Annotated in this window: 42 protein-coding genes (2 of these 42 only partly in view); 32 read left to right on the forward strand and 10 right to left on the reverse strand. The window is 73.4% G+C overall.

Features of this window, described 5'->3' with window-relative positions; all coding sequences use genetic code 11:
- From AC24FB_RS13265 to AC24FB_RS13290, 6 genes are all read left to right on the forward strand, one after another.
- Positions 1–287 carry the 3' portion of a septum formation family protein gene (locus AC24FB_RS13265; protein WP_425715173.1) on the forward strand. The gene continues 316 nt to the left of window position 1, outside the view, so only the last 287 of its 603 coding nucleotides appear in the window; its start codon lies off the left edge, out of view; its stop codon occupies positions 285–287.
- Between the two features lie 286 nt (positions 288–573).
- Positions 574–1,242, forward strand: a complete 669-nt coding sequence (locus tag AC24FB_RS13270) for a septum formation family protein (protein WP_425715171.1) — start codon at positions 574–576, stop codon at positions 1,240–1,242.
- 339 nt (positions 1,243–1,581) lie between these two features.
- Entirely contained in the window at positions 1,582–2,205 is a 624-nt protein-coding gene (locus AC24FB_RS13275; protein ID WP_425715169.1) for a septum formation family protein, read from the forward strand.
- A gap of 61 nt (positions 2,206–2,266) precedes the next feature.
- Entirely contained in the window at positions 2,267–3,244 is a 978-nt protein-coding gene (gene holA, locus AC24FB_RS13280; protein WP_425715167.1) for a DNA polymerase III subunit delta, read from the forward strand.
- 164 nt (positions 3,245–3,408) lie between these two features.
- Complete coding sequence (locus tag AC24FB_RS13285) at positions 3,409–4,794, forward strand: MFS transporter (RefSeq protein WP_425715165.1); 1,386 nt, start codon at positions 3,409–3,411, stop codon at positions 4,792–4,794.
- Positions 4,795–4,925: 131 nt separating this feature from the next.
- The gene (locus tag AC24FB_RS13290) at positions 4,926–6,083 is read left to right on the forward strand and encodes a glycosyltransferase family 4 protein (RefSeq protein WP_425715163.1); all 1,158 of its coding nucleotides are present in this window, start codon (positions 4,926–4,928) and stop codon (positions 6,081–6,083) included.
- A 157-nt stretch (positions 6,084–6,240) separates the two neighbouring features.
- On the opposite strand, the gene rpsT is transcribed toward AC24FB_RS13290, so the two are convergent.
- On the reverse strand, positions 6,241–6,501 hold the full coding sequence (rpsT, locus tag AC24FB_RS13295) for a 30S ribosomal protein S20 (RefSeq protein ID WP_425715161.1): 261 nt from the start codon (positions 6,499–6,501) through the stop codon (positions 6,241–6,243).
- Between the two features lie 170 nt (positions 6,502–6,671).
- Positions 6,672–7,364, reverse strand: a complete 693-nt coding sequence (locus tag AC24FB_RS13300; protein ID WP_425715160.1) for a type II toxin-antitoxin system PemK/MazF family toxin — start codon at positions 7,362–7,364, stop codon at positions 6,672–6,674.
- A 52-nt stretch (positions 7,365–7,416) separates the two neighbouring features.
- Between AC24FB_RS13300 and AC24FB_RS13305 the strand changes: the two genes are divergently transcribed.
- The 3 genes from AC24FB_RS13305 to AC24FB_RS13315 are packed head-to-tail and all read left to right on the forward strand — an operon-like array spanning position 7,417 to position 10,894.
- A complete protein-coding gene (locus tag AC24FB_RS13305) occupies positions 7,417–9,141 on the forward strand; it encodes a circularly permuted type 2 ATP-grasp protein (RefSeq protein WP_425715158.1) in 1,725 nt (574 codons plus the stop codon).
- Complete coding sequence (locus AC24FB_RS13310) at positions 9,135–10,064, forward strand: alpha-E domain-containing protein (protein WP_425715156.1); 930 nt, start codon at positions 9,135–9,137, stop codon at positions 10,062–10,064. The genes AC24FB_RS13305 and AC24FB_RS13310 overlap by 7 nt, the downstream gene beginning before the upstream one ends.
- Positions 10,061–10,894 (forward strand): transglutaminase family protein, encoded by an 834-nt coding sequence (locus AC24FB_RS13315; protein WP_425715154.1) that lies wholly within the window; start codon positions 10,061–10,063, stop codon positions 10,892–10,894. Before AC24FB_RS13310 ends, AC24FB_RS13315 begins: the two co-directional genes overlap by 4 nt.
- 168 nt (positions 10,895–11,062) lie before the next feature.
- Here the strand turns inward: AC24FB_RS13315 and AC24FB_RS13320 are convergent, their stop codons facing one another.
- From AC24FB_RS13320 to AC24FB_RS13330, 3 genes are all read right to left on the reverse strand, one after another.
- Positions 11,063–11,740 (reverse strand): lipoprotein LpqH, encoded by a 678-nt coding sequence (locus tag AC24FB_RS13320; RefSeq protein ID WP_425715152.1) that lies wholly within the window; start codon positions 11,738–11,740, stop codon positions 11,063–11,065.
- Positions 11,741–11,922: 182 nt separating this feature from the next.
- Positions 11,923–12,147, reverse strand: coding sequence for a sulfurtransferase TusA family protein (locus tag AC24FB_RS13325; protein WP_425715150.1), 225 nt, complete (start codon positions 12,145–12,147; stop codon positions 11,923–11,925).
- A gap of 341 nt (positions 12,148–12,488) precedes the next feature.
- A complete protein-coding gene (locus AC24FB_RS13330; RefSeq protein WP_425715148.1) occupies positions 12,489–13,616 on the reverse strand; it encodes a YeeE/YedE family protein in 1,128 nt (375 codons plus the stop codon).
- A 399-nt stretch (positions 13,617–14,015) separates the two neighbouring features.
- Between AC24FB_RS13330 and lepA the strand changes: the two genes are divergently transcribed.
- From lepA to hemW, 4 genes are read left to right on the forward strand one after another with little or no spacing between them, the layout of a single operon-like run.
- The gene (gene lepA, locus AC24FB_RS13335) at positions 14,016–15,878 is read left to right on the forward strand and encodes a translation elongation factor 4 (protein WP_425715146.1); all 1,863 of its coding nucleotides are present in this window, start codon (positions 14,016–14,018) and stop codon (positions 15,876–15,878) included.
- 3 nt (positions 15,879–15,881) lie between these two features.
- Positions 15,882–17,039, forward strand: a complete 1,158-nt coding sequence (locus AC24FB_RS13340) for an MOSC domain-containing protein (RefSeq protein WP_487560231.1) — start codon at positions 15,882–15,884, stop codon at positions 17,037–17,039.
- Positions 17,036–17,998 carry a tRNA (guanosine(46)-N7)-methyltransferase TrmB gene (gene trmB, locus AC24FB_RS13345; protein ID WP_425715142.1) on the forward strand — a complete coding sequence of 321 codons (963 nt, stop codon included), beginning with the start codon at positions 17,036–17,038 and terminating at the stop codon, positions 17,996–17,998. The genes AC24FB_RS13340 and trmB overlap by 4 nt, the downstream gene beginning before the upstream one ends.
- A complete protein-coding gene (gene hemW / locus AC24FB_RS13350; protein ID WP_425715140.1) occupies positions 17,991–19,271 on the forward strand; it encodes a radical SAM family heme chaperone HemW in 1,281 nt (426 codons plus the stop codon). Before trmB ends, hemW begins: the two co-directional genes overlap by 8 nt.
- Before the next feature lie 204 nt (positions 19,272–19,475).
- On the opposite strand, the gene AC24FB_RS13355 is transcribed toward hemW, so the two are convergent.
- From AC24FB_RS13355 to AC24FB_RS13365, 3 genes are all read right to left on the reverse strand, one after another.
- The gene (locus AC24FB_RS13355; RefSeq protein WP_425715138.1) at positions 19,476–21,026 is read right to left on the reverse strand and encodes an HNH endonuclease; all 1,551 of its coding nucleotides are present in this window, start codon (positions 21,024–21,026) and stop codon (positions 19,476–19,478) included.
- Between the two features lie 674 nt (positions 21,027–21,700).
- Positions 21,701–22,594 carry a DUF3097 domain-containing protein gene (locus AC24FB_RS13360; RefSeq protein ID WP_425715137.1) on the reverse strand — a complete coding sequence of 298 codons (894 nt, stop codon included), beginning with the start codon at positions 22,592–22,594 and terminating at the stop codon, positions 21,701–21,703.
- A gap of 258 nt (positions 22,595–22,852) precedes the next feature.
- Positions 22,853–23,680, reverse strand: a complete 828-nt coding sequence (locus AC24FB_RS13365) for a hypothetical protein (RefSeq protein ID WP_425715135.1) — start codon at positions 23,678–23,680, stop codon at positions 22,853–22,855.
- Between the two features lie 336 nt (positions 23,681–24,016).
- Here AC24FB_RS13365 and hrcA point away from each other — a divergent pair, with 336 nt between their 5' ends.
- From hrcA to era, 7 genes are all read left to right on the forward strand, one after another.
- Positions 24,017–25,033 (forward strand): heat-inducible transcriptional repressor HrcA, encoded by a 1,017-nt coding sequence (gene hrcA / locus AC24FB_RS13370; RefSeq protein ID WP_425715134.1) that lies wholly within the window; start codon positions 24,017–24,019, stop codon positions 25,031–25,033.
- Positions 25,034–25,250: 217 nt separating this feature from the next.
- Positions 25,251–26,387, forward strand: a complete 1,137-nt coding sequence (gene dnaJ / locus AC24FB_RS13375; RefSeq protein WP_425715132.1) for a molecular chaperone DnaJ — start codon at positions 25,251–25,253, stop codon at positions 26,385–26,387.
- 126 nt (positions 26,388–26,513) lie between these two features.
- Complete coding sequence (locus tag AC24FB_RS13380) at positions 26,514–27,440, forward strand: 16S rRNA (uracil(1498)-N(3))-methyltransferase (RefSeq protein ID WP_425715130.1); 927 nt, start codon at positions 26,514–26,516, stop codon at positions 27,438–27,440.
- A 225-nt stretch (positions 27,441–27,665) separates the two neighbouring features.
- Positions 27,666–28,775 (forward strand): PhoH family protein, encoded by a 1,110-nt coding sequence (locus AC24FB_RS13385; protein WP_425715129.1) that lies wholly within the window; start codon positions 27,666–27,668, stop codon positions 28,773–28,775.
- Complete coding sequence (gene ybeY, locus AC24FB_RS13390) at positions 28,772–29,224, forward strand: rRNA maturation RNase YbeY (protein WP_425715128.1); 453 nt, start codon at positions 28,772–28,774, stop codon at positions 29,222–29,224. The genes AC24FB_RS13385 and ybeY overlap by 4 nt, the downstream gene beginning before the upstream one ends.
- 10 nt (positions 29,225–29,234) lie before the next feature.
- Entirely contained in the window at positions 29,235–30,713 is a 1,479-nt protein-coding gene (locus AC24FB_RS13395) for a hemolysin family protein (protein ID WP_425715126.1), read from the forward strand.
- Entirely contained in the window at positions 30,710–31,723 is a 1,014-nt protein-coding gene (gene era / locus AC24FB_RS13400; protein ID WP_425715125.1) for a GTPase Era, read from the forward strand. Before AC24FB_RS13395 ends, era begins: the two co-directional genes overlap by 4 nt.
- A 185-nt stretch (positions 31,724–31,908) precedes the next feature.
- On the opposite strand, the gene AC24FB_RS13405 is transcribed toward era, so the two are convergent.
- Positions 31,909–33,474: an FGGY-family carbohydrate kinase gene (locus AC24FB_RS13405; protein WP_425715124.1), complete on the reverse strand. Its 1,566-nt coding sequence runs from the start codon at positions 33,472–33,474 to the stop codon at positions 31,909–31,911.
- 220 nt (positions 33,475–33,694) lie between these two features.
- Here AC24FB_RS13405 and AC24FB_RS13410 point away from each other — a divergent pair, with 220 nt between their 5' ends.
- The 3 genes from AC24FB_RS13410 to AC24FB_RS13420 all read left to right on the forward strand — a co-directional run bounded on the left by AC24FB_RS13410 (position 33,695) and on the right by AC24FB_RS13420 (position 36,639).
- Entirely contained in the window at positions 33,695–34,552 is an 858-nt protein-coding gene (locus AC24FB_RS13410; protein ID WP_425715123.1) for an aldo/keto reductase, read from the forward strand.
- A gap of 255 nt (positions 34,553–34,807) precedes the next feature.
- The gene (locus AC24FB_RS13415; protein ID WP_425715122.1) at positions 34,808–35,605 is read left to right on the forward strand and encodes a class I fructose-bisphosphate aldolase; all 798 of its coding nucleotides are present in this window, start codon (positions 34,808–34,810) and stop codon (positions 35,603–35,605) included.
- The gene (locus AC24FB_RS13420; RefSeq protein WP_425715121.1) at positions 35,602–36,639 is read left to right on the forward strand and encodes a zinc-binding dehydrogenase; all 1,038 of its coding nucleotides are present in this window, start codon (positions 35,602–35,604) and stop codon (positions 36,637–36,639) included. The genes AC24FB_RS13415 and AC24FB_RS13420 overlap by 4 nt, the downstream gene beginning before the upstream one ends.
- A gap of 75 nt (positions 36,640–36,714) precedes the next feature.
- Here AC24FB_RS13420 and AC24FB_RS13425 read toward each other — a convergent pair whose 3' ends face one another.
- A complete protein-coding gene (locus AC24FB_RS13425) occupies positions 36,715–37,509 on the reverse strand; it encodes a DeoR/GlpR family DNA-binding transcription regulator (protein ID WP_425715120.1) in 795 nt (264 codons plus the stop codon).
- 191 nt (positions 37,510–37,700) lie between these two features.
- Between AC24FB_RS13425 and AC24FB_RS13430 the strand changes: the two genes are divergently transcribed.
- The 9 genes from AC24FB_RS13430 to AC24FB_RS13470 all read left to right on the forward strand — a co-directional run.
- On the forward strand, positions 37,701–38,651 hold the full coding sequence (locus AC24FB_RS13430; RefSeq protein ID WP_425715119.1) for a PP2C family protein-serine/threonine phosphatase: 951 nt from the start codon (positions 37,701–37,703) through the stop codon (positions 38,649–38,651).
- Position 38,652: 1 nt separating this feature from the next.
- On the forward strand, positions 38,653–41,157 hold the full coding sequence (locus AC24FB_RS13435) for an FHA domain-containing protein (protein WP_425715118.1): 2,505 nt from the start codon (positions 38,653–38,655) through the stop codon (positions 41,155–41,157).
- Entirely contained in the window at positions 41,154–43,073 is a 1,920-nt protein-coding gene (locus AC24FB_RS13440; RefSeq protein ID WP_425715117.1) for a serine/threonine-protein kinase, read from the forward strand. Before AC24FB_RS13435 ends, AC24FB_RS13440 begins: the two co-directional genes overlap by 4 nt.
- 3 nt (positions 43,074–43,076) lie before the next feature.
- On the forward strand, positions 43,077–43,784 hold the full coding sequence (locus AC24FB_RS13445) for a hypothetical protein (RefSeq protein ID WP_425715116.1): 708 nt from the start codon (positions 43,077–43,079) through the stop codon (positions 43,782–43,784).
- 487 nt (positions 43,785–44,271) lie between these two features.
- Positions 44,272–50,697 carry an Ig-like domain-containing protein gene (locus AC24FB_RS13450; RefSeq protein ID WP_425715115.1) on the forward strand — a complete coding sequence of 2,142 codons (6,426 nt, stop codon included), beginning with the start codon at positions 44,272–44,274 and terminating at the stop codon, positions 50,695–50,697.
- Positions 50,698–50,826: 129 nt separating this feature from the next.
- On the forward strand, positions 50,827–51,837 hold the full coding sequence (locus AC24FB_RS13455; RefSeq protein WP_425715113.1) for an AAA family ATPase: 1,011 nt from the start codon (positions 50,827–50,829) through the stop codon (positions 51,835–51,837).
- Complete coding sequence (locus AC24FB_RS13460) at positions 51,834–53,276, forward strand: DUF58 domain-containing protein (RefSeq protein ID WP_425715111.1); 1,443 nt, start codon at positions 51,834–51,836, stop codon at positions 53,274–53,276. The genes AC24FB_RS13455 and AC24FB_RS13460 overlap by 4 nt, the downstream gene beginning before the upstream one ends.
- Positions 53,273–55,771, forward strand: coding sequence for a transglutaminase-like domain-containing protein (locus tag AC24FB_RS13465; RefSeq protein WP_425715110.1), 2,499 nt, complete (start codon positions 53,273–53,275; stop codon positions 55,769–55,771). Before AC24FB_RS13460 ends, AC24FB_RS13465 begins: the two co-directional genes overlap by 4 nt.
- Positions 55,772–56,001: 230 nt before the next feature.
- On the forward strand, positions 56,002–57,671 hold the 5' portion of the coding sequence (locus tag AC24FB_RS13470; protein WP_425715109.1) for an FHA domain-containing protein. Its footprint extends 142 nt past the window's final position; only the first 1,670 of its 1,812 coding nucleotides appear in the window; it begins with the start codon at positions 56,002–56,004; its stop codon lies beyond the right edge, outside the window.

Below are 57,671 nucleotides of genomic sequence, written 5' to 3' on the forward strand. Positions count from 1 at the left end.
CCCGGGTGGTGCCCTGCGACCACGAGCACTCCGCCGAGGTCTACTACACGTTCACCCTCGACGGTGACGAGTACCCGGGAGACGACCACATCGACACCGAGCGGTGCCTCGAGATGTTCGGCGCCTACGTCGGCACGACGCCCGAGTCCTCCGGCTACGGCCTGACCTCGCTCGTTCCGAGCCGCCAGTCCTGGGAGGACGCAGGGGACCGCGAGGTCATCTGCATCCTGACGACGCGCGAGCCGGTGACCGGGTCGGCGTACCAGTCGGCCGAGCTCGTCGTCTGAGTTCGTCGTCCGAGCGCGGCGTGCCGGCAGCCCCGGACGTTCGGGCGGCCGACGGGCGCACGGACATGAATCGACCGGCACCGACCCGCACGGGCCTGCTCGGGTCGAGGCGGACGCCGCCACTGCCCGCCGCGGTCGACCGACCGATCCGGGGGGACATGTTCCCGGGGGAGGACTTCCCATCGGTCGTGACGCGGCGTTCGCAGCTCCTGGGTCTAACGTCTTCCCTCAGCACCGCCCCCCGGTGCGGTGAGCAACGTGTTCACCAGACCACATGGAGGAAGACATGCAGCGCACGACCACGACGGCCCGACGCAAGCTCGCTCTTGTCGCGACCCTGCCGTTCCTCGCGCTCGGCCTTGCAGCCTGCGGCGACGACGACCCGATCGCCCCCGAGACCGAGTCCGCCCCCGAGACCCCCGATGGTGGCGACACCGATGGTGGCGACACCGACGGTGGCGACACGGACGGCGGCGACACGGACGGCGGCGACACCGAGTCCGACGGCGGCGACACCGACGAGGAGTCCGCGGGGGGCGACACCGGCGCGGAGGGCGACGGTGGTGACACCGGCGCGACCGGCGACCTCAGCGAGTTCGACAACGGCGAGGGCGCCCCCGGCGTGTTCACCGCCAACCCGGGCGAGTGCATCGACAGCGTGGCGCCCGACTCGATCATCAGCTGCGACGAGGAGCACGACCTCGAGGTCTTCTACACCGACAACATCGACGGTGACGAGTACCCGGGCGAGGACGTCGTCTCGGAGGAGGGCCAGGCCCTGTGCGAGGAGAACTTCGAGGCCTACGTCGGCACCGACTACGCCAGCTCCGAGTACCTCCTCAACGGGCAGTTCCCGTCCGAGGCCACCTGGACGCAGGCCGGCGACACCGAGGTGATCTGCCTCCTCGAGTCCCCCGAGCCCACCACCGGCTCGGCCTACCAGAGCGGCAACTGAGCCAGGACGTCGGGGCGCTCCTGACGCAGGACGTCAGGGCGCTCCACCGTCCTGACGTGCAGGACCGACCACTGTCCTGACATCGAGACCCTCCGGGGGCCGGCGCCACGCGCCGGCCCCCGGTTGCGTGTCCAGGTGCCGTTGCCCGGTCGTGTGTCTGGGTGGTGCCATCCACCTGCGCCGTCCGGCGGAACGCGTGCTGCCCACGACCCTGCCCTGGCCCATCGATGTCCGTCGTTGCACGGCGCCGACCAAACGGTGTCCTGACCGGTCCGGGCCCACGGTGCGTACCCTGTCCGGGCCCGCGCCGGGCGCACCGGCCGACGAAAGGACCCCCGGATGCCTGCACGACCCACGAACGACCTGCGTCGAGCCGCACGGTGCCTGACCGCCGTCGGCGTCGTCGGTCTTCTCGTCGCGTCGTGCGGACGCGGCCAGGACGCCGACGAGCAGGAGGCGGCCGACGTCTCGGAGCAGGTGACGATCGCCCCGGTCGAGTCGGAGTCCGGGTCGACCGAGGCGCCCACCGCGGACGACGGTGCGGGCGAGGACGAGACCGGGCTGCCGACGCGCGTCCCCGAGCTCGAGCTGACCGACTTCGACGCGGGTCAGCCGGCCGCCGGGTCCGACGGCGTCTTCACGGCGAACCCGGGCCAGTGCCTCGCCGAGCCCGAGCCCGGCGGCGTCATCTCGTGCGAGGGTGCCCACCGGGCCGAGGTCTTCTACACCTTCAACCTCCCCGCGGGCGACTACCCCGGGGACGACGCCGTCTCGGACGAGGCCACCGGTCAGTGCGACTCCCAGGTCGGTGCCTATCTCGGCGGCGACGACGCAGGCACCTACTCGGTCTCCGCGCTCACCCCCTCGCGGCAGACCTGGGAGGACGACGGCGATACCGAGGTGCTGTGCCTGCTCGTCACCGAGAACCCGGGCGAGGAGTCGGCCTTCCAGTCCGAGCGCTGATCCCCGCCGCACCTGTGGACCGCGACGGCGTGACGTCGGCGGCCCGTGGCAGTGTGGACCCGTGCCACCCCGCCGAGCCTCGACCCTGACCTGGGAGACGGTCCAGCCGGCCCCGATCGTGCTCGTCCGCGGGCCCGAGGCCGTCCTCGGCGAGCGCGCCGAGCGCTCCGTGGTGGAGCAGGTGCGCGCGAGCGATCCCGACGTCGAGATCACGCGCATCGATGCCGCAGGGTACGAGAAGGGGCGACTCGCGCTGCTGACGAGCGCCTCGCTGTTCGGCGAGCCACGTCTCGTCCACGTCGAGCACCTCGAGGCGATGACCGACGCGCTGCTCGAGGACGTGCTCGCCTACCTGGGAGACCCGGCGCCGGACGTCGTCCTGCTCATGCGTCATCAGAGCGGCACGCGCGGCAAGAAGCTTCTGGACGCGGTCGAGAAGGCCGGGTTCCCCGTCGTCCGCTGCGAGGCGCTGAAGAAGGACTCGGACAAGGCGGATCTCGTCCGGGCCGACGTGCGCCGGGCGCGTGGCCGGATCGAGCCCGCCGCCGTCAAGGACCTCGTCGACGCCCTCGGCTCCGACGTCGCGGAGCTCGCCTCCTCGGTCGCCCAGCTCCTCGCAGACTCGGGCGGGGACATCACCGCCGAGCAGGTCCGGCGCTTCCACTCGGGACGGGTCGAGGCGACGGGCTTCGAGGTGGCCGACGCGGCGGTGGCCGGACGCCTCGGGCGCGCGATCGCCCTCCTTCGGCACGCCGTCGCGACCGGGACCGGTCCCGTGCCCGTCGTCGCGGCGCTGGCATCGAAGCTACGGACCATGGCGATCGTGTCGGCCTCCCGTGGGGGCGGCGCACCCAAGGGCCTCGCGCCGTGGCAGGCCGACCGGGCGCGCCGGGACCTTGCCGGGTGGACCCCGCACGGTCTCGCCGCCGCCATCAGCGCGGTCGCCGCGGCCGACGCCGAGGTCAAGGGACTGTCCCGGGACCCCGTGTTCGCCACCGAGCGGGCCGTGCGCCGCATCGCGGAGGCCCGCAGCCGCTGACGGCGCTCGGCGAGTGGCCGCGCGCGGCGCGCTCGCGTGGGGAGGTCCGTTCCGCCCGCGGTGCCCTCCCGTGGGACGGCACCGAGCACGTGTCGGCTCCGTGACTCGCGCGGAGTAGGTTGTCCGGGTTCCGGAGGTCCGGGACCCGACGGAAGGGACAGTCGATGGCCGACCACCCGGGCGCGACGAGCGCGCCCGACACCTCTGACGAGCCCTCGCGCTCGGAGCGGCTCGACCGCCTGCCGTTCACGCGTCGCCACCTGCGGCTGCTCACGGGCTCCGGCATCGGCTGGGCGCTGGATGCGATGGACGTCGGCATGATCTCGTTCGTCATCGCCGCGCTCGCCCGCGAGTGGCAGCTGAGCGACCCCGAGATCAGCCTCGCGCTGTCGATGGGCTTCGCCGGGATGGCGATCGGCGCCTCGTTCGGCGGCCTGCTGGCGGACAAGATGGGCCGGCGGACGGTCTTCGCGCTCACGCTGCTCGTGTACGGCCTCGCGACCGGAGCCTCGGCGTTGACGACGTCGCTCGCGCTGTTCGTCGTCCTGAGGTTCGTCGTCGGGCTCGGACTGGGCTCGGAGCTGCCCGTCGCGTCGACCCTGGTCTCGGAGTTCTCGCCGGCCCGGATCCGCGGTCGCGTCATCGTCGTCCTCGAAGCCTTCTGGGCGGTCGGCTGGCTGCTCGCCGCGCTCATCGGCTACTTCGTCGTCGCGGAGTACGACGACGGATGGCGGTGGGCCATGGCGATCGGCGCCGTGCCCGCGATCTATGCCCTCTATGTCCGGGCACGGATCCCGGAGTCGGTGCGGTTCCTCGAGTCGCGCGGCCGGCACGACGACGCCGAGGCGGCGGTCCGCCAGTTCGAGGAGTCGCCCCCACTGGGCCGGGGGACCGGCACCGCGCGGTCGTCGGCGGCGATCCTCGAGCCCGAGCCGACCCCGGAGGACGAGCACCTGCGCCCCGGCGTGGCCTCCCTGTTCGCCGGCCGGCTGCGCCGGCGCACGATCGGGCTCTGGATGGCGTGGTTCTTCCTCAACTTCGCCTACTACGGCTCCTTCACCTGGCTCCCGACGATCCTCAGCGCCGACGGCGGGTCGCTGACGAAGTCCTTCGGGTACGTCGTCGTCATCACCCTCGCCCAGCTGCCGGGCTACGCGGTGGCGGCGATCCTCATCGAGACCTGGGGACGGCGCGCCACCCTCGCCTCGTTCCTCGTCGGCTCCGGCCTGGCGGCCGGGCTGTTCTCGCTGGCCGAGGATCCGTGGCAGATCGTCGGGGCCGGGTGCCTGCTCTCGTTCTTCTGCCTCGGCGCGTGGGGCGCGCTCTACGCCGTCACGCCCGAGATGTACCCGACGGTCGTGCGTGGCTCCGGCGCCGGCTGGGCCGCCGGGTTCGGGCGGATCGCCTCGATCGTCGCACCGTTCGCGGTCCCGTTCTTCCTGCGCGCCGGCGGACCCGCGCTCGCGTTCACGGTGTTCGCCGCCGCGTTCGCCCTCGCCGCCGTCGGGGCGCTGCTCCTCACCGAGAAGCGGGGGCAGGCGCTCGAGTGACGGACGAGGACAGGATTCGAGCAGCCCCCGGGCAGGCCTCCCCGGGTAAGGACTCGCCCGTTCACCCGCCGGACACCAGAATCGGGAGTGTGCGAAGCCGAGCGGTAACCAGGGGGCGTCACCATGGCCCGATGCGCGTCGCGATCGTCACCGAGTCGTTCATTCCCTCCACCAACGGCGTGACGAACTCGGTCCTGCGGGTCCTCGACCATCTCCGGCTGCGCGGGCACGAGGCGATCGTCGTCTGCCCCGGCCCGGCGCCCCGCCAGTACAACGGCTTCCCGGTCGTCACCGTCCCGTCGTTCAAGTACGGGGGGCTCCAGGTGGGTCTCGTGTCGTCGTCGATCTCGCGGATCCTCGACGCCTTCGACCCGGACGTCCTCCACGCCTCGGCACCGTTCGGTCTCGGCGCGCAGGCGGTGGCGGAGGCGCGGTGGCGCGGCATCCCCACCGTCGCCGTCTTCCAGACCGACGTGGCCGGCTTCGCACGGAAGCACGGACTGGCCGCGACCTCGCCGGCGATCTGGCGCTGGCTGCGCACGGTCCACAACCTCGCCGATCTCACGCTCGCCCCGTCGCAGCCGTCGATCGCGGAGCTCGAGCAGAACGGGATCGAGCGGATCCGGCAGTGGGCCCGCGGCGTCGACGCCGTGCTCTACCACCCGCGCCGCCGCACGACCCCGCAGGTCGCCGCCCTGCGCACGCGCCTGCTCGCGGGTGCCGACGAGGACGCGGTCGTCGTCGGCTACGTCGGGCGTCTCGCCCCGGAGAAGCGGGTCGAGCGGCTTGCCGCCCTGGGCGGTCGTCGGGACGTCCGTGTCCTCGTCGTCGGGGACGGCCCCTCGCGCCCGTCCCTCGAACGGTCCCTCGGCTCGTCGGCGCACTTCACGGGCAAGCTCTCGGGCGATGCCCTGGGTGACGCCTACGCGGCGCTCGACGTGTTCGTCCACACCGGCATCCACGAGACGTTCGGGCAGACGCTGCAGGAGGCCATGGCCAGCGGCGTGCCGGTCGTGGCGCCGGCCTCCGGCGGACCGCTCGACATCGTCGCGGTGGGGGAGACCGGCTTCCTCTACGGGGCGGAGGACGACGCCGAGATGGTGGCCCACATCGCCCGGCTCGCCGGTGATCCGGGTCTGCGCGCACGGATGGGCGAGGCCGGGCGCCGTCGGGTGCTGCCTCGCTCGTGGGAGGCGCTCGGCGACCAGCTCCTCGACCACTACGCCGACGCCATCGACGGCGTCATGGCAGCCCCACGGGCCTCGCGCCTGGCCGGTCTGTTCCGCTAGCAGTCACGAGGGCCGGCAGAGGGGGCCGCTGTCTCGCCGCGCCGCCGCCCTCGCGCCTGGCCGGTCTGTTCCGCTAACGCACCTCCCCAGAGACGCCGAAGGGGCCCCCGGAGGGGCCCCTGTCGATCGTCGGTCCCGCGCTGCGGCGGGGGGGCGATCAGAGTGCGGCGACCTGCTTCGAGAGCTTCGACTTGCGGTTGGCGGCCTGGTTGGCGTGGATGACGCCCTTGGAGACGGCCTTGTCGAGCTTGCGGGAGGCGGTCGCCAGCGAGGCGCCGGCCTTCTCCTTGTCGCCGGAGGCGATGGCCTCGCGGACGCGACGCACGTGCGTGCGCAGCTCGGTGCGGACGGTCTTGTTGCGCACGCGCGCCTTCTCGTTGGTGAGGTTGCGCTTCTTCTGCGACTTGATGTTCGCCACGTGGATGATCCTTCGGTTCGGCTGGTGCGTGCCCGCCGCGGCGGGGGTGCTGACGATCGAGCGGGGCGGTCCGGGCGAGCGGGCGCCGACGGATCCCCTGGTCGTCGCCGAGAGGGGGCTCCGACCCAGCGGCCTACGTTACCAGCGAGTCCGCGCCGCGTCAGTGGTGGTCAGTACCTCGACTCAAGGGCATGGGTCACACGTTCGAACATGCCGCGGTCGAGGGCGGCGCCCTCTCGGCGCACCGCGTGGTCCGGGATCTCGAGCACCCGGTCGAGCCGCACCTCGGACTCCCGGCCCTCGGAGTCCCAGGCCCCGCTGCCGACGTCGATCCACGACCGGCCGTAGCGGTCGGTGTGGACGCCGCCGTCGGCACGGTCCTTCGAGGTCATCTGCGCGCCGAGCACCGCGCCGTCGAGCCGCGCGAGCACGAGGACCGGGCGGTCCTTGCCACGGCCGTCGTCCTCGTCGTACGGCACCCAGGCCCACACGACCTCGCCGGGGTCCGGCCGGTCGTCGTGGTTCGGGTCGTAGGAGAGGGTGGGGAGGCCGTGCCGGTCGACGTCGTAGGGGGTGACGACGTCGACGCGCCGCTGCTCGGACCGGCCCACGTCCAGCGGGGAGGGCCCACCGTCGCGGCCCGCGCCCGAGGTGCGCGCGCTCCCGGTTCCTGCACGTCCCGGGTCGACATCACGCCTCGACCCTCCAGAGCCACCCGACCCGCCGGGCCGGCCCGACCCGCCAGAACCAGTCGACCCGCCGGAGCGCCCGCGCAGTCGGTCCTCGATGCGGCGCCGCCCCTCCTTCGCGACGTCGCGGGCGACGGAGCGGGCGATACGACCGAGGCGGCTGGCGATGCTCATGGCACCCGAGCCTACGTGTGAGCGGCGGCACGTCAGCACCTACCATCGAGGCATGACCGACCTCTTCGACGGATACCCGCCGGGCGCGGCCTGGGACGAGATGATCGCCGGTGCGGACGTCAACGAGCCGTACCGCCCGGTCCACGAGGCGCTGACCGGTCTGAGCGCCGAGGAGCTCCAGGCGCGCAGCGACTCCCTCGCCCGCAGCTACCTCGCGCAGGGGATCACGTTCGACTACGGCGGCGAGGAGCGTCCGTTCCCGCTCGACACGGTGCCCCGCGTGGTCGCCTCGGAGGAGTGGGACCTCCTCGCCCCGGGGGTGGCCCAGCGCGTCAAGGCGCTGGAGTCCTTCCTCGACGACGTCTACACCGACCAGCGCGTCATCGATGAGGGCGTTATCCCGCGCCGCGTCGTCGTCACGTCGCAGCACTTCGCCCGCGCCGCCATGGGGTTCCGCCCGCCGGGCGGCGTGCGGGTGCACGTGTCGGGCATCGACGTCGTGCGGGACTCCGCCGAGGGCTGGCGCGTGCTCGAGGACAACGTGCGCGTGCCCTCCGGGGTCAGCTACGTGCTGTCGAACCGCCGGGCGATGACGCAGACGTTCCCCGAGCTGTTCTCCTCGCTGCGAGTGCGGCCGGTGGTCGACTACCCGCGGCGCCTGCTCGCGGCGCTCACCGCGACGGCGCCCGAGGGCGTGGACGACCCGACGGTCGTGGTCCTCACGCCGGGCGTCTACAACTCGGCCTACTTCGAACACTCGCTGCTCGCGCGGCTCATGGGCGTCGAGCTCGTCGAGGGCCGCGACCTGTTCGTCGCCGGCGGTCGCGTCTACATGCGCACCACCTCGGGGCGGCGCCGGGTCGACGTCATCTACCGCCGGGTCGACGACGACTTCCTCGATCCCGTCGTCTTCCGGTCCGACTCGATGCTCGGCTGCCCGGGGATCATGTCGGTCGCCCGCGCGGGGAACGTGACGATCTCGAACGCCGTGGGCAACGGGGTGGCCGACGACAAGCTCGTCTACACCTACGTCCCCGACCTCATCCGCTTCTATCTGGGGGAGGAGCCGCTGCTCGCGAACGTCGACACGTGGCGGCTCGAGGAGCCCGACTCGCTGGCCGAGGTCCTCGACCGGCTCGAGGAGCTCGTGGTCAAGCCCGTCGACGGCTCGGGCGGCAAGGGCATCATCATCGGTCCCGCGGCGAGCCGGGAGGAGATCGACGCCGCCCGGCGTCGCCTCCGCGCGGACCCGCGGGGCTGGATCGCCCAGCCGGTCGTCCAGCTCTCGACCGTGCCGACGATGATCGACGGCCTGGCCCGCCCGCGGCACGTCGACCTGCGCCCGTTCGCGGTGCACGACGGCGAGGACGTGTTCGTCCTCCCGGGCGGTCTCACCCGGGTCGCGCTGCAGGAGGGGCAGCTCGTGGTCAACTCCTCGCAGGGCGGCGGGTCCAAGGACACGTGGGTGGTCGGCCGGCGTCCCGGGAAGCGGCGCCCGGCGGCCGGCGCGGCGGAGGACGCGCGCGAGATGCAGCCCGTCCCGCAGGGCGTCCCGCTCGACTCGGACCGCGAGCGGACCGTGCGCGTCCAGCACGAGCAGCAGCAACAGCAGGGCCCGACGACGAACGGCGCCGCCCCGGTGGCCTCCCCGATCGCCGGCCCGACCCGCGAAGGGCCCGGCCCGACCCGCGAGGGGCCCGGCCCGACCCGCGAGTGGCCCGGCCCGATCACGGGCCAGCACGCCGGCCCGACCACGGAGGGGGTGGTCTCGTGCTGAGCCGCATCGCCGAGTCGCTGTTCTGGATCGGCCGCTACGTCGAGCGCGGTGACGCGACCGCGCGCCTGCTCGACACGCACCTCCAGCTGCTCCTCGAGGACCCGTGGATCGACGAGGACACGGCCTGCCGCGCGCTGCTCGCGATCATGGGCCAGTCGACGGCGGAGGACGACGACGTGGCCCGCCGCGACGTCCTCGACCGGCTCGCCTACGACCGCACGTCGCCCGCCTCGATCGCCGGCACCATCTGGTCCGCCCGCGAGAGCGCGAGGCGCGCGCGAGAGACCGTGTCCTCGGAGCTGTGGGAGGTGCTCAACCACACCTACAACTCGCAGAACGACATGGCGTTGCTTCGCTCGGCGCACGACTACTTCGCGTGGGTGCGTCAGCGCAGCGCGATCGTCTCGGGCCTCGTGGACTCGACGATGAGCCGCGGCGAGACGTGGAGCTTCCTCGTCCTCGGCCGTTCCCTCGAGCGGGCGGACATGACGGCCCGCCTCGTGGCCACCCGCGCGGTGACGACGGCTGGTGCGCCGGACTGGACGACCCTGCTGCGCTCGACCGGCGCGTTCGAGGCGTTCCTGCGCTCGACGCGCGGTCGGGCCGGCGACCGCCAGGCCGCGCAGTTCCTCCTCGTCGACCGGCTGTTCCCGCGCTCGGTGGTGCACTCGCTCGACCAGGCCGAGCGATGCCTGGTCGACCTGCGCAGCACGATCGGCGAGCAGGTGGCGGTGCCGGACGAGGCCGGCCGGATCCTCGGCCGCGCGCGCTCGCGCATCGAGTACATGGCGATGAACGAGGTGCAGGAGAACCTGCTCGACGAGATGGAGGCGATCCAGGTGGCCTGCCAGCACGCTGCGGACGCGGTGCGGTCGAAGTTCTTCGTCGGGGAACCGGCCGCGTGGAAGGGGGAGAGCGCATGAGCGTCGTCCGGGTGGTGCACCGCACCACGTTCAGCTACGACCAGCCGGTCCTCGCCTCCTACAACGAGGCGCGGATGCGGCCGGCGGCCCTGTCCGGCCAGCGGGTGCTCGACACCGAGCTCCACGTGGCGGCCGCGACCCACATGTCCAGCTACACCGACTACTTCGGGACGCTCGTCGACGTCGTCGAGGTGCTCTCCCCGCACGACACGCTGACGGTTCGCGCCGAGTGCGTGGTCGAGCGCGACCCGGTGCATCTCTTCGAGGGGGCGAGCTGGGAGGAGGTCCGGCGGCCCGAGGTCCTCGACGAGCTGGGCGAGTGGCTGCAGGGCGACCCGGTGACGGACCCGCCCGAGGAGCTCGCCGCGTTCGCCGCCGACGCCGCGGCGCGCATGGACCCGCAGGAGGCGGCCATCGCGGTGTGCGAGCACATCGGCGAGCGGGTCGAGTACCAGAGCGGCGTGACGTCGGTGCACGGGCACGCGGCCGACGCGTGGCGGGCCGGCAAGGGCGTGTGCCAGGACATCACGCACCTCACGCTGGGGGCGCTGCGGTCGATCGGTATCCCGGCGCGGTACGTCTCGGGCTACATCCACCCGACCTCCGCAGAGATCGGGGAGTCCGTGCTGGGCGAGTCGCACGCCTGGGTCGAGTTCTCGGCGGGGCGCTGGACGCAGCACGACCCGACGAACCGCACCGCGGTCGGGGAGCACCACGTGCGGGTCGCGCACGGGCGGAGCTACGCCGACGTCTCACCGCTGCGCGGCGTCTACTCCGGCGGCGGGACCTCGCGCCAGACGGTCGAGGTGCGGACCACGCGGGAGGCGTAGGCGAGGACGCCGGCCGACGGACCTGCCCGGGTCGGGCGGTCGGTCTCGCCCAGGTCAGGCGGTTGACCTGCCCGGGTCGGGTGTTCGCGGCGACCGGACGCCGGCACGTCTGCACCGCGATCCGGAGCGGTCGGCCACGTGACTGGGCGGGCCGCCGACGGACCTGCGTCAGTCGCTCGCGGCCTCCGAGTCGGCCTCGCCGGACCCGTCGCTGGTCGAGCAGTCGGCGACGATGTCGACCTCGGCGCCCTCGATCGGCGCCTGCGTGAGCGCGTCGAACCCGTCGATCGGACCGGTCACCGTCCACACGCCCCCGTCCTCGACGGCGGTCGCGGTCAGCTCCTCGCCGAGGCCCGCGCTGGTCATCCACATCATCGGGCCGCCCTCGTCGGGGGACTCCGTGGACTGGACGACGACGGACGTCAGCTCCTGCTGGCTGAACGAGACGACGGCTGAGAGGTCGCCGTGGTCCGGGCTGGTGCCGGCGAGCGAGACGACGAGGCCCTCCTCGTTGCCGAGGCACTCGACGCTCACCTCGCCGTCGGTGGACGCGATGCCCGCGGTGATGGTGTTGGCGTCCGACGTGTTCGTCACGTGGTCGACGCCCTCGGGCAGCGTCTCGGTGTCGTTCGGCGGGATCGCGCCGCTCGTGGGGACCTCGGGGCGGTCCGACGGGGACTCCGTCGTCGGGTCCGAGCCCGAGCCCGTCTCCGTCGAGCTTCCTTCGCCGCCGGAGTCCGTCGTCGTGGACTCGTCATCCCCTCCGCCGCATGCGGCCAGGACGGTGGCGAGGGCGAGGGCGGCGGTGACGGCCGTGGCACGGCGTCGGAACGGGGCGGGAAGCACCTGGTCTCCTAGCGATCGGGGAGGCGGCGGGTCCGGTGGGACAGCCTCCGACCGGACGACGGTACACAGCCCAGGTGTCCGACGCGGGAACGGCGGGCGACCCGTGGGCCGCCCGCCGTCCCCGCCGTGGTCCGGTCGTGCGTCGGGCCGTCTGCTCGTGCGTCAGGCCGTCTGCTCGTGCGTCAGGACTTCTGCACCGTGATCGTCCAGGCGGCGTCGCCGACGCGGTCGAAGTGCGTGACCGGGTAGCCGTTCTCGGCGGCCCAGCGCGGGATCGCGTCGGTGGCCTGCGTGCAGTCGAAGTTGATGACGAGGTGGTCGCCGTCGTCGAGGGTGGCCATGGCCTGCTTGGCCTCGACGAGCGGGAAGGGGCAGACCTGGCCGTCGGTCTCGAGCGTGAGCGGCATCGTTCTCTCCTTGTGTTGGTGGCGTGTGCCGGTAATTCGTGTGTGGTGCCGAGTCGTCGGGCACGGTGACCGAGTCGTCGGTGGTGGGTGACGAGTCGTCGGGCGCGGTGGCCGGGCGACCGGTCGTGGGTGCCGGCCGGGTGACCGGTGGTGGGTGCCGGCCGGGTGGCCGGTGGTTCGTGCTGAACAGGTGGTAGGAGACGCCGGGTGGCCGGCGGGTCGTGCTGAACAGGTGGTACGAGACGCCGGGTGGCCGGCGGGTCGTGCTGAACAGGTGGTGCATGACGCCGGGTGGCCGGCGGTGCGAGTCGTCCGGCTCTCGGTCGGCGACGAGCGCGGGATCAGGCGTTGGTGAGGACCTTGCCGCCGCCGGCGTCACCGGCGCCGCCCGCCGTCGCGCCGGCGGAGCCCGCCGTGCCGCCGACTCCCGCCCCTGCCGTCGCCGCGCTGCCGCGGTGGCGGAGGATGAAGACGTGGGTGGCGGCACCGGTGCCGAGGATCATGAAGATGAGCGACAGCCAGCCCTGGTAGGAGAACTGGGCGGTGCCGACCATGGCGTTGCCGATCGTGCAGCCGCCGGCGAGCGAGGCGCCGACCCCCATGAGCGCGCCGCCGGAGATCGACCGCACGAGGGTGGTCGTGTCGGGCACGCGGAGCCGGAACTCGCCCGACCCCTTCGCGGCGATGAAGGCGCCGACGAGGATGCCGAGGATGAGCATGACGCCCCAGTCCACGAGCTCGACGTCCCCGGTGACGAGGAAGTTGACGAGGTTCGCGGACGGCGTCGTGATGCCGAGACCGGACGGGCGGCCCGCGGCGGTGCTCAACGGCCAGGCGACGATCGCGATGACGCCGATGACGACCGCGGTGCCGAAGGCGTGCCACGGCTTCTCGAACAGGATGCGGGCCAGGCCGCTGCGGCGGGGCGGGAGCGTTGCGAGCACGGTGCTCGGCTCGGCCGAGAGGTGCCGGTAGGTCGCCCAGCCGACGGCGGCGACGAGGATCCCGACGAGCCACCACGGCGAGATGCCGAGCGAGTCGTGGATCGTCGTCACCGGCACGGTCTGGGCTCGGGCGGCGGCCGTGAGGTCCGCGAACACGCCGTACTTCATGATCGCCGCGAAGCCGGCGTAGAAGATGAGCGCGAACCAGGAACCGATGAGTCCCTCGCTCGACCGGTAGAAGGTGCCTGTGGCGCAGCCGCCCGCCAGGACGATGGCGAACCCGAAGATGAAGGCGCCGACGATCGTCGCGACGGGCGCGAGCTCTCCGGCGCCGAGCTCGATGACGCCGGCCGCGTCGAGGGCGAAGATGCCCACGGACTGCACGGCCACGACGACGAGGAACGCGGTGAGCCAGCGGGTCTTGCGGCCCACCCACACGTCGCGGAACGCGCCGGTCACGCAGAATCGGCCGCGTTGCAGGGCGAAGCCGAGCGCTCCGCCGACGATCAGTCCTGTCAGGATCATGGTGGTCCCCCTGGTGAGTGGTGCGACGGCGCAGGTGGTGGCTGCGCCTTGGCCGCTGTCGCCCCGGACGTTAAGGACCTGCCGCCGCGCCGCGTCGGCCCCGACGGCGAGAGTCCGGGATGCGAGACAGCGGCCCCTTGGACGGCGCGTTCGTCGTCGTCGGGCGGGGTCTGGCGGGTTCTTCGGACGTCGAGTCCCGGCGGGGCGAGGTGGTCCCGAGAGGTGGTGGCGTCGTCGTCGTGCGGGGTGGTCCGGGGCCTTCGCCAGGGGGCCGAGGCGATGCCCGCCGGCGGGCCGACCACGCGCCCCGGGGTGCGCGAACGCACCGTGACGGGCCGCGGCAGGACGGGGCTCGTGTGCGACGATGGGCCCTCCCGCCCGACCCCGTGAAGGTGAGCAGTGCCCCCGATCCCCGACGCGTCGACAGCCGCGAGCATCGCCCCGGCGTCGACGCCGCCCGCGCAGCTGCGCAACTTCTGCATCATCGCGCACATCGACCACGGCAAGTCGACCCTCGCGGACCGCATGCTCGGCATCACGGGCGTCGTGGCGGACCGCGACATGCGGGCGCAGTACCTCGACCGGATGGACATCGAGCGCGAGCGCGGCATCACCATCAAGTCGCAGGCCGTGCGCATGCCGTGGCAGGTGGGCGACACCGCGTACGCGCTCAACATGATCGACACCCCGGGGCACGTCGACTTCTCCTACGAGGTCAACCGGTCGCTCGCGGCGTGCGAGGGCGCGCTGCTGCTCGTCGACGCCGCGCAGGGCATCGAGGCGCAGACGCTCGCGAACCTCTACATGGCGCTCGAGAACGACCTGGCGATCATCCCGGTGCTCAACAAGATCGACCTGCCGGCGGCTCAGCCCGAGAAGTTCGCCGAGGAGCTGGCGAGCCTCATCGGCGGCGAGCCGGAGGACTGCCTGCGGGTGTCGGGCAAGACGGGCGACGGGGTCGTCGACCTGCTCGATACGATCGTGCGGGACATCCCGGCCCCGGTGGGCGAGGCGTACGCGCCGGCGCGGGCGATGATCTTCGACTCCGTGTACGACACGTACCGCGGCGTCGTCACCTACGTGCGGGTCGTCGACGGGCGGCTCGACCCGCGCGAGCGCATCGAGATGATGTCGACCGGGTCGGTGCACGAGCTGCTCGAGATCGGCGTGATCTCGCCGGACGCGAAGCCGTCGAAGGGCCTGGGCGTCGGCGAGGTGGGTTACCTCATCACGGGCGTGAAGGACGTGCGCCAGTCGAAGGTCGGCGACACGGTGACGACCCAGACCCGTGGCGCCGAGGAGGCGCTCTCGGGCTACCGCGAGCCGCTGCCGATGGTGTTCTCCGGCCTGTACCCGGTGGACGGCTCGGACTACCCCGACCTGCGCGAGGCGCTCGACAAGCTCAAGCTCAACGACGCCGCGCTCACGTACGAGCCAGAGACGTCCGTGGCGCTCGGCTTCGGCTTCCGCTGCGGCTTCCTCGGCCTGCTCCACCTCGAGATCGTGCGCGAGCGTCTCGAGCGCGAGTTCAACCTCGACCTCATCTCGACGGCGCCCAACGTCGTCTACGAGGTGATCCTCGAGAACGGCGACCCGGTGACGGTGACGAACCCGTCCGAGTTCCCGTCGGGGGAGAAGTTCAAGGAGATCTCCGAGCCGATGGTGCGCGGGACGATCCTCACCCCCAGCGACTTCGTCGGCGCGGTCATGGAGCTGTGCCAGGGCAAGCGCGGCGAGCTGCTCGGCATGGACTACCTCTCCGAGGACCGTGTCGAGCTGCGCTACCGCCTGCCGCTCGCGGAGATCGTGTTCGACTTCTTCGACCAGCTCAAGTCGAAGACCAAGGGCTACGCATCCCTCGACTACGACGAGGACGGCCAGGCGCCCGCCGACCTCGTCAAGGTCGACATCCTCCTCAACCACGATGCCGTCGACGCCTTCTCGGCCGTCGTGCACAAGGACAAGGCGTACAGCTACGGCGTCGCGATGGTCGGCAAGCTCAAGGAGCTGATCCCGCGCCAGCAGTTCGAGGTGCCGATCCAGGCGGCGGTCGGGTCGCGGATCATCGCGCGGGAGACCATCCGCGCCCTCCGCAAGGACATGCTCGCCAAGTGCTACGGCGGTGACATCTCGCGGAAGCGCAAGCTGCTCGAGAAGCAGAAGGAGGGCAAGAAGCGGATGAAGTCGATCGGTCGGGTCGACGTGCCGCAGGAGGCCTTCGTCGCCGCGCTGCAGACCGACGCGCCGACCGGCAAGAAGTAGGTCGTGGTCGGTCGGCAGACGGCGGTGGGCGCGATCGCCGTCGGTGGCGTCGCTGCGCGCGGTCACGCGGGCGGGGAGGTCGTGCGTGGTGATGTCGTGCGTGGTGCTGTCGTGCGTCGAGACTCGACGTCCGCCGGCAGTGCATCCGCCGACCCCTCGTCCGAGGGTGGCCCCGCGTCCGTCGACGTCCGGTCCACCGGGAGTGTGTCCGGCGGCCTCTCGTCCGAGGGTGGCCTCGGGTCCGTCGACGTCCGGTCCACTGGGAGTGCGTCCGCCGACCTCTCGTTCGACGACGTCCGGTTCGACGAGGGCCCGGCCCGGGTCGCCGACGTCTGCTCGGTGACCGAGCTGTTCCACGTGGGCTCGCGCGGTCTGATGAGCGGGATCGACAAGCGCCCCGTCGACCGCCCCCTGACCGTGCTGCGGCACGGCGTGTGGGGCGACGTCCAGGGCGACCGGGAGCACCACGGCGGCCTGTTCAAGGCCGTGTACGCGTACGCGAGCGAGACGCGCGAGGCGTGGGCGTCGTCGTTGGGGCGGGAGTGCCCGCCCGGATCGTTCGGGGAGAACCTCGCCACTCGGGGGTTCGACGTCGACGGGGCTGTCATCGGCACGCGCTGGCGGGTCGGGACGACGGTGCTCGAGGTGACCGCACCACGTACTCCGTGCCGAACCTTCGCGGCGTGGATGGACGAGCCCGACTGGGCGCGGCGATTCTCTGCCGGAGGGCGCTGCGGGGTGTACCTCCGGGTGCTCGAGACAGGGAAGATCGCGGCGGGGGAGCTGATCGACGTCGTGGACGTGCCCTCGCACGGGGTGACGGTGGGTGATGCGTCCGCCGGGCTCGACGCCGAGCGGGCCGACGCGCTGCTCGACTGGGCCGCGGCGAGCGGGACCGTGCTGTACGAGTCGCTCGTCAGGAACGCGCTCGGCGCGCTCGAGCGGGCGGACGGGGTCGCGGGCGTGGTCGAGGGCGCGGTCGAGGGCCCACGATCCCCCACCCGGTCGGGATCTACCACCCGGTCGTGGTCCGCTACGGAGGAGGGTCGGCGCTCGAGCACGACTGCTCCCCGGGACCGCTCAGGACGGTCGGCGGAGGCCCGAGTCTTCCCCGGTTCCCTCCGTTCGACGGGCCGCGGCCTCGGCGGGGGCGAGGCATGAACCCCGAGCACGACGACGACAAGCCCGTGATCGACGCCCGCATCCGCTCGTTCACCCGCCGAGGCAACCGGCTCAAGCCCAGGCTCGCGGAGGTCTGGGAGCAGCGTGCCGGCGTGGTGCTCGACGTCCCGATGGAGACGGAGACGGGCGTGGCCGGAGGCACCCGGCTCGATCTGGATGCCGTCTACGCGGACACTGCTGGTGCTGGTGCCTGCCCAGTGACGGCGGACGTCTCGAGCGCGCGCCTCGTCGTCGAGATCGGGTGCGGCGCCGGCGAGCAGATCGTGCACGCGGCGCTCGCAGATCCGGACACGCGGTTCCTCGGGCTCGAGGTGTGGCAGCCGGGCCTGGCGAGGACCCTCGCCCGGGTCCTCGACGAGGGCGCGACGAACGTCCGGCTCCTCGGCGTCGACGCCCAGCAGGCGCTGCCGATCCTCCTGCCCGCGGGTTCCGTCGACGAGCTGTGGACCTTCTTCCCGGACCCGTGGCGCAAGTCGAAGCACCACAAGCGGCGCATCGTCTCGGCCGAGTTCGCATCCGTCGTCGCGGGGTTGCTGGCCCCCGGCGGGATCTGGCGGCTCGCGACCGACTGGCAGAACTACGCCGACCAGATGATTGCCGTGCTGGATGCCCACCCCGCGTTCGACCTGACCGTCGAGCCGGAACGGTGGAAGGGGCGCACGCTCACACGGTTCGAGCGGCGCGGCGTCGAGGAGGGGCGGCCCGTCACGGACCTCACGGCGGTCCGGCGCGATGTGGGCGTTCGAGGCGTCGAGGCTACGGCGGGCGTCGTGGGCACGGAAGGCGTCGTGGGTACGGAAGGCGTCGTGGGTAGGGAAGGCGTCGAGGCTACGGCGGGCGTCGAGGGTCCGGCGGGCGTCGAGGCCGACGGACGAAGCACGGGCCTCCGGGACGCCGGAGGAACCACGGATGTCGAGCAGCGGGCCTCCGATGGCTGACCTGCCGCAGGGCGACCCCGCCCCCGACGACGGACGACTCCCCACCACTGCTGCCGAAGGTGCCGGTGACCGGACCTTCTCGGTCTACCTCCATGTGCCGTTCTGCGCCGTGCGGTGCGGGTACTGCGACTTCACGACCTACACGAACGCGGAGCTCGGCGGCGGGGGGTCGGCTGCGGAGTACGCGGGCAACGCCGTCCGCGAGATCGAGCTCGCCGGCCGTGTCCTCGCCGACCCCGAGCTCGTCTCGGCGGGGATGGCGCCCCGGCTCGTGTCGACCGTCTTCCTCGGAGGAGGCACCCCGACGCGCCTCCCGGTCGACGATCTCGGGCGGATGATCGGCGCCGTGCGCGACACGTTCGGGCTTGCTCCGGGGGCCGAGGTGACGACCGAGGCCAACCCGGACTCGGTCGACCGCGAGGCGCTCGAGGCGTTGGCCGCCGCCGGTGTCACGCGCGTGTCGTTCGGAATGCAGTCGGCGGTGCCGGACGTGCTGGCCACACTCGACCGCACGCACGATCCCGACCGGGTCCCGCTCGCCGTGTCGTGGGCGCGGGATTCGGGGCTCGACGTATCCGTCGACCTCATCTACGGCACCCCGGGCGAGAGCCTGGAGGACTGGCGGACGACGCTCGAGGCCGCTCTCGCGATGGAGCCCGATCACGTCTCGGCGTATGCGCTCGTCGTCGAGCGGGGGACGCGGATGGGGGCGCAGGTGCGCCGGGGTGAGCTCAGGCTGCCCGACGACGACGACCAGGCCGAGAAGTACGAGCTCGCCGACTCCATGCTCGCCGGCGCGGGCTACGGCTGGTACGAGGTGTCGAACTGGGCGAAGGTCGAGCCGGGAGACTCACCCGCAAACGGCACGCTCGTCCACGCGAGCCGACACAACCTGGCGTACTGGCGGGGCGGAGACTGGTGGGGTGTCGGCCCGGGCGCCCACAGCCATGTCGGGGGCGTCAGGTGGTGGAACGGGAAGCACCCCACGCCGTACGCGGCCCGGCTGGCGGAGGGGCTGAGCCCGGCCGTCGGGCGGGAGGTGCTCGGTGCTGAGTCGCGCGAGCTCGAGCGCCTGCTGCTGGGTGTCCGTCTCGCCGAGGGCGTCCGGGTCGCCTCGCCGGACGGACTCACCCCCGACGACGCCGAGGCCCACCTCGCGGGTCTCGTCGCCGAGGGTCTGTGCGAACCTGGGCCGGCCGCCGAGGGGCGGGTGCGGCTCACGCTGCGCGGTCGGCTGCTGGCCGACGCGGTCGTGCGTGAGCTGACGGGCTAGGAGCGTCAGGCGCTCGGCCTGACCTGCCGTGCCACGAGCTCCCGAGGCGCCGATCGAGTGGTCGGTGACACCGGTACCGCAGCCCACAGGCCGACTGGTCGACGGACGACGCCACTATGACGTGGGCATGCGTACGAGCACGGCCGTGCACAGGTGTACGCGGACGTGCTCGCAGGCGGTGCCGTGATCGTTGGTGCGGTGTGGTTATCGCGGTGACGACGGTGGTGGAGCGGGAATGCTCGGGCTGCGGGCGGGATCTTGCTCGGCTTCCCGTCCACGTTCCGTTTCCTGTGCGGCGTTGCCGCCCGGTTCCCTTTCGACTTCCCACTCGCGTTCGGCCTCCCGTTCTCGTTCGGAGGCCCGGTTGTCGGTCACCCGCCGGCTCACGCGGTCCTTCATGGCCTGGAGCCGCTGGCTGGTCATCTCGGGGCCGGGGGTGTGCCGGTAGGGGAAGGGGGAGCGGGGCACGGCGTACCGGTGACCGGTGGGGGTGCGTACCTCGTGGCTGCCGTCGGGGCTGGTGGCGTGCCGCCAGTTCGGGTTCTGCTTGGTGTAGTTGCAGCTCGCGCAGAGACCGGTGCCGTTCTCGGCGCTGGTGGGGCCGCCAGCTGCGTGATCGATCGTGTGGTCAATGTGTTCGACGGGGTTCGAGCAATAGGGGGTTCGGCAGATGTCGTCCCGGGTCAGGACGAGCTGTCGCAGCCGGCCGTCAAAGGTGCGCGAGCGGGACTCGGTGGTCAGCACGCCGCCGTGGGCAGGGTCGGTCCACAGCCGGGTGAACCACACGATGCGGGCGTGGCGTACGGCCTCTCGGGCGGTGTCGGCGGGCAGGGGGCCGTGTCCGGTGAGCCAGGCCGGGACGTCAGACCCGGCGAGGCTCTCGGCGGGCATGACGATGGACAGCTCGACGTCGCGAGGAGCCGTGATCGCCGTGCCGGTGATGTGCTCGACGAGGAGGTCGGCCGCGATCTGCTTCTTGGTCCGCCCGTCGGACTCGCCGTCGTTGGTGATCGTGTGGGTCTGGCGGGTCAGGGAGGCGTGGACGCGGACGGCGTCGGTCATAGGAAGGTGGGCGGTGAGGTAGGCCATGGATCCGGTGCCGCCGCGGATGCTGACCCGTCGTTGCGATGCCTCGTAGGCGCGGCGGGTGCTCTCGTGGTCGTTGTCGAGCTCCATGGCGTACTTACGGGCGTGGGTGTGGACCTGGCCCCGCCCCATGGTGGGGAGGTCCGGTGCCAGACGAGCATCGACGGTGCGCCTGTCCTCGGGGTCGAGGCCGAATGTCTCGCGCATGACGACGGCGGCGTGATCCTCGCTGACCTGGCCGGTCTCCATGAGATGCAGGGTGTGGGGGAGGTCCTCGTCCAGAGCGCGGGCCAGGGCGAGGGCCCGCTGTCCGCGTCCGGGGGTGCTGCGGCGAGCGAGTGCGATCTCCTGTGCCAGGCCGGCGCCCTGCTTCGCGACGGGGACGCCGCGGGCCCGCTCGGCTCCGATGCGCGTGTGTCGCAGGTCCGCGGCAGCCCGGGCCTGGGCGGCGTGGGCGGCGGCGACGAGCTCGTCCAGGGCGGTGATCTGCTCGATCGCGTCGGCCTCGTTATCACGGCGCAGGCCGACGAGGGCGTCACGCATCGTACGCACGTCCGCCGCGCCGAGGACCGGCAGGTCGGACCCGCGCGTGGGCGACTCATGGCCGTCCGTCAGCGCGGGCGATGGCGCAGCAGCGGTGGTCTCGTGGCCGGACTCGTGGGTCGTCATCGCTGCTACCTCCCTCGTCGTCGTGCTGGACTGTCCGAACGCGTGTTCGAACTAGACCTAATGTACCGCTATCAAACGACACTTGGAAGGGTTGAACGCAAATCTGTGGATGGATTGGTAACAAACCGGCATGTGGATACATCATCAGCAAGCAAACGACCGTGAGATCGCTGCGGTAGAGCGGTAGAGCGGTAGAGCGGTAGAGCGGTAGAGCGGTAGAGCGGTACGGCGGTACGGCGGTACGGCGGTACGGCGGCACGGTTGTGCGGAGATGCGGAGATGCGGAGATGCCGAGGCCCGACGGAGCGTCGGCGTCGTGCGAGGAGGCGCGACCCCTTCGAACGCGCACGCACCTACGCAACCTGAGCATCGGCGTCGTGCGAGGAGGCGCGACCCCTTCGAACGCGCACGCACCTACGCAACCGGAGCGCCGTCGTCGTGCATGGAGACCCGCCCCCTCGGAGGGCGCACGCACCTACGCAACCGGAGCGCCGTCGTCGTGCATGGAGACCCGCCCCCTCGGAACGCGCACGCCCCTACGCAACCTGAGCATCGGCGTCCTACGAGCAGGCACCACACCTCGAAAGGCGCACGCACCTACGACATCGGAGCAACGGCGACGTTCAGACGGCCGTGACCGTCCGAGGCGGCGAAGGACCGCCTGCGCCCCCGACCTACTCCGGCACCCCGGTGACGAAGTCGATGAGCTCCTCGACCCGCCCCAGCAGCTGCGGCGACAGGTCGGCGTACGTCCGCACCGAGCCGAGGATGCGCTGCCAGCCGCGCGCGATGTCGCCTTGGTCCGCGTGCGGCCACCCCAGCGCGGCCAGCGTCCCCACCTTGATGTCGGTCCCGCGCGGCACGTGCGGCCACTCCTTCAGCCCCACGCGCTCCGGCCGGACCGCCTGCCACACGTCGACGTACGGGTGGCCGAGCACGAGCACGTGCTGCGACGCGCGCCCGAGCCGACGCCGCGCGTCCTCCACGAGCCGGGTCTCCTTCGACCCGGTGACGAGGTGGTCGAGCAGCACGCCGGCGCGCCGCTGAGGCCCCGGCCGGAAGGTCCGGAGGACGTCGGCGAGGTGATCGGCGCCCTCGAGCTGCTCGACCACCACCCCCTCGACCCGCAGGTCGTCGCCCCACACGCGCTCGACGAGCTCGGCGTCGTGCCGCCCCTCCACCCAGATCCGCGACGCGCGCGCGACCCGAGCCCGTTGACCCTCGACCCTGAGCGAGCCCGACGCCGTGAGGTTCCGCCCGCCGGCGGTCCGTGCCACGTCGGGGCGCGCCTGGGCCGAGGACACGGTCGGCGGCACGAGCTTCACGGGCGCGCCGTCGATCCAGAAGCCTGGCCCGAGCGTGAACGAGCGACGCTTCCCGAGCCGGTCCTCGAGCGTGACGAGGTGCATCCCGCCGGACTTCTCGATGCGGGTGATCGCCCCGACGAACCCGCTCTCCACGTCCTCGACCACGAGGCCCTTCTCGGCGGGGACGTCACGGGTGACGGGTCGCCGGCGCGGGTCGGGACGGGGGGAGGAGAGGACGTCGCGTCCATATCGGTCGGTCACCGGCCGAGGGTACGTAGACCCGCGCGCCCGACGCCGGAGCCTCGCCCGGTCCGTCGTGTCGCCGGGGTGGGTGCCTGGGTCGGCAGGGCCCGACGCCGGAGCCTCGCCCGGTCCGTCGTGCCATCCCTCGGAGGGGGCACCACGTGCGAGGACGTGCCGGGGTCGGTGGGACGTCGGCGAGCGTGCTGCCGGGTCCGGCGCGCGGGCCAGGGAGCGCGGGCCAGGGAGCGCGAGCCAGGGAGCGCGGGCGTGCGCCGATCAGCCCAGCTCGACCCCGACGATCGCGTGCACCGCGACGATCGCGACCGCCACGACCAGTCCGGCGACGACCACGGGCGTCGCCCCCACGGACCACGGGCGGCGCCGGTAGGGCACCGCCTTCCAGAAGATGGTGGCCATGGGTGCGAAGACGAGCGCCGTCGACGGGCCGATGATCGTCCACGCGAACAGCTCGCCGTCCAGCCCGGCGAGGACGGCGACCCCTCCGTAGATCGCGAGGATCGCGGCCGTCGCCACGAGCCACGTCCATACCGACGCGCTGCGGAACGGCGCCGGCGTCTCGAACGTGCGGCCGATCTCCCGGGCGAGCAGGTAGGCGCACAGGAACATCCCGGCCACCCCGACGACGAACGACGCGATCGACCAGACGATCCCGAGGCCCCAGGCCTCGAATGCGACGGCCGTGTCGCCGACCGGCGCGACCAGCGCGATCATCAGGTACCCGAACGCCCCCTGGATGCTGCTGAGCCCGATCCAGGTGAGCAGGGCACGCGCGTAGCCGGACGGCATCGGCCGGGACGCGGCCCAGGCCAGGAGGCCGAGGACCACCGAGAACACCGGCCCCGCCATCGCAATGAGCGCGAGGTCCGCGTCCGACGCCGGCGGGTGGTCCGCCATCGCCCCGTGCACGGTCGAGCTGCCGACCAGCAGCACCGCGGTGACGGCGTGCGCGTACTCGTGGAGCTGGATGTGGAGGATCACCGCCGTCACGGCGACCGCCGCCGTCAGCAGCGTGATCCGCCGCGGAGAGGGGGTGGGCGCGGGGCGTGGCGACGGCACCTCGGCGGCGTCGATGGCGTGGCTCATCCGGTCTCTCCCGTGGCGTTCGGCGTCGTCGTCGCGGGTCCCGTCCGTCGACGTCCCCGGTCCCGTCGCGCCGGACGCTAGCAGCGGCCTGACCGCCGGTGGCCCGCTTCACGGCGGGAATCACCCGGGGCGTCGTACGATTGGCACTCAGGAGTGCCGAGTGCTACCTCGAGGCGCCGGGTGCTCCCTCGACAGCCAGGCCGACGGATCGACCGATCGTCGGCCGGCGGCGGTCGAGGAGCGCGCGGCCGTCGACGGGCCCCGGCACCCGGCCCGCCGCGAACGACGGCGACGCACGACACGCGACGAACGACGCACGACGACGAAGGAGGTGCCATGTCGACCGAGGATCGCCGCCTGCGCGTGCTCCAGGCCATCGTCAGCGACTTCGTCCGCACGTCCGAGCCCGTCGCCTCCCGCGCCCTCGTCGAGCGCCACCACCTCGACGTCTCGCCGGCCACGATCCGCAACGACATGGCCGCCCTCGAGGAGTCCGGGCACATCGCCCAGCCCCACACCTCCGCCGGGCGCGTGCCCACGGAGAAGGGGTACCGGGCCTTCGTCGACGAGATCGCCACCCTCAAGCCGCTCTCGGGCGCCGAGCGCGCCGCGATCGAGACGCTGCTCGGCCGCTCGGTCGACCTGGACGACGTCGTCGAGCGCACCGTCCGCCTGCTCGCGCAGCTGACCAACAACGTGGCCGTCGTCCAGTACCCCTCGCTCAGCCGCACCTCGCTGCGCCACCTCGAGCTCGTCCCGCTCGACGGTCGCCGCCTGCTCATCGTCATCATCACGTCGGCCGGTCGCGTCGAGCAGCGCACCGTCGAGGTGCCGCCGGAGTCGGACCCGGTCGACATCGCCGAGCTCGGTGCCCGCCTCAACCTCGTGTGCGCCGGCCTGCCCGCCCCGAGCATCGGCCCCGCCCTCGTCGACCTCGCGGACCGCCTCGAGCCGAGCCGGCGCCCGCTGCTCGACGTCGTCGCCTCCGAGCTCACCCGCGTCCTCGCCGCCGACTCCGAGGAACGGATCGTCCTCGGCGGCACCGCCAACCTCGCCCGCGCCGGCACCGACTTCAGCCGCACGATCGGCCCGGTGCTCGAGGCACTCGAGGAGCAGGTCGTCCTGCTGCGCCTGTTCGCCGAGATGGAGGCCGACCGGATCACGGTCCGGATCGGCTCCGAGAACCACCACGACTCGCTGTCCGAGGCGTCCATCGTCGCGGGGGCGTACGGTGCGTCGGGCGAGGTCGTCGCGCGGGTCGGCGTGCTCGGCCCCACGCGCATGGACTATCCCGGCACCATGGCGGCGGTCCGCGCCGTCGCCAGGTACCTCTCCCGCTTCCTCGGAGGGTAGGCACCACTCGTAGCAGCGCGCGGTCGGCCGCCGGCGAGAGTCACTCCCGCCCGACGACGAACCCCACGCCCGACGGCGACCACCCCGCCCGACGACGAACCCCCGCGCCGAGACCCCGACCAGCACCGAGCCCCCGACCCGGCACCGATCTCCTGAACCGGCATCGACATCCCGAACCAGCACCGACCAGAACCGACACCCAGACAGATTGCGACCTGTGAGCGACTTCTACTCGATCCTCGGCGTGAGCCGTGACGCGAGCCCCGACGAGATCAAGCGCGCGTACCGCAAGCGCGCCCGCCAGCTGCACCCCGACGTCGCCGGGCCCGAGGCGGGCGACCAGTTCAAGGACGTCCAGCGCGCCTACGACGTGCTCCGCGACGAGGACAAGCGGCGGCTCTACGACGCCGGCGGCGAGGACGCCCTGCGCGGCGGTGGCGCAGGCGGGGCGGGGGCCGCCGGGTTCGGCGACTTCGCCGACATCTTCTCCCAGTTCTTCGGCGGTGCCGCGGGTGGCGGGATGCGCGGCCCCGTGCCGCGTGCCCGTCGTGGCCGCGACTCCCAGATCATGCTCGACATCGACCTCGTCGACGCCGTCTTCGGCTCGACCGAGGAGATCCCCGTCCAGACCGCGATCGTCTGCGGCACCTGCAACGGCACCTGCTGCCGCCCCGGCACCTCGCCCGCGACCTGCACCACGTGCGGCGGCCAGGGCTCGGTCCAGCGCGTCACGCGTTCGTTCCTCGGCCAGATGATGGCCACGTCGGTGTGCCCCGCCTGCTCCGGCCACGGCACCGTCATTCCTGAGCCCTGCCAGGAGTGCTCCGGCGAGGGCCGCGTCCGCTCGCGCCGAACGATCGCGGTCGAGGTCCCGGCGGGCGTCAGCACCGGCACCCAGCTGCGTCTCCAGGCCCAGGGCGAGGTCGGCCCCGCCGGCGGCCCTCCCGGCGACCTCTTCGTCGAGATCCGCGAGCGCCCGCACCCGGTGTTCCAGCGCCACGGCGACGACCTCCTGTGCACGCTGACCATCCCGATGACCGCCGCGGCGCTCGGTACGGTCGCCTCGATCGAGACGCTCGACGGCCCGCGGGACATCGACGTCGAGGCCGGCACCCAGCCCGGCGAGCGCATCACGCTCGAGGGGCTGGGCGTGGGCCGGCTGCGCGCCCGCGGACGGCGCGGCGACCTGCACGTCGACGTCGAGGTCACCGTCCCGACCAAGCTCGACGACGAGCAGCGCGAGCTGCTCGGCACCCTCGCGTCGATGCGCGGCGAGGAGCGTCCCGAGGCACGGCTCACCAGCGCCGACAGCTCGATGTTCTCGCGGCTGCGCGAGCGCTTCGTCGGCCGCTGACGGACCCGACGCCACCCACCGGACACGCCATGGCTGCCGACGTGACGTCTGCCTGCGACCCGCCTCCGACGGCGCGGCCCGGAGATCTCCTCGCGGGGGCCGTCCCTGCCGTGGTGCGGTGATCCGGTGACACGTCCTGTCTTCCTCGCGGACCCCGCCGAGCTCGCGTCGGCGGCGGTCGGTGCCGAGGTCCACCTCGGCGGACCCGAGGCGCACCACGCCGCGACCGTGCGACGCCTGAGGACCGGCGAGGAGGTCGACCTCGTCGACGGCGCCGGCCGCCGCGTGACCGGCACCGTCGCGGCCGTCGCGAAGGACCGGCTCGCCGTGTCGGTCACCGCCGTCCTCGACGAGCCGGCCCCGACGCCGCAGCTCGTCCTCGTCCAGGCCCTCGCCAAGGGCGGACGGGACGAGCAGGCGGTCGAGTCGGCCACCGAGCTCGGCGTCGACCGGGTCGTGCCCTGGCAGGCCGACCGGTGCGTGTCCCGCTGGGACGCCAAGGCCGCGAAGGGCCGCGCGCGCTGGGCGTCCGTGGCCGAGGGGGCGGCCAAGCAGTCCCGGAGGGCCTTCGTCCCCGCCGTCGACGACGTCGTCACGACCTCGTCCCTCGCGGCCGCCGTCTCCCGCGCGTCCGCCGACGGCGCCGTCGTCCTCGTCCTGCACGAGTCGGCGACCGAGCGCCTCGCCGCGCTGCTGGGGAAGGGGGAGCGAGGCGCAGGGGTGGCCCCGCCGGGGGAGGGCGCGCCCACCGCGACCCCGCGCGAGCCGGCCCCGCAGACTCACGTTGTGCCCGATCGGATCCCGCGCGAGCCGGCCCCGCAGACGCACGACGTGCCCGCTCGGATCCCGCGCGAGCCGGCCCCGCAGGGACTCGCAGGCGCAGCGGCGGTGTGGTGCGTCGTCGGGCCGGAGGGCGGCATCTCCGACGACGAGACCGACCGCCTCGTCGCGGCCGGGGCACGACTCGTCCGGCTCGGTCCGCACGTGCTGCGGACCTCGAGCGCCGGGCCCGCAGCGATCGCGGCCCTCGGCGTGCGGCTGGGGCGCTGGTGAACGGGGTCCTCGACCCGTCGGCCGGGTCGTTCGTCGACGCCCGTGGCGAACGGCCGCGGCGCCGGTGAACGGGGCCGCCGGGGGCGATGGTCGTCGTCGGACGCCGTGGTTCGTGACCGTGGGGCCCGGCCCACGGCCCGGACGCCCGTGAACGCCCGTCTCGCTACCATGTCCCGGACAGCACCCGCATACCCCCAGGAGTCTCGAGGGCACCGTCCCCGACCCATGAACCGTACGAGCGCCACCGGCAGCCCCGCGCAGGGCGACGACACCCGCCACCTGACGATCCCCGACCACCTGCCGCCGATGCTCCTCCTCGGCGCGAACGACGAGGTGCTGCGCGCCGTCGAGCGAGGCTTCCCGAGCGTCGCGATCCACGTGCGCGGCAACGTCGTCACGCTGTCCGGCCCGGAGGGGGACGTCTCGCTGGCCGAGCGGCTCCTCGCCGAGCTCGTCGACATCGCGGTGGCCGGTCAGCCGCTGACGGCAGACGCCGTCGACCGCGCCACGGCGATCCTCACGTCCGGGGACACCCGCCCCGCGGACGTCCTCACCGCCGACATCCTCTCCTCGCGCGGCCGCACGATCCGGCCGAAGACGCTGGGGCAGAAGACGTACGTCGACGCGATCGACGCCCACACCATCACGTTCGGCATCGGGCCCGCGGGCACCGGCAAGACCTACCTGGCGATGGCGAAGGCCGTCCTCGCGCTGCAGCGCAAGGAGGTCACCCGGATCATCCTCACGCGACCGGCGGTCGAGGCCGGGGAGCGGCTCGGCTACCTCCCGGGCACGCTGACCGACAAGATCGACCCGTACCTGCGGCCGCTGTACGACGCGCTGCACGACATGCTCGAGCCCAACTCCATGCCCGGACTCATGGCTGCCGGCACCATCGAGGTCGCGCCGCTCGCCTACATGCGCGGCCGCACGCTCAACGACGCGTTCATCGTCCTCGACGAGGCGCAGAACACGACCCCCGAGCAGATCAAGATGTTCCTCACCCGCCTCGGGTTCGGGTCGAAGATCGTCGTCACCGGCGACGTCTCCCAGGTCGACCTGCCGACCGGGACGCGCTCCGGCCTGCGGGTGGTCCAGGAGATCCTGTCCGGGGTCGACGACATCGCGATGTGCCACCTCACCTCGCGCGATGTCGTGCGGCACCGCCTGGTCGGCGACATCATCGACGCCTACGAGCGCTGGGACGCCCAGGGCGAGGCCGACGTCGAGCGCGAACGGCGCACCGCCGCCCGCCGAGGTCGCACGGGCACGACCGGCAGCTCAGGTACGAGCACCCACACCCGACCCGCACGTCGATCAGGAGCCGAGCAGTGAGCATCGAGGTCAACGACGAGTCCGGCAGCGGCGCGGACGTCGAGGAGCTGGCGGCCCTGGCCCGGTACGTCCTCGAGGAGATGCGGGTCCACCCGCAGGCCGAGCTCTCGATCATGCTCGTCGACGAGGACGTGATGACCGACCTCCACGTGCGGTGGATGGACGAGCCCGGTCCCACGGACGTCCTGTCCTTCCCGATGGACGAGCTGCGCCCGGGGGCCGACGGCGAACCGCCCGTCGAGGGGACCCTCGGCGACATCGTCCTGTGCCCGAGCGTGGCGGCCGCGCAGGCCCGCACCGCCGGCCACTCGACCGCCGAGGAGCTCGGCCTGCTCACGGTCCACGGCATCCTCCACCTGCTCGGGTACGACCACGCCGAGCCCGAGGAGGAGAAGGAGATGTTCGACCTCCAGCGTCGGCTCCTGCTCACCTTCCTGGCCGGGCGGTGACCCGCCGGCCATGACTCCTCTTCATACCGGCGGCGCCCTGGCGGGCGTAGCGACCTCGTCCGGCGTCGCGCCCATCTGGTCCGGCGTCGCGCCGTCCTGGTCGGGTGTCGCACCGTCGTGGTCCGGCGTCGCGCCGTCGTGGTCCGGCATCGCACCGTCGTGGTCCGGCGTCGCGCCGTCCGCGGCCGTCGCGCCGGTGACCACCATCGTCCCGGGCACACCCGTGGTCGTGCTCCTCGTCGTCGCGGTGCTGCTCCTCGTGGTCGCCGCCCTCTTCTCGGCCGCGGAGTCGGCCCTGGCCCGCATCAGCCGCTCGAGCGTGACCGAGCTCGAGCACGCCGACCACCCGGCCGCGACCCGCGTCGCGCGCCTGGTCGAGCATCGGGAGACCGGGCTCGCGGGCCTCATGTTCGTCCGCGTCCTCGTCGAGATGACGACGGCCGTCCTGCTGACCGTCGCGGCCGCGGCACTGCTCGAGCCCTGGTGGCTGGTCGCGCTCGGGGCGGTCGGGGCGTGCCTGGTGCTCGTCGTCGTCGTGGCCGGGATCGGCCCGCGGCGGCTCGGCCAGCGTCAGCCGGGCAACGTGCTCGCCCGCCTCTCCCTGCTCGCCGCGGGCGTGACGGCGGTGGCCGGCGCGTTCGGGCGGCTCGGCCGGGCGGTCGCACCCGCCCGTCAGCGCTCCGAGGAGGACATCGCGCAGGAGTCCGCCGACGAGCTGCAGCAGCTCGTCGACCGGATGAGCGAGTCGGAACGGCTCGAGGACAGGGACCGTGAGCTCCTCGAGTCCGTGTTCCAGCTCGGCCGCACCTATGTCCGCGAGGTCATGGTCCCGCGCACGGACATGGTGTCCATCGAGGCCGAGCAGCCGCTGTCGAAGGCGCTCAACCTCTTCACCCGCTCCGGGTTCTCGCGCGTGCCCGTCCACGGCGAGTCCCTCGACGACCTGCGCGGCGTCCTCTACCTCAAGGACGTCATGCGCCGGGTGCACCGCCGCATGGACACCGAGCACGTGGTCTGCGCCGACGTCATGCGTGAGCCGTTCTTCGTTCCTGAGACCAAGCTCGTGGACGACATGCTGCGCGAGATGCAGCTCCAGTCCGTGCACATCGCCGTGGCGGTCGACGAGTACGGCGGCGTCGCCGGACTCGTGACGATCGAGGACCTGCTCGAGGAGCTCGTGGGCGAGATGGTCGACGAGCACGACCGCGCCGAGACCGTGGTCGAGGACCTCGGCGACGGCCGCTGGCGTGTCCCTGCGCGCACGCCCGTGAGCGACCTGGGCGAGCTCTTCGACCTCGAGCTCGACGACGACGACGTCGACACCGCCGGCGGCCTGCTCGCCAAGGCGCTCGGCAAGGTGCCGCTCGCGGGCGCCGCGGTCGACGTCGACGGCGTGCACCTGGAGGCCGAGCGGGTGGAGGGCCGGCGCCGCCGCGTGTCGACGATCCTCGCCCGCCGGAGCGAGCCAGACGTGGAGGAGGAGCGATGACCGACGTCGTGTTCCCGGGGGAGCCCGGGTCCGGCTCCGAGCTGGGCGAGGACACCAACGCGCTCGCCGGGCTCGACCTCGGCCACCTGGTCGACGAGGACTGGCCGGACGACCACCGCGCCGGGTTCGTCGCGCTCGTCGGGCGGCCCAACACCGGCAAGTCGACGCTGACCAACGCGCTCGTGGGGGAGAAGGTCGCGATCACGTCCGACCGCCCCCAGACGACGCGCCGGGCCGTCCGTGGAATCGTCCACCGCCCCGACGGCCAGATCGTCCTCGTCGACACCCCCGGCATGCACCGGCCGCGGACCCTGCTCGGGGAGCGGCTCAACGACGTCGTCCGGGAGACGCTGACCGGCGTCGACGTCATCGCCCTGTGCCTGCCCGCCGACGAGAAGATCGGGCCCGGCGACCGGCACCTGCTCGCCGAGGTCGAGGGGATGCGCGGCGACCTCGTCGCGGTCGTGACGAAGACCGACGCCGTGGGGCGGGGTGCGCTCGCCGAGAAGCTGCTCGAGGTGGGGGCGCTGGCCGACTTCGCCGAGATCGTGCCGGTCAGCTCGGTCGCCGGTGACCAGGTCGACCTCCTCGCCGACCTCCTGCTCGCCCGGATGCCGCTGTCCCCGCCGCTCTACCCGAAGGGGGCCACCGGCGACGAGGCGGTCGAGACGACGATCGCCGAGCTCGTCCGCGAGGCCGCGCTCGAGGGCGTGCGCGACGAGCTGCCGCACTCGATCGCCGTCGTCGTCGACGAGATGGTCGAGCGTGAGCGCGCCGAGGGGGATGCGCGGCCGCCGGTGCTCGCGGTGCACGTGTCCGTCGTCGTCGAGCGTGACTCCCAGAAGGCCATCGTCATCGGGAGGGGCGGGTCCCGCCTGCGCGACGTCGGCAGCCGGGCGCGCGCCGGCATCGAGGAGCGCCTGGGCCGGAAGGTCTACCTCGACCTGCACGTCCGCGTGGCCAAGGACTGGCAGCGTGACCCGCGCCAGCTGGGCCGCCTCGGCTTCTGAGGATCTGCCACCTCTCGTCGAGATTGCGGTTGGTGCACGTCGAGATTGCGGTTCGTCGTCGTCGAGACTGCGGTTGGGAGCCCCGCTCCCAGCCGCACTCTCGACGACGGGCCGTCGCGCTGAACCGCACCCTCGACGAACCGGGGCCGACCGGCTCGTGACCGGCCGGCCCCGGCCCTCGCGCGTCAGCCGATGTGGTCGACCATCTTGTGGATCGGCTCCTGCATGCGCGGGTAGGTGTCGATGTAGCTGTCCAGGTAGAACTGGTACTCCTCGTGCGCCTGCATGTCCGGCTCGATCGTGTCGGCCGTGTGGACCATCGCGTTCGAGGCGGACGTGATGTCGTCGTGCAGTCCGGCTCCCGCGGCGGCGAGGATGCACGAGCCCAGGGCGACGGCGTCGGGCACCTTCGTCAGCGTGATCGGGGTGCCGGTGACGTCGGCGTGCATCTGCATCCAGAACTGGCTGTTCGTGGCGCCGCCGCACGAGACGATCTCGTCGACCTTGTGGCCGGCCGCCCGCATCGTGCGCGCGATGTGCTCGGTGCCGAAGCAGACGCCCTCGAGGATCGCGCGGTAGAAGTGCGCCGGGCCGTGGTGCAGGGAGAGGCCCCAGAGGATGCCGCGGGCGCGCCCGTCGGTGTAGGGCGTGCGGTTGCCCTGGAAGTACTCGTTGACGATGAGCCCCTCGGAGCCGAGCGGGATCTGCGCCGCGCGCTCGTCCATGAGCGAGTACGCGGTGCGGCCGGCCGCCTCGGCCTCGTCCACGAGGTGCTTGGCGAAGTTGTCGCGGTACCACTTGACGACCGAGCCGGTGGAGACCTGCCCGCCCTCGACCGTGTACTGGCCCGGCATGACCGAGTCGGTGTAGCCGCCGAAGAAGCCCTCGCCGGAGATCGGCTGGTCGGTCTGGCCGATGAACACGTGCGACGACCCGGTGATGAGCGCCATCTTGCCGGGCGCGACGACGCCGAGCCCGATCTGACCGGCGAACGCGTCCGCGCAGCCCTGCGCCACCGGCGTGCCCTCGCGGAGCCCGAGGTGCTGCGCCGCGGCCGAGGTCAGCCCCCCGACGGCGACACCCAGGTCGTTGACCGTGCCCGGGATCTTGTCCAGCACGTCCGCCACGCCGATGTGCTCGTAGAAGTCGACCGGCCAGCCGCCGTTGTCACGGTCGTAGTACATGCGCGCCGACGCCGAGTTGATGTTGATCGTCCACTCGCCGGTCAGCTTGTACGTGATCCAGTCCGGGGCGTCGACGAGGTACTTGGCGTTGTTGAAGGTCTCCGGCTCGTGCTCCTTGAGCCAGGCCGTCTTGAAGGGGAACCACTCCGCCGTCGCGGGCATCGTGCCGCCGCCGTTGTACCGGCGTGCCTTCGAGTCCGACGTCGAGGCCCGCTCGGCCTGCTCGACGGCGCGCACGTCCATCCACATGATCGCCGGCCGCATCGCCTTGCCGGAGTCGTCCATCGCGACGACGGTCATCGTCGTCGCGTCGTAGCTGATGCCCGCGATGTCGGCGCCGGTGAGCCCGGCCTTCTCGAGCGCCTGGTGGCTGGAGGTGGCGATCGCCGACCACCAGTCGTCCTCGGACTGCTCGGCCCAGCCCGGTCGGGGGTGCGTCGTCGGGTAGGGCGTGGCGGCGAAGGCGACCGGGTCGCCGACGAGATTGAAGATCGCGACCCGGCAGCTCTCGGTGCCGAAGTCGATCCCCATGACGAACGGGCCGTCGGGGCGGGTGGATGCAGTCATCGTGTCTCTCCCTTGAGCGTGCTGGACCTGCCGGGCGACGTCGCCGTGGCCCGACCACGGGCCTCCGAGCGTACGCCGCCATCGGTGCCGAGCGAACACGGACACCCGATGACGCAACACCCGAAGATGTGGAAACAACAGAGCCTGATGTTAGCCTTCCGGTAGGCTTCATGTCATCGCCGCCGCACCGGCGGACCCGCCACACGAAGAGGTGACCCACGTGCCCGAGTCGTCAGGCGCCGCACACCGGCGCGACCTGCCCCGCTTCGTCACCAGCTCCGGGATCGAGATCCCGCACGTCGCCCTCGGGACCTGGCAGATGGACGGCGACGTCGGCCGGACCGCCGTCGCCCAGGGCATCCGGACCGGCTACCGGCTGATCGACACCGCGCAGCGCTACCACAACGAGGTCGACGTCGGCCGGGGCGTGCGCGAGTCCGGCGTGCCCCGCGAGGAGCTGCTCCTCGTCTCGAAGCTCCGGGGCGGTGACCAGGAGGCGCGCCAGGTGCGCCGCTCGTTCCTCACCTCGCTGCGCAGCCTCGACACCGACTACCTCGACCTGTACTACATCCACTGGCCGCTGCCGATGCTCGGCCGCTACCTCGAGTCCTACGAGGTGCTGATGGAGCTGCGGGCGGAGGGCCTCATCCGCGCGATCGCGGTGTCGAACTTCCTCCCCGAGCACCTCGAGTCGATCCACGCGAGGTTCGGCGAGTACCCCGAGGTCAACCAGGTCGAGCTCCACCCCGGGTGGCCGCAGGACGAGATCCGCGCCTTCGACGCCGAGCACGGCATCGTCACCCAGGGATGGGGTGTGGCCGGGCGCGGCAAGGGGATCATGGACGACGGCACGCTGGACGCCATCGCTGCGGACCACGGCGTGAGCGCCGTCGAGATCGCCCTGGCCTGGACCGTCCGCAAGGGCGTCGGCGCCGTCGCGAAGTCCGCCGACGAGGGGCGTCAGCGCGCCAACCTCGCCGCGCCCGGCATCGAGCTGTCCGACAAGGAGGTCGAGCGCATCGACGCGATGCCCGCCGTCGCGCTCGGCAAGGACCCCGCCGTCAACGAGGAGTACTGAGACGGGTCGGGCGCGCCTTCGGGTCCGTGCCCGACGGCGAACCCCGTGCCCGACGACGAACCCCATGCCCGACGGCGAACCCCATGCCCGACGGCGAACGGCGCGCTCGACGATTCCCGCTGCCCCATCCTGACGAACCGCAATCTCGACGAGCACGAACCGCAATCTCGACGAGCACGAACCGCAATCTCGGCGAGCACCAACCGCACGACCGCCATCACCAGCACCACCACCACCCCGATCGAAGGAGCCCGCATGAGTGGCATCGACATCCGTCTCGGCCGCATGTTCGACAAGGACACCAACCGTTCGTTCACTGTCGCGTTCGACCACGGCCAGTCGCTGAAGATCCCCGGCGGCCTCGGCAACCCGGTCGCGCTGCTCGAGCGCATCGCCGCCGGCGGGGCCGACGGCATCCTGCTCAACAAGGGCATGCTCGCCCAGGCCTCGCACGTGTTCGCCCACCGCGGCGCGCCGGCCGCGATCCTGCGCGCCGACTGGACCACGCTCGACCCGGCGATGAAGGAGGAGCAGGGCGAGGGCTACCGGCCGCTCGTCGACCCCGCCGACGCGATCGCGCTCGGCGCCGACGCCCTGTGCATGTACCTCATCGCCCGCCCGAAGTCGGACGGCATGTTCTACGACAACATCGCCAACGTCGCCGAGACGATCGACCGCGCGCACGCCGTCGGCCTCCCGGTCATCGTCGAGGGCACCCTGTGGGGCCTGCGCAACGAGGACCAGAAGGACCCCGAGGGCCTGCGCCAGGTCTGCCGCATCGCCGCCGAGCTCGGCGCCGACGCCATCAAGACCGAGTACGTCGGCGACGTCGAGGCGCAGCGCACGATCATCGAGGAGGTCGGCAACGTCCCGGTCCTCACCCTGGGCGGCGCCCCGGGCGACGACGACGCCGTCGCGGCCGCCGCCGCCGGCGCCATCGCGTCCGGTGCGCGCGGCCTCATCTTCGGCCGCAACGTGTGGCAGGCCGGCGACCTCGAGGAGCGCCTGAGCACCCTCGGCGCGATCACGCACCGGGCCGGCGAGTCCCGATGAGGGCCGTCGTCTTCGGTGGTCCGGGGGTCGTCGAGCTCGCCGACGTCCCGACGCCGGGCGCGCCCGAGGGCGGACTCCTCCTGCGCACGGGCGCCAACACCGTGTGCGGGACCGACGTGCGGATCATCCGCGGCGAGAAGTCCGCGGGCATCGACGTCGGTGTCGTCCTCGGCCACGAGATCGCCGGCGAGGTCGTCGAGCTCGGGGCGGGCGTCGAGGGGTTCGCCGAGGGCGACCGCATCGGGATCAACCCGACCGTGCCGTGCGGGCGTTGCGCGTACTGCCGGCTCGGCCGGGAGAACCTGTGCAGCGACTCCGCGATCTTCGGGTACGCGCTCAATGGCGGGCTCGCCGAGTACGTCGCGGTCCCGGCCGAGGCGATCTCGCGCGGCGGCGTGTTCGTGGCGCCGCCCGAGGTCACGTACTCGTCGATCGCGCTCGCCGAGCCGCTCGGCTGCGTCCTCGGCGCCGCGGAGTCCTACGGGATCGCGCCCGGGGAGACCGTCGTCGTCCTGGGCGCCGGGCCCATCGGCCTGCTCCACACCCAGGTCGCCCGCCTCGCCGGTGCCGGTCGGGTCGTCGTGTCCGACCCGTCGGAGAGCCGCCGCGAGGTCGCGTCCCGCCTCGGGGCGACCGACGTGGTCGACCCGACCTCGACCGACCTGCGCGAGCACGTCCTGTCGCTGACGGACGGCCTCGGGGCGGACGTGGCGGTCGTCGCCATCGGCATCCCCGCCCTGTTCGCGCAGGCGCTGACCGTGGTGCGCAAGCGCGGCCGGGTCAACGCGTTCGCGGGCTTCCCCAAGGGCGTCTCCGCCGAGGTGGACCCGAATCTCGTGCACTACAACGAGCTGACGGTCACCGGGGCGTCGAACTCGCGCCGGGTCGACCACGAGCGTGCGCTCGGGCTCATCGCCTCGGGTGCGATCGACGTCGCCTCGCTCGTCACCCACGAGTACGCCCTCGAGGACGCCGTCGAGGCGATCGAGTTCTCCGCCGGGGGAGAGGGCATCAAGGTCTCCGTCCACCCCTGACCAGGGCTGCGGGCCGCCGGTCGGGTCGGGAACGACCGGCCGGCGGCCCGTCGTCGTGCGGGAGATGTGTGCGGCTCAGTCCGCGGTGTCGACCTGGGCGACCTCGACGCCGTGCTCGCGCATGATCGCCAGCTCGTCGGCGGGCGCCGCGGAGTCGACGACGACGAGGTCGAAGTCGGCGACCGACGCGACCCGGTGCGTGGCCGCGTGCTGGAACTTCGACGCGTCCGTCACGAGGATCGATCGCGTCGAGGACGCGAGCATCGCCCGCTTGACGTCGGCGTTCTCCTCGAGCGGGTGGAAGAGCTCTCCGCCCGCGAGGGCCGTCGTCGACATGAAGCAGATGTCGGCGCGCACGGAGCGCAAGGTGGCGAGCGTCGTCGAGCCGTAGAGGGAGTCGAGCTCGGGCCGGTAGCGGCCACCGGTGACGAACAGCCGCACCGACCGCAGCGCCGCTGCCTCGCGCGCCACGGCCTGCGAGTGCGTGACGATCGTGACCGGCCCGCGGTCGTCGAGCAGCGGCACCATGGACAGCAGGGTCGTCGAGTCGTCGATCATGATCGTCGACCCGGCGTGGACCTCCTCGACCGCGCGGGCGGCCAGGCGGCGCTTCGTCGCCGTGTTGAGGGTGCTGCGGAACTCGGCGGACGCCTCCGACATCGACGTCGCGCGCGCCGTGACCGTGCCGCGCGTGCGGGTGACGATGCCGCCGCGCTCGAGCTCGGCGAGGTCGCGGTAGACCGTCATCGTCGAGACGCCGAACTGGGCGGCCACGTCCTCGACCGACAGGGTGCCGGCCTCGAGCACCAGCTCCGCCATCGTCGCCAGGCGCTGCCGGCGGTCCTTCATCGGGGCGGGTGGGGCGTTCATGCGCCGATCCTGCCACGACCATCACTTCGTGATGTTCGACCAACGTCGAGGACTGTGACAACCGTGGCCGGGTACGGGCCGCTCGGTCCCGCGCGCGGTCGTCCGGATGGGCACTCCACCCCGTCCGTGCGCAGGCGGGCTGCGTGCGGGCCGGTAGGTTGGTCTCCGCGAGAGGCCCGAGAGAGGTGAGCATGCAGGTGCAATGGGGTTCCGCCTCCGACGCGGGCGGCCGGCGCAAGATGAACGAGGACGCGGCGTTCGCGCGCCACCCGGTGTTCGTCGTCGCCGACGGCATGGGGGGTCACGCGCGCGGTGAGATGGCCTCGCGCACCGTCGTCGCCGCGTTCGGGGCGCTCGCCGACCAGGAAGGGCCCATCACTCCTGCCGACGTCACCGACGCGGTCCGGGCGGGTGCCGAGCAGATCCGGCAGACGATGGAGGAGGAGGCCCGTCAGGGCGGGCTCGGGCCCGATCTCGCTGACGCGATGGCCGGCACCACCGTCGCCGGGGTCGTCCTCACCCACTCCGACGGCGAGCCGTACTGGCTCGTCCTCAACGTCGGGGACTCCCGCGTCTACCGCTTCTCGCGCGACCGCCTCGAGCAGGTCTCGGTCGACCACAGCCTCGTCCAGGAGCTTGTCGACGCCGGCGAGCTCGCCCCGGCGGAGGCCCGGACTCACCCCCGCCGGAACGTCATCACGCGCGCCGTCGGCACCGGGCTCGACGTCGAGGTCGACTACTGGATGCTCCACGTGGGCGCCGACGACCGCCTGCTCGTGTGCACGGACGGGCTCTTCGGCGAGCTCGGCGAGGACGAGATCGCCGACGTGCTCCGGACCCGCATGCACCCCACCGCCGCGGCCGAGGAGCTCATCGAGCGCGCGGTCGCGGACGGGGGCGCGCGGGACAACATCACCGCCGTCGTCGTCGACGTCGACAACGAGGACGCGGTCGGCACGACCGCGACCGGCAGCGGGCACGGGCGCGCCGAGGTCGTCCCGCCCGAGTCCGACGCCGAGGTCGCTGCCCGACCCGAGCGAACCTTCGCCACGACGGCGCCGAGCCCCGACGCACCCCTCTCGACCCCGACCCCCGTCCCGGCGACGCCGCTGGCACCGACCCCGACTACCGCGGAGAGCTGACATGCACGAGTACACCTCTGGACGCTGGATCGCCGTCGTCGGCGAGAGTGCCGTCGCGCTGCTGGACCCCTCGCTCGGGACCGACGACGCGCGCCGGCTGTGGGACAACGACCGCGACGGCGAGCGGTTGAGCCGCTGGATCGAGGTCCTCGCGGCCCGGGGCATCACGTCGCTGCCGCCGTTCGCGCTCGTCGAGGCGCGCGACGACGGCCTGTTCGTCCTCGTGCGCGGCGACCTCACCGTTCGCGCCGGCAGCCGGACCGTGACCGGACGCGGCTACTCGACCTGGTACGAGGAGCTCGTCGCCGGGGCCTCCGACTTCGAGATCTCGGCCCCCGAGGCCGACGGTGCCGCCGAGGCGCTCCCCGTCACCACCGGGATCGTGCTCGCCGCGAGCGTCGTCTCGCGGGCCCCTGCTGGGGAGGAGCACGCCGGACTCACGGTCGCAGGCGAGGACGCGGAGGGTGCCGGTGCCGGTGCCGGTGCCGGTGATGGCGAAGGCTCGACGGACGTATCCGGTTCGACGGACGTAGCCGGTTCGACGGACGGCGACGACCCGGGCGCGACCGAGGGTGACGGATCCGGCGCGGCCCTCGCGGCCGCCGGGGTCGCGGGTGCGGGTCTCGCGGGCGCCGGCGTGGCCGGTGCGGCACTGGCGGGAGCCGGCGACGACGCCGCCGACCAGGGTGACGACCCGTTCGCGGGCATCACCGACGCCGACTTCGCCGGCGATTCAGCTCCGCACGCGGAGGGTTCGGCGGACGGCGCGCCCGATGCCGAGGCGGAGGCCGCCGCCGAGGGCGAGCACCTCGTCGACGAGGAGGCGATGGCTGGGGACGCGCCCGAGCACGCTCCCGCCGACGGGCAGGCTGCCGACGGACAGGCTGCGGACGAGGCAGCGCTCGCCGCAGCGCCCGACGCGGCGCCCGGCGCACCGGTCGCGGAGGAGGTGCCCGGCGAGGGCGACCCCCTCGCCGAGGGCGGAAGCCCCGCGGTCGACGGTTCTGACGCGATCCCGGGCGAGGCGGCCGACGAGGCGGCCCCCGGCGCCGTCGAGGAGGGCGCCGCGACGCTCGGTGGCGAGGACGCGTTCCAGGCGTCGGAGGAGCAAGGCGCGCCCGGATCCGGCGCCCCGGATGCTCCGGAGGCCGAGCAGGTCGAGGGCGAGGGCTTCGCCGACCCGTACCACTCCGGCGCAGCGCTCGAGCAGAGCGATGACGACGACGCCCACACCGACGAGCCCGGTCGTCCGGACGACGCCGAGCTGGCCGAGGCGCTCGCGGCCGAGGACCAGGTCGCGCTCACGGCCGAGCCCGAGGAGGCCGACGGGTTCGTCGGAGAGGGCCCGGACGGCGAGGGTTCCGGCGTCGACGGGTCTGGTGTCGAGGGTTCAGGTGTCGGTGGTTCCGGCGTCGAGGATGCCGAGGACGACGGACTCATCGACAACGTCCCGACGTGGTCGCAGGACGGCGACCGTCAGCCCGGCGCGGACGACGCGGGTGGGGCGCCCGGCTCCGGTGACGAGCAGGAGGGGCACGTGGCCGGCGCGCACGACGACGCCGAGCACACGCAGATCTTCGACGAGGCCGCTGCCGAGGGCCGCGGCGACGAGGTCCCGCCCGTCGAGGAGCAGCCGGTGGAGGCGCACGCCGTCGACACCGAGGCGAACGACCAGGCCGCGTACGCCGCCGCGGGCTTCGGCGCGGCAGGGGCGGTCGCAGCCGCCGGTGCCGCCGGCGGCCAGTCCGAGAACCCGTACGGGCAGGACCGGGCGGACGGCGGACACGGCTATGGCGACCACGGCGACGGCGACGGTGGCTACGGCGACCAGGGCCACGGCGACGCCGGGTACGGCGACCAGGACCAGGGCGACGGCGGGTACGGCGACCATGGCCAGGACGACGCCGGGTACGGCGACCACGGCTACGGCGACCAGGGCCCGGGCGACGCCGGCTACGGCGAGCAGGGCCAGGGCGACGGCGGGTACGGCGACCAGGGCTACGGCGACCAGGGCGGCGACGGAGACGGTGCTCCCGGGTACGACCAGCAGGGGCACGGTGCCGCCGCGGCCGACCAGGACGGGCACGCCGACCCGGCGGGCCCGGACCACGACGGCGCCACGAGCATGGTCTCCGTCGGCGACTACGCGGAGGGCCTCGTCCTCGTGCTGCCCGACGGCACCACGGTCGCGGTGGACCGGCCGGTCCTCCTCGGTCGCGCGCCGGACGCCACCCGCTTCAGCGGCGACGACGCCCCGCGCATCGTCCAGGTCCGCAGCCCCGAGCGGGACGTCTCGGCCACCCACGTCGAGGTGCGCCCCGCCGGTGACACGGTCGTCGTGACGGACATGGACTCCACCAACGGCACCGTCATCGTGCTGCCCGACCAGCCGGCCTTCCGTCTGCACCCGCGCACCGGCGTGCCCGTGCCCCCGGGCGCGTACGTCGAGCTCGGCACCGACGCCGGCTTCCACGTCGACGTCGCCGGGCAGGTGCCCGAGCAGTGAGCCAGAAGCGTCCGGCGGGAGAGCCTCCCGAGCTCCACGGGTACGAGCACGTTCGTCTCCTGGGCTCGGGCGGCTTCGCCGACGTCTTCCTGTACAGCCAGCACCTGCCCAAGCGGAACGTCGCCGTCAAGGTGATGACCGAGGAGGCGGCCGAGGGCCAGTCCCGCGAGCAGTTCACGGCCGAGGCCAACCTCATGGCCCAGCTGTCCTCGCACTCCTCGATCGTCTCGATCTACCACGCCGGCACGTCGCCGGACGGGCGTCCCTTCCTCGTCATGCAGTACTGCCCGCTGCCGAACCTCGCGGAGCGCACGCGCCGGCGCCCTCTCGGCGTGGCCGAGTCCGTCGGCATCGGTGTGCGGCTCTCCGGCGCGCTCGAGACCGCGCACCGGGCCGGCATCGTCCACCGCGACATCAAGCCGGCCAACGTGCTGACGACCGAGTACGGGCGCCCCGCGCTGACGGACTTCGGCATCGCCGGCCTGCTGTCGAACAAGCTCGCCGAGACCGCGGGGCTGTCGATCCCGTGGGCACCGCCGGAGGCGATCGACGGCCAGGTCACCGGCATCGAGGGCGACGTCTACTCGCTCGGCGCCACGATCTTCACGCTGCTGGTCGGAAGGTCGCCGTTCACCCGACCCGGCGGCCCGAACACGCGCCTCGACTACACCACCCGGATCCGGCGCGACCCGGTGCCGCGCATCGAGCGCGAGGATCTGCCGGACTCCCTCCAGCGCGTCCTCGACAAGGCGATGGCCAAGCAGCCCTCCCAGCGCTACAAGAGCGCCGCCGACCTCGGCCGGGCCCTCCAGATGGTCGAGCAGGAGATGCGCCTGCCGATGACCGAGATCGAGATGCCGGACACCTCTTGGCTGGCACCCGACCCGCAGGACCGTCGCAAGGCGCCCAAGGCGGCCCTGGAGAACAGGGACGGCGCGCGTCGCGGCGACGGGGCAGCGGGTTCGTCCGGGTCGTCAGGCTCGTCGGCCGACTCCGGCAGCTCGTCGTCGGGCTCGTCCCGCTCGGGATCGCGCCGCGCGCCCGGGACGGGCCGCCACGCCGGTTCCGGGCCGGAGATCACGTCCGACGAGCTGAAGGCCGCGCCGCCGCCGAGCCCGGCCGCCCGCGCCGACGGTCCGACCGGCGCTCAGCCCGTCCGGTCCCGCCCCCACCCGGGCGGCGCGAACGCGCCGGCGCCCGCCGGGCAGCCCGAGCCGACGAGGGTCAACTCCATCCGCGCGGTCGCGTCGCAGGGCAACGGCGTCCAGGCCGGCGTCGGCCGACCTGCCGTGGCCTCGTCACCGAATCATGCCGGTGCGTCGGGCGGACTTCACACGCAGCCCATGCACCTCGGCGGACAGGGTGCCCAGGGGAGCCAGCACGCGGCCGGCGCTCCATATCCCGGCGCGGGCAGCCCGCCGAGCGCGGGCTCTGCCGTCGGTGCGCCGTCGTCCGGCCCCGCACCGCAGCAGGGCGCCGGTGCTCGGCGGCGCATGGGCTCCGGCGTCGTCGTCACGGCCGTCGTGTGCGTGATGGCGGTGGTCGTCGCCCTCATCTGGGCGTTCGGCACCCTGACCGGCGACTCGTCGAGCAGCGGTGACGGTCAGGTGTCGGCGGACTCGAACCAGGACACGACCATCGACGTCCCGGACCTCGTCCCCAGCCCGGTCGACCTGGTCGGGACGCGCGACGGGTCCACGGTCGAGTTCACGTGGGCGGCGCCCACCGAGCTCGACGGGCAGGACGTCAGCTACGTGTGGCAACGTACGGACGGAGAGACCCCGCTCACCTCGGCCGACGAGCCCGTAGCGTCGGTGGAGGAGTCGGGCGAGGTGTGCATCGAGGTGAAGATCCGGCTCACGAACGGCCGGACGTCGAACGAGCCGGCGACGACGTGCGTCGACGAGGAGGCATGACCCATGGGTATCCAGGTGGAGTTCTGCGGCGACTGGTTCCCGGTCGACGACGAGGAACCGTTCGTCATCGGGCGTGAGGGGCCCCTCGAGCTCGACGACAACCCCTACCTGCACCGCAGGTTCCTCACGGTCGCCCAGTCGGGCGGCCTGTGGTGGGTCTCGAACGTCGGCACGCGGCTGACGGCGACCGTCGCCGACCCGGACGGCAACACCCAGGCGTGGCTGTCCCCGGGCGCCCGGCTCCCGCTCGTGTACGCACGGACGACGCTGATGTTCACGGCGGGGCCGACCACGTACGAGGTCCTCATCGCCAACGACGACCCGGCGTACTTCCCCACCCGTCCCGAGGACGAGATGGAGGTGGGGGAGACGACGATCGGCCCCGTCTCGCTCACGCCCTCGCAGCGTCTTCTCGTCCTCGCCCTCGCGGAGCCGGTCCTGTCCGGACGCGGGTCGACGACGTCGATCCCCACGTCCGCCGAGGCCGCCAACCGGCTCGGGTGGACGCTCACCCGCTTCAACCGCAAGCTCGACAACGTGTGCGACAAGCTCGCCCGCTACGGCGTGCGCGGCCTGCGCGGCGGCCAGGGCAAGCTCGCCGTCAACCGTCGTGCGCGCCTCGTCGAGCACGCCGTCGCCTCCCGGCTCGTCACGAGCGACGAGCTCGAGCTGCTCGACGCCCCGCAGGACGCCGACGCGAACGTCGAGTAGCACCGACGTCGGTCCGCGCTCGCGTGGGCCGGCGAGGCGTGCGGTGCCGACGCCACGGACCTCAGCGGGGTCCGACGGTGGGGCGCCGACAGCGATCCGGCGGCCGCGCATCCAGCGCGAGCACCTGGTGTTCACCCGCCGTTGTCCCGGCGGACTCATGCGGTCGGATCGAGGTGGGCAGGTTCACCGGGGCGGCCCACGAACGCGACGATGACGCCCGCCGCTCGGCGATAAGGTTCGCCAGGACCCTGCGGCGCCCGCCGGCGCCCGGTCGTCAGGTGGAACCAGGGGAGGCAGCGGCATGGCGTGGTGGCGTCGTCGACCTGCGGACGGGTCGACCGGCGCACCCGGTGGCACGGATGCGGCGTCGCGCACGGGCGCGGCGTCCGGTGCGACCGGGCCCGGCACGACCGGACCAGCCACACCCGGAGCAGCCACTCCCGGACCAGCCACACCCGGGTCCGGCACGCCCGAGCCCGGCGCCACGATGCCCGCCGACACCGACGGCGGCCCTGCCAGTCGCCCGGTCGCGGAGCGGTCCCGCGCCCGGAAGGAGCAGGCCCGGAAGGAGCAGGCCCGCAAGGCCGCCGGCTCCTCGGGGGTCGCCGCCGCCGCGGACGACGCCAACGCCCGCCGCGCCGAGCGCGGACGCCGTCGTCGCCGGTCGGTGGCGGCCGGAGCGGCCCTCGCGGTCGCGTCGACGGGCATCGTCGTCGCGGCGCTGGCCTACGACGGTGAGCCGGTCGCGGACATCGAGCTCCACGACGGCGGCGTGTGGGTGACGAACTCCGACGAGCTGCTCGTCGGCCGCGTGAACTACCCCGTCCAGGAGCTCGACGGCTCGGTGACCGCCGCGTCGGCGGACGTCGACGTCCTCCAGGAGGGCAGCACGGTCCTCGTGGTCGACCACGGCGCCGCCCTGCTCCAGACCCTCGACCCGGCGACCGTCTCGACCGGCACCGGTGCAGTGACCATCCCGCGCTCGGCCGAGCTGGGCCTCGGCGGGGACACCGTCGGCATGCTCGAGCCCGGCTCCGGCGCGCTGCGCTCGGTCCCCGTCGACCAGGTCGGCGTCCTCGGCGACGCCGAGGCGGCGCCGAACGCGCACATCGGGGCCGACGGCCGCCTCGCCGTCGGAAGGGACGGCGCCGTCCACGGGCTGTCCGTCGAGGACGGCTCCGTGGTGACGATCCCCGCGGGCAGCGAGCCGGCCGGCGGCACCCCGCCCGCGGAGTCCGGCAGCGAGGCGGCGAGCGGCGGGTCGGAGGAGGCCCCCGAGCCCACCACCGAGGCCGAGGAGGAGACCACCGAGGCTCTCGCCACGACCGACCTCGGGGTCGGCGCGGACGTCCTCGGCGGCGCGGAGTACGTCGGCCTCACCTCGGTCGGCCCGACCCCCGTCGGCGCCGTCGTAACCGAGGAGGACGAGCAGCTGCTCGTCCTGCGCGGCGACCGCGAGCCCCTCGACCTCACCGGCTACGACCTCGACCTCACCGACGTCGCGCTCCAGCAGCCCTCCGACGCCGGTGGCACCGTGGCGCTCGCGACCCGGGACGCCCTCGTGCTCGTCCCGATGGACGGCGACGAGCCCACGATCATCCGCTCCGAGATGATCGGCGCCCCGGCCGAGCCGATCGTCGTGGCCGGCTGCGTCCACGGCGCCTGGGCGGGCGCCGAGGGCTCCTACCTCGTCCAGTGCGGCGACTCCGAGGCGGTCGACGCCCAGGTCCCGCTCCAGGGCTCCGAGCACGAGCTGCGCCTGCGGACGAACCACGACCTCGTGGTCCTCAACGACACCCTCACCGGCACCGTGTACCTCCCGCAGGAGGACATGATGCTCGTGGACAACTGGGACGACACGACCCCGCCGGAGGGCGACTCCGAGGAGGAGACGGACTCGACCGACGACCGCCTCGAGGACCAGCCGCTCGACCGCGAGGAGGAGAACCGGCCGCCGACCGCCGTCGGCGACGCCCTCGGCGTACGCCCCGGCTCCGTCACCGTCCTCGAGGTCCTCGCGAACGACACCGACCCCGACGGCGACCTGCTCACCGTCTCCGAGTTCGGCGAGATCCCCGAGGAGACCGGGGTGCTGTCCTCGATCATGGGCGGGCGCGCGCTCCAGGTCGCGGTCCCGGAGACGGCGTCCGGGCAGGTCTCGGTGCCCTACACGATCACCGACGGCCGGGAGAACGGCGAGGCCGAGGGCACGATCACGCTGCGGGTCGTCCCGGACACCGAGAACAGCCCGCCCCAGGTGCGCGAGGACCGCGACCCCCGGATGGACCTCGCCCTCGGCGGCACCGGCGAGATCGACGTGCTCGGCTCGATGGTGGACCCCGAGGGCGACGAGATGCTCCTCGCCGGCGCCTCCACCGAATCCGACGACGTCGTGCACTTCACCCCCGACGGCCGCCTCACCTTCGTCGACACCGGCACGAGCTCCGGCGTCAAGGAGGTGACGGTGCGCGTCTCGGACGGCACGGACGTCACCGAGGTCGTCGTCCCGGTCGAGGTGCACGACGCCGAGAACCTCCCGCCGCGGGCCGTCAACGACTTCATCTCCCTCAGCGTGGGGGAGGAGGCGATGGTCGAGGTCCTCGCCAACGACGTCGACCCCGAGGGTGAGCCGCTCCGCCTCGGCTCCGTCACCCCGTCCGACATCGCGGACGTCCGCCCGGACTACGACACCGGTCAGGTCCACCTCACCGGACTGACCGAGGGCACGAACTACCTCGAGTACGTGGTCGCCGACTCCGGCGGCCAGGACACGACCGGGCTCGTCCGGGTCGACGTCGTCGCCCCCGACACCGAGGCGCCGCCGGTCGCCGTGCGCGACACCGCGCTCCTGCCCGCCGGCGGGTCCGTCCTCGTCGACGTCCTCGCCAACGACGAGGATCCGGCGGGCGGCCTGCTCGCGGTCCAGCAGATCGAGGTCCCTCAGGACTCCCCGCTCGTCGTCTCCGTCCTTGAGCACCGGATGCTGCGCATCACCTCGACGCAGACGACCGCCGGCCCGCAGCGCCTCACCTACACCGTCTCCAACGGCACCGGGACGGCGACCGGCGAGGTCGTCGTCCTGCCGATCATGTCCGACCTCGAGCCGCAGCCGCCGGTGGCGGAGCCCGACGTCGTCGACGTGCGCGCCGGGGACTACGTGACGATCCCCGTGCTCCAGAACGACTCCCATCCCCAGGGCCTGGAGTACACGCTCGACGCCGAGCTGTCGGAGGAGCCCGACCCCGACAGCGGCCACTTCTTCACGTCCGGCCAGGTCGTGCGCTTCCGGGCGCCCGAGACCCCGCAGAGCGTCAACGCCGTCTACTCGGTGACCGACGAGAACGGGAACTCCGCCTCCGCGCTCATCACCGTGCGCGTCCAGGCCGCCTCGGAGTCCAACGCCGCGCCGCTGCCCGAGCCCATCGAGACCCGCGCGTTCGGCGGCGAGCGCATCCGCATCCAGGTGCCGATGTACGGCATCGACCCGGACGGCGACTCGGTCCAGCTGCTCGGTGCCGGCACCGCACCGCAGCTCGGCCGCGTGGTCGAGGTCGGCGCCGGATACCTCGACTACGAGGCGTACGGCCAGTCCTCGGGCACCGACACGTTCACCTACTCGGTGCGGGACCGGCTCGGGGCGGTGGCGCAGGCGCAGGTGCGTGTCGCCGTCGTGCCCCCGCCCCTGTCGAACTCGCGCCCGCAGGCCCAGGAGGACTCCGTCCAGGTGCGCCCGGGCAGGACCGTCGACGTCGACGTGCTCTCGAACGACACCGACCCCGACGGCGACCCGCTCTACCTCGCCGACGACCCGGACGGCGGACCGTTCGACGACCTGCCGGAGCTCGCCCCCGAGCCCACCGAGCAGCAGCGCATCCGCGTGAGCACCCCGACCGAGCCCGCGGCGTTCTCGCTGGTGTACCGGGTCTCCGACCGGCGCGGCGGGCTCGACTCCGCCGTCGCGACGGTCGACATCACGCCGGACGCCCCGCTGCTGCCCCCGCTCGCGCGCGACGACCTCGTGGCGCCGGCCGACATCATCGGGCACGACATCGTCACCGTGCCCGTCCTCGCCAACGACGAGGACCCCGACGGGACGGCGGACGCCCTGACCGTCTCCCTCGTCGACCCGCCCGAGGGCGCCCGCGTGGCCGGCAACGACGTGCAGGTCCCCGTGCTGCCGACCCGTCAGGTCGTCACCTACCAGGTCACCGACCCCGACGGCATCGAGGGCTTCGCGTTCATCGACGTGCCCGGCTCGGAGGACACGGGCCCGGTGCTGCGCACCGACGTCGACCCGATCGAGGTGCACTCGGGCGAGCGCATCGAGATCGACCTCGACGACTACGTGGTCGCCCCGTCCGGCCGCGACATCCGCCTGACCGACGAGACCCAGGTGTCGGCGACGAGCTCGGACGGCTCGAGCCCGGTGGTCGACGCGACCACCCTGCAGTTCACGTCCGCCCCCGACTACTACGGGCCGGCGTCGATCACGTTCGAGGTCACCGACGGGGAGACCGCGCAGGAGGGGCTCAGCTCGCGGCTCACCCTGCCCATCACGGTGGTGCCCGACGGCGTCAACATCGCGCCGACCTTCCGCGGCGGCGAGGTCGAGGTCGTCCCCGGCGAGGAGCCCGGCTCGGTCAACCTGCGCTCGGCGATCGACGACCCGGAGGACTTCTCCTCCCTGCGCCTCGAGGTGGTCGAGGACGGCGTCCCCGACGGGCTCACCGCGAGCGTCGACGGCCACACGCTCACCGTCGAGGCCGCCGTCGACGTCGTGCCCGGCCAGACCCTCGACCTGCCGATGACCGTCTCGGACGGCGTCAACGACCCGGTGCCCGGCGTCGTGCGCGTCCAGGTGACCGCCTCGAACCGGCAGCCCCCGTCCGTGCCGGACGTCGACCTCGGCGAGGTCGAGCAGGGCGAGACCGAGACCGTCGACATCCTCGAGGGCGCGTTCAACCCGTACGAGGACGACGGCGAACCGCTGACCATCGTCTCCGCGGCCGCCGAGCAGGGCATCGCGCAGGTCGACAACTCGCTGACCGACGTGTCCGTCACGCCTGCGGAGGACTTCGTCGGCCCGCTCACCGTGCGGGTGACGGTCGAGGACGCCACCGGCCTGCCGTCCCGGCAGACCGAGGCACGCATCACGATGAACGTCGTCGGCGTCCCGGGCACGCCCACGCCGCCGCGCGTCCAGGAGGTGCAGGACGGCGCGGTCGTCCTCACGTGGGCGGCGCCGGTCGCCAACGGCTCCCCGATCACGGGCTACACGGTGGACACCGCGGGGCACCGGCAGGAGTGCGGGACGACGACCTGCACGATCGGCGGTCTGACGAACGGCCAGGAGTACACGTTCACCGTCATCGCGACCAACGAGGTCGGCGACTCCGAGCCGTCCGCCCCGTCCGGTCCCGCGATCCCCGACGTGCGGCCCGAGCGGCCCGAGGCGCCGTCCGCCGAGCGGGGCGACGGCCAGGTCCAGCTCGCGTGGGAGACGCCCGTCTCGCGCGGGACCCCGGTCGAGCGGTACGACGTCCAGGTCACGCCGTCCACCGGCGGCGGCCAGGTCTCCGCCACGGGGACGAGCCACACGTGGAGCGGGCTGAGCAACGGCACGAGCTACACGTTCCGGGTGCGCGCGCACAACGGCGCCGACGAGCCGTCCGAGTGGTCGCCCTGGTCGCAGGCCGTCGTGCCCGCCGGTCCGCCGACGGCTCCGGGCACGCCGGACGTCCAGCGCGTCGACTCGCCGATCGCCGCCCAGATCACCGGCTCGTTCGCGCCGGCCGACGCCAACGGCTCGCCGATCACCGGCTACGAGGTCGTCATCTTCCAGGACGGCGCGGAGTTCTCCCGGTTCACCACCCAGTCCACCTCCTTCACGCAGGACGCGCCCGAGGGCCACGACTACTCGGTCGCGGTCTCGGCGACCAACGACGTGGACCAGGGGCCGGCGAGCCCGCGATCCGGCACCGTCAGGTCGTTCATCCAGCCCACCGCGCCCGGGACGCCGAGCGTCACCGCGACCGGCTCGGACGGGCAGGTCACCCTCGACTACGGGGCGGCCGACCCCCGCGGCGACGAGATCGAGCGCTACGAGTACTCGATGAACGGTGGCGGCTGGCAGACCCTGAGCGGCGACTCGGTCGGCGGCCTGACCAACGGCTCCAGCTACACCTTCCGCGTCCGCGCGTGCAACACGTACTGCGGCGAGCCGTCCGGCGCCTCGTCGGCGGCGATCCCGTACGGGCCGTTCGGAGAGCCGTCGGTCACGGTCGATGCGACGACGCCCAACGAGTACGGGCAGGACGCGCGCGTCGAGGTCGAGTGGTCGGTGCCGGACGGCAACGGTCGGCCCATCCGCGAGGCGTACGTCGAGATCACCGGTCAGGGCCGTATCGACGCGCTCTCGCAGTCGAGCACGACGATCAACGCGGCCGAGTGGAACACGACCTACGACGCCACGATCACCGTCGTCCGGGACGATCCCTCGAGCACCAGGCGGACGGACTCGGACAGCGACGCCACGGGTGACGAGCCCGATCCGCCCGCCCGTACCGTGACCGTCCAGCGCAACAACGACGCCCGGGGCGAGCCGGGCAACCCCCCGTGCCTGGAGTCGAACGACGACTGCAAGTGGCTCGAGTTCAGCTACGACAACTTCGAGCACTACGACGACGGTCCCTACGAGGTCACCTGGTACTACGGCGACAGCTCGAACGCGACGTCCCTCATCACCCCGACCCCGAACTTCCCCAACCCCTACACGTTCACCCCGAACGGTGCGGGTAACGGCACCCGGCTCGAGGGCAAGTACTACGGGGAGACCGGGGACTGGATCCGGGTCGTCGTCCGGAACTCGTCGGGCGACGTCGTCGCCGAGGACTCGTATCGCGTGGGCGGGTGACATGCGCGCGCCCGACACCGCTCGGCCGGCCCGGAGAGCCGACCGCCCATCGCCCCAGCTCGCACCACGGCGGATCATGCCGACCCGCCCCGACCGCCCGTCCCTTCCCCGCACCACCGAGAGGACCCCATGACCGCCGTCCCCGTGATCGAGCAGCTCTCCGAGGAGCAGGCCTCCTGGTACGCGAGCACGTTCGACCGCATCGTCGACAACGTCGGCAAGGCCGTGGTCGGCAAGACCGGCGTCATCCGGCTCGTCGTCACGGCGCTCCTGGCCGGCGGGCACGTCCTCCTCGAGGACTACCCGGGCACCGGCAAGACCCAGCTCGCCCGGTCGCTCGCCCAGACGCTGCGGGCCACGAGCTCGCGCATCCAGTTCACGCCGGACCTGCTGCCCTCCGACGTCACGGGCGTGTCGATCTACGACCAGGAGAAGAAGACCTTCGAGTTCCACCCGGGTCCGATCTTCGCCAACGTCGTCCTCGCCGACGAGATCAACCGCGCCTCGCCCAAGACGCAGTCGGCCCTCCTCGAGGTCATGGAGGAGGGGCGCGTGACCGCCGAGGGGCGCACCCACGAGGTGGGGGAGCCGTTCATCGTCCTCGCCACCCAGAACCCCATCGAGCAGGCCGGCACGTACGCGCTGCCCGAGGCGCAGCTCGACCGGTTCCTCATCAAGACCTCGGTCGGCTACCCGGACCACGACTCGACCGTCGCCATCCTCACCGGCTCCGCCGTCCGCGACCGCGCCGGCGAGCTGCGCGCCGTCGTCACCGCCGAGGTCGTCAGCGAGATGGTGCGGATGTCCTCCCGCGTCCACGTCGACGCCGCGATCGCCGACTACATCTCCCGCCTCGTCACGGCGACCCGCACGGCGGCGGGCGTCGAGGTCGGCGTGTCCGTCCGCGGGGCGCTCGCCCTGGTGCGGTGCGCGAAGACCTGGGCCGCGTCCCAGGGCCGCGGGTACGTCCTGCCCGACGACGTCCGCGAGCTCGCCGAGCCCGTCCTCGGCCACCGGATGGTGATGGAGGCCGAGGCGCAGTTCGACGGCGCCACCGCTGCCGGGGCGCTCGGCACGGTCCTCGAGGAGATCGAGCCGCCCGCCCACCGACAGCTGGCCGGGGACCACGGCCGCTCGTGAACGGATCCCGCCCCGACGTCCCGGAGGCGGTCGAACGGCACGCGGTCGTCCACGGCCCGGCCGAGCGCACCGGCTCCGCCGCGTCCCCGCACACCGGTTCCGCGCCCACCGGCGCGTCGCCCGGCGGCTCCCCGGGCTCGGCCCACTCGCCGTACTCGATCGGTCAGGTGACCTCGAGCGGCTCGACGACGGGCCGCTGGCGCACGTCCGCGCGCGCCCGGGTCGGCGCGATCCCGGGGCTGACCACCGCGCTCGAGCGCACCGTCGCGCCGCGCCGGGAGGTCGCCCGGGTCCTCGGCGGCGTCTCCGTGCTCGGGTGGACGGCGCTGGGCCTCGGCGTCGTCGCGCTCGTCGTGGCGTTCGTCCTCGGGTGGGGCGAGGCGATGGCGGGCGGGGTCGCGCTGCTCGCGGCCTTCGTCGTCGCGGTGCTGTTCACCGTGGGGCGGCAGAGCTACCAGGTCGACCTGCGGCTGTCCGACCACCGGGTCCAGGTGGGCGACCGCGCGCTCGCCGGCGTCATCGTCAAGAACACAGGGGCGCGCTCGACGTCTGCGGCCCGCCTCGAGGTCCCCGTCGGCCCGGGCCAGGTCGCGATCCCGCTGCCCGGCCTCGCGGCCGGCGACTCGGTCGAGGAGCTGCTCGCGGTGCCCACGCAGCGCCGTGCCGTCGTCGACATCGGCCCGGCCCGGACCGTGCGCGGCGACCCGCTCGGTCTCGTTCGCTCGGCGCGGACGTGGACCGACACCCTCGAGATGTACGTCCACCCCCGCACGGTGCGTCTCGCCCCGGCCTCCGCCGGCCTGCTGCACGACCTCGAGGGCCGTCCCACCACCGAGCTCACCGAGTCCGACCTCTCGTTCCACGCGCTGCGCGAGTACCAGCCCGGCGACGACCGGCGCTACATCCACTGGCGCACCTCCGCCCGCACCGGCAAGCTCATGGTCCGCCAGTTCGAGGAGTCGCGGCGCAGCCACGTCGTCGTCGCCCTCAGCACCTCCGCCGCCGACTACGACGAGCCCGACGAGTTCGAGACCGTGGTGTCCACCGTCGGCTCGCTCGCGCTCCAGGCGATCACCGAGGACAAGGAGCTCACCGTCCTCACGACGTCGGCGCCGCTGCCCACGGTGTCCGCCCGCGCGGTCCTCGACGCGCTCACCCGTCTGACGATGACCCCGACCCGCACCGAGGTCGTCGACATGGCCCGCGAGATCGCCCTGTCCCACGCACGCGCCACGCTCGCCGTCCTCGTGTGCGGCTCGCCCGTGCCGCTGCGGGACATCCGCGCCGCCGGCTCCGTCCTCCCCGTCGGCATGCGCGCCCTCGCCGTGCGCGCCGACCCGTACGTCGAGCCGAGCGTCGCCGCCGTCGGGCCCGTCACCGTGGTGACCGTCCCGCACCTCGACGAGCTCACCCGCGGCCTCCACATGGCGGCGCTGTGAGCAGCCCGTCCGCCCTCGAGGAGGGGCGCCGCACCCGGCTCGCGAGCGAGGCGCTCCAGTACCGGGGTGACGCGCCTACGCGGGCCGCGCTCCGGCGTCGGGCCCGGATGCGCGTGTGGGACGCGATCGCGATCCCGCTCCTCATGCTCCTCGCCCTGATCCCGCTGTGGCCCGCGTACGGGGTCGCGCGGTTCTGGGTGGTCCTCGTCCTCGCGGTGCTGGCCGGGAGCGGCCTCGCGCTGCTCGCTGCCTGGCGCCGCTGGGGCGCGCTCGTGACGATCCTCGCCGTGCTGCTCGCCCTCGTCCTGCTCACCGGCGCGGCCGCCCCGGTCGAGGCGCTGGTCGGCTGGCTGCCGAGCCCGGCGAGCGTCGGCGCGGTCGGCCAGGGTGTCGTCACGGCGTGGAAGGACCTCGTGACGATCCTCGCGCCGGTGGGGGCGACCGGGGCCGTCCTCACCGTCCCGCTGCTGGTCGGCGTGGTCGGCTCGGCGCTCGCGATGACGATCGCGCAGCGGACCCGCCGGCCCACGCTCGCCGCCCTCGTGCCGCTGGTGATCCTGCCCGGCAGCGTGCTGCTCAGCACGCGGGACACCTCCCTCGCGGTGCCGGTCGGGCTCGCCTTCGCCGCCGTCGCGCTCGTATGGGCGGCGCGCCGCTCCCACCGCCTGCACACGGAGCGGCCCGTCGCCACGGCGGGGCTCCTCGTCGTCGCGCTCGTCGCCGGAGGCGCCACCGGGCTGCTGTGGCAGGACGAGGACCGGCGCACCGTGGTCCGCGACCACGTGGCCCCGCCGCCCGACCTGCGCGACTACCCGAGCCCGCTCGCCGGGTTCCGCGCCTACCTCAAGGACCACCTCACCGACACGGTCCTCACCGTCGACGGGCTCGGGGCCGGTGAGCTCGTGCGCCTGGCGGCGATGGACTCCTACGACGGCACCGCGTTCACCGTGGCCCCCGGCGGGGAGGCGGGGACCGGGGAGTTCCAGCGCATCGGCGCCGCCGTCGACGAGGACCTCCCGGGCGCCGAGGAGATCGACGTGACGATCGGGGAGTACCGCGACGTGTGGGTGCCCGTGGCCGGGCAGCTCGCCGACGTCGAGTTCACCTCCGGGAGGGCCACGGACCTCGCGCGCTCGCTCTACGTCAACCCCGTGGCCGGCGTCGGGCTCGTCGAGGCCGGGCTCCGCCCGGGCGACACGTACACGCTGCTCGCCGCGCCCGTCGAGCGGCCCGACCTCGGGGCCCTCGAGGCCGCCCCGGTCGCCGACGACGCGCTGCCCCCGGTGACGATCCCCGACTCGATCGCCACCGAGGCCTCCGTGCTCGCCGCCGACGCGACGACGACCCTCGCGCGCATCCAGGCCGTCGAGTCCGGGCTGCGACAGGGCTACTTCAGCCACGGGCTCGAGGGCGACACGCCCTCGCTCGCCGGTCACGGGGCCGCCCGGCTCGACGCCATGCTCACCGGTCCGGCCATGGTCGGCGACCAGGAGCAGTACGCCGCCCTCATGGCGCTCATGCTGCGGTCGATGCAGATCCCCGCGCGCGTGGTCATCGGCTTCGAGGTGCCGAACGGGAGCGGCGCCATCCAGCTCGCCGGCGAGGACGTCACCGCGTGGGTCGAGGTCCCGTTCGAGCAGCACGGGTGGGTCCCGTTCTTCCCCACCCCGGACGAGGACCGCATCTGGCAGGAGCAGAACCTCGAGCCGCAGGAGCAGCCGCAGCCGCAGGTCCTCCAGCCGCCCCCGCCCGTGCTCGAGCCGCCGGACGCCCCGCCCGCCGCGCGCCAGGACGTCGACGTGCGCGAGGAGCCCGAGGAACGCGAGAGCCAGCTGTCGATCGTGTGGATCATCGTCGCCGCCGCCGGCGGTGGCCTGCTGCTCCTGCTGCTCGCGCCGATCGCGATCATCCTCGCCGTCAAAGCCGCCAGGCGCCGGCGCCGGCGCACCCGGGGGACGACCACCCACCGGGCCGCAGGGGGCTGGTCCGAGGTCGTCGACGTCACGCGCGACCTCGGCGCGCGCGTGCCGGTGGGCGCGACCCGGTCCGTGGCGGCGGGGGCCGTCGCGCGCTCGCTCGGCGGGCAGCGCGGCGTCACCGGCGCCGGGGCGAGCGCCGTCGGTCCCGCCAAGGGCCGGAAGGGCACGAAGTCCCGCGACGACGACGCCCCACGCCCGGTGGGCGCCACCGCTCCGGGCGGCGGAGCCCCCGAGCAGCCGGACGCCGAGGTCGGCGCGGACGTCCCCGAGGTCGACCCGATCGACCTGGGCGGCGTGGACCTGCGCGGGCTGGCCCGGCGCACCGACGAACAGGCCTTCGGCTACCGGGAGCCCGACGACCGCGACGTCGAGAAGCTGTGGGCCGAGGTCGACGAGACGCTGCTGGCCGTCCGCAAGGCGGCGGGGCGGCGTCGGTGGTGGCGCTCGCGCCTGTCGACGCGCTCGCTCAAGCACCGGCGGGACGAGCGGCGCAGACGCCGGCGCGAGGGCGGCTGACCGATCCCGAGGGGTCGGTGGCCGGCCGACATCGGATCGAGAGTGCGGCTCGGGGTCGGCGCGATGGCGGCTGACAGGGGGTCGAGAGTGCGGCTGAGGGGCGGAGCGAGGCCTGCAGACGAGGTGTCGCGCGCGTGCCCGGCCGCGTTCGGACGTGCCGGTCGCCACACGCCCGCATCGGGCCCGGTCCCGCGACGCGTGGGAGCCCGGCAGCGGTGCACACTTGCCCCATGCCTCGCTCCACGACGGCCGTCCGGCGCGCCGCCCACCCGTCCGCCATCGCGCGTGACTGGGCGACCTTCAGCTCGGTCCTCATGCAGCGTCAGACGGCGCTGCGCGACCTGTACCCCGCCGCCACCTCGGTGCCTCGCGCCCTGGGCGCGCTGCTCGCCCTGGCCCTCGCCGTCGGCGGCAGCCTCGTGCTTCGGCCCGGGATCGCGGGCGAGCCGTGGGGACCGCTCCAGGCGCCGGTCCTGCTCGTCGTCGGGATCGTCCTCGTGCTCGGCGCCGCCGTGCTCGCGATCCTGCTCATGCGGTCCGGGAACCCGGTCATCGCCGGCACGCTCGCCTGGGCGGTGCTCCCCACCGTGGTGACCGAGGACGGGCGCCGACAGCGCCGCGCGGGACAGCTCACCGCCCGCCAGCACGAGGCGGTCCAGGAGGTGGGGCGGCTCCTCGCCCCGGGGCCGGTGCGACTCCGGCAGGTGGGAGCGGCGCTCGCGATCCTGGCGACGGTCGCCGCCACGGCGTTCGCTGTCGGACCGGTCATCGAGCAGACGCGCGCCTACGCGAACGACGCCACGCTCGGCGCCATGGTCGCCGCCCTCATCCGGGCCGTCGCCTGCTGGTGGCTCGCGATCGCCGCCGGCCTCGGTGCCTGGCGCCTGACCGTGGCCCGCAACGGCGGGCTCGGCCCCGGCGGCCTGGGCGCGCGCGTGTGGACGCTGCGCCGCGCGGGCGTCGACGTCACCGACACCTCGGGGGCGCAGCCCGCCGACGACCGCCGCGGCGCCGACTGGTCCGACGACGGTCCCGGTCTGGCCACGCAGGTCGCCGGGGTCGACGCCCACGGCGAGCGGCACCACGGGTACGGGTCCGGTGGACCCGGGGCGTACGGGCAGCACGGTGGGCCGAGCGGCCCCGGTGGGTACGGCGGCGGCGATGGCCCGGGCGGACCCGAGCAGTACGGCTACGGCCCGCATGGTGGCTACGCCGGCGCAGGGCAGGAGGCCCCCGGACATCGGGGCGCCGACGGCGGACCCGGCCAGGGCGGTTATGGCGGCCCTGCGCCGGCGGGGTATGGCTACGGCGGTCCCGGTTCGGACGGATCCGGTGCGGGCGGCTACGGCGGTCCCGGTTCGGACGGATCCGGTGCGGGCGGCTACGGCGGTCCCGGCCAGGGAGGACGCGGTGCGCAGGACGGGCACGACCGGCAGGCCTACGACCAGCACGCGTACGGAGAGCACGCGTACGGCCGGGAGCCGCGCCCCGGGCAGGGCGTCCCGCCCGTCGACCCCCGCGGCGCCACGCCGGAGGGCGCGTTCAGCCCGGACGCCTCCGGCGAGGGCTACGTCCACCAGGGCGACGACCCGGGCGGCGACTCCGCCCCCGTCGCCACGGGCGCGCACGCCGCGTTCGGCGCGCACTCCGCCCCCTCGTGGCGGGAGACGGGGGAGTGGGAAGAGGTGCCGGACGTCCGCGTCGGCGGGTACCTCCTCGACGGCGGGATCACGCTCGTCGGCCGCGACCCGGAGCCACGTGCCGGGGAGCTCGTCGACAACCTCATGGTGGTCCCTGACCCGTCGATGTCGAAGACCCACCTGTCGGTCCGTCTCACCGGTTCCCAGCTCCACGCGATCGACCGGGACTCGACGAACGGCACCTTCTACGTGGCCGAGGA

It is taken from the genome of Georgenia sp. Z1344, from assembly GCF_057652375.1.

What these genes read in the sequence shown, in the direction of transcription:
- AC24FB_RS13415 (WP_425715122.1), top strand. Translation starts at nt 34,808, where the DNA reads ATGAGTGGCATCGACATCCGTCTCGGCCGCATGTTCGACAAGGACACC.
- hrcA (WP_425715134.1), top strand. Translation starts at nt 24,017, where the DNA reads ATGTCGACCGAGGATCGCCGCCTGCGCGTGCTCCAGGCCATCGTCAGC.
- AC24FB_RS13365 (WP_425715135.1), bottom strand. Translation starts at nt 23,680, where the DNA reads ATGAGCCACGCCATCGACGCCGCCGAGGTGCCGTCGCCACGCCCCGCG.
- hemW (WP_425715140.1), top strand. Translation starts at nt 17,991, where the DNA reads ATGGCTGACCTGCCGCAGGGCGACCCCGCCCCCGACGACGGACGACTC.
- AC24FB_RS13450 (WP_425715115.1), top strand. Translation starts at nt 44,272, where the DNA reads ATGCCCGCCGACACCGACGGCGGCCCTGCCAGTCGCCCGGTCGCGGAG.
- AC24FB_RS13325 (WP_425715150.1), bottom strand. Translation starts at nt 12,147, where the DNA reads ATGCCGCTCACGCTCGAGACCGACGGCCAGGTCTGCCCCTTCCCGCTC.
- AC24FB_RS13425 (WP_425715120.1), bottom strand. Translation starts at nt 37,509, where the DNA reads ATGAACGCCCCACCCGCCCCGATGAAGGACCGCCGGCAGCGCCTGGCG.
- AC24FB_RS13300 (WP_425715160.1), bottom strand. Translation starts at nt 7,364, where the DNA reads ATGAGCATCGCCAGCCGCCTCGGTCGTATCGCCCGCTCCGTCGCCCGC.
- AC24FB_RS13315 (WP_425715154.1), top strand. Translation starts at nt 10,061, where the DNA reads ATGAGCGTCGTCCGGGTGGTGCACCGCACCACGTTCAGCTACGACCAG.
- AC24FB_RS13405 (WP_425715124.1), bottom strand. Translation starts at nt 33,474, where the DNA reads ATGACTGCATCCACCCGCCCCGACGGCCCGTTCGTCATGGGGATCGAC.
- AC24FB_RS13270 (WP_425715171.1), top strand. Translation starts at nt 574, where the DNA reads ATGCAGCGCACGACCACGACGGCCCGACGCAAGCTCGCTCTTGTCGCG.
- AC24FB_RS13455 (WP_425715113.1), top strand. Translation starts at nt 50,827, where the DNA reads ATGACCGCCGTCCCCGTGATCGAGCAGCTCTCCGAGGAGCAGGCCTCC.
- AC24FB_RS13445 (WP_425715116.1), top strand. Translation starts at nt 43,077, where the DNA reads ATGGGTATCCAGGTGGAGTTCTGCGGCGACTGGTTCCCGGTCGACGAC.
- AC24FB_RS13290 (WP_425715163.1), top strand. Translation starts at nt 4,926, where the DNA reads ATGCGCGTCGCGATCGTCACCGAGTCGTTCATTCCCTCCACCAACGGC.
- AC24FB_RS13395 (WP_425715126.1), top strand. Translation starts at nt 29,235, where the DNA reads ATGACTCCTCTTCATACCGGCGGCGCCCTGGCGGGCGTAGCGACCTCG.
- AC24FB_RS13435 (WP_425715118.1), top strand. Translation starts at nt 38,653, where the DNA reads ATGCACGAGTACACCTCTGGACGCTGGATCGCCGTCGTCGGCGAGAGT.
- AC24FB_RS13305 (WP_425715158.1), top strand. Translation starts at nt 7,417, where the DNA reads ATGACCGACCTCTTCGACGGATACCCGCCGGGCGCGGCCTGGGACGAG.
- AC24FB_RS13385 (WP_425715129.1), top strand. Translation starts at nt 27,666, where the DNA reads ATGAACCGTACGAGCGCCACCGGCAGCCCCGCGCAGGGCGACGACACC.
- AC24FB_RS13355 (WP_425715138.1), bottom strand. Translation starts at nt 21,026, where the DNA reads ATGACGACCCACGAGTCCGGCCACGAGACCACCGCTGCTGCGCCATCG.
- AC24FB_RS13285 (WP_425715165.1), top strand. Translation starts at nt 3,409, where the DNA reads ATGGCCGACCACCCGGGCGCGACGAGCGCGCCCGACACCTCTGACGAG.
- trmB (WP_425715142.1), top strand. Translation starts at nt 17,036, where the DNA reads ATGAACCCCGAGCACGACGACGACAAGCCCGTGATCGACGCCCGCATC.
- AC24FB_RS13275 (WP_425715169.1), top strand. Translation starts at nt 1,582, where the DNA reads ATGCCTGCACGACCCACGAACGACCTGCGTCGAGCCGCACGGTGCCTG.
- AC24FB_RS13330 (WP_425715148.1), bottom strand. Translation starts at nt 13,616, where the DNA reads ATGATCCTGACAGGACTGATCGTCGGCGGAGCGCTCGGCTTCGCCCTG.
- era (WP_425715125.1), top strand. Translation starts at nt 30,710, where the DNA reads ATGACCGACGTCGTGTTCCCGGGGGAGCCCGGGTCCGGCTCCGAGCTG.
- AC24FB_RS13420 (WP_425715121.1), top strand. Translation starts at nt 35,602, where the DNA reads ATGAGGGCCGTCGTCTTCGGTGGTCCGGGGGTCGTCGAGCTCGCCGAC.
- AC24FB_RS13430 (WP_425715119.1), top strand. Translation starts at nt 37,701, where the DNA reads ATGCAGGTGCAATGGGGTTCCGCCTCCGACGCGGGCGGCCGGCGCAAG.